Origin of the sequence: Prevotella communis, from assembly GCF_022024175.1 — a bacterium.
Lineage (GTDB): Bacteria > Bacteroidota > Bacteroidia > Bacteroidales > Bacteroidaceae > Prevotella > Prevotella communis.
The window spans coordinates 634,388-692,058 of sequence record NZ_CP091794.1; the positions used below are offsets into that span (position 1 = coordinate 634,388).

Below are 57,671 nucleotides of genomic sequence, written 5' to 3' on the forward strand. Positions count from 1 at the left end.
CAGTTCCCCAATCCCGAGAAGCTGCTGAAGAGCGGAGGCTCAGGTTCTATTGTCATTCCCAGCGTGGCCGATTCAGCCATCGTTATTCCCCAGCGTGTGGTGATGGAAGTGCAGAACAAGAAGTTTGTGTATGTGCTGAAGGAGAATAATAAGGTGGCTTACACCGAGATTACTGTTGACCCACAGAACGATGGTATGAACTATATTGTGACCAGCGGATTGAAAGTTGGCGATAAGTACGTGACCAATGGTATCACTAAGTTGACCGACCAGATGGAGATTGTTCCCATCACGCCCGAGCGCTATCAGCAGAAGATAGACGAGCAGGCCAAGGCTATGTCGGCCAGTGATATTGTTAACGCTATTAAAAAATAATAGAAAGTATGACATTTACTAATTTTATCAAGCGCCCAGTACTTTCGACGGTGATTTCTATCCTCATCGTTATCCTGGGTGTTATCGGACTTTTCTCGCTGCCTATTGAGCAGTATCCGGATATTGCACCGCCTACCGTTGTGGTGCACACTCAGTATCCCGGTGCCGATGCCGAGACGGTGAAAAACTCGGTTATCACCCCTCTGGAAGAGAGCATCAATGGTGTAGAGGGTATGGACTATATCCAGTCAACAGCTGGTGCAGGTTCGGCACAGATTAGCATTCTGTTCCGTCAGGGCATGAACGCCGATATGTGTGCTGTGAACGTACAGAACCGTGTGCAGCAGGCTCAGGCTCTGTTGCCTGCCGAGGTAACCCGTGTGGGTGTTACCGTGATGAAGCGTCAGACCTCTCAGGTGCTGATGTTCACGCTGACCTCTGAGGACGGACGCTATGATGATGAGTTCCTGACCAACTACAACAACATCAATATCATCCCTGCTATCAAGCGTATTCAGGGTGTGGGTGATGTGCAGAGCCCTGGTATGAAGTCATACGCCATGCGTATCTGGCTGAAGCCCGACGTGATGAAGCAGTATAACCTGATGCCTTCTGATATCAGTAATGTACTGGCCGAACAGAATATCGAGGCCGCTCCTGGTTCCTTTGGTGAGCAGTCGGATGTAGCCTACGAGTATTCACTGCGCTATACAGGTCGTCTGAAGTCGGCAGAAGAGTTTGGCAATATCATCATCTCCAGTGATGCCAACGGTCAGACCCTGAAGCTGAAGGATGTGGCACGTATCGAGTTGGGTGGCCAGATGTATTCTGTGTCCATGAGAAACAACAACCTGCCCTCAGTGCTGGGTATGGTACAGCAGATTGCCGGTTCTAACGCCAACGAGATTGCCAAGCAGGTGAAGGCCGAGCTCGAAGAGCAGGCTAAACTGTTCCCCCCGGGCATGACCTATAAGATCAACTATGATGTGACGGAGTTCTTGTATGCCTCTATTGAAGAGGTTATCTTCACCCTGTTCTTCACGTTGATTCTGGTGTTCATCGTTATCTACGTGTTCTTGCAGGACTGGCGTTCTACGCTGATACCTCTGATTGCAGTACCTGTGTCGCTGATTGGTACATTCTTCTTCCTCAACGTGATGGGCTTCTCTATCAACCTGCTCACGCTGTCGGCTCTGCTGCTGGCAATCGCTATTGTGGTGGACGATGCCATCGTGGTGGTTGAGGCTGTGCATGCCAAGTTGGACCAGGGCTATAAGAGTGCGTTGACAGCCTCTGTTGATGCCATGAACGAGATTTCGGGCGCTATCATCTCCATCACGCTGGTGATGGCCTCAGTGTTCGTTCCGGTATCGTTTATCGGTGGCACCAGCGGCACCTTCTATCGCGAGTTTGGTGTGACGATGGCCGTGTCAATCTTTATCTCTGCCCTGAATGCCCTGACGCTGTCGCCTGCCCTGTGTGCTATCTTCCTGAAGCCCCACGACAAGGACGGTGAGAAGAAACTGAGTCGTATTGACCGTTTCCACCTGGCCTTCAATACCGCTTACGATAAGATTCTGGGTAAGTATAAGAAGAGCATCGAGAAGACCGTGCGCAAGCCTGTGCTTATCCTGATGGTAGCGCTGGTGGGTATCGTGGCCCTTGTAGGTTCTATGTTGACCACCAAGAGCGGTCTGGTGCCCGACGAGGATACCGGAACCGTGTTCTGTACCATCTCTATGCCCCCTGCCACCTCTGTGGCTCGTACCCGTCAGATTATCAATGAGGTAGATAGTATTCTGGCTGCCGATCCTGCTATTCAGGCCCGTGAGCAGATTCAGGGATACAACTTTATCGCAGGTTCTGGTTCAGATCAGGCTACCTTTATTATTAAGTTGAAGCCCTTCTCTGAGCGTCAGCGCGGACTGTGGTGGAAAATCTCTGGACTCTGGCAGGGCGACGGTATCTATCGTTTCTTTGTGAACCCGCTGGATGCCCAGATGGTTGTAGCCCAGATATTCATCAAGACGGCACATATCAAGGATGCCTCTATCCTGGCTTTCTCGCCCCCAATGATTCCTGGTTACTCGTTGAGCAGCGGTGTGTCGTTGGTGATGCAGGACCGCACAGGTGGCGATTTGAACAAGTTCTATGATATTGTGAAGAACTATATCGCAGAGCTGAATAAGCGTCCTGAGATTCAGATGGCCCAGACATCATACAACCCCTCTTACCCGCAGTACATGGTACATGTTGATGTGGCTAAGTGTAAGCAGGTGGGTGTGTCGCCTTCTGCCATCCTGAGTACCCTGCAGGGCTACTATGGCGGACTCTACGCCTCCAACTTCAACGCCTATGGTAAGTTGTTCCGTGTGATGATTCAGGGCTCGCCCGAGACGCGTCAGACAGAAGAGTCGCTTAATAGCATCTATGTGCGCACCCCATCAGGCATGTCGCCCGTGAAAGAGTTCTGTCGTCTGGAGCGTGTTTATGGCCCATCAAACATCAACCGCTTCAACCTGTTTACCTCTATCAACGTCACGGCAACGGTGAACGACGGCTTCTCTTCGGGTGAGGCTATCAAGGCTTGTCAGGAGGTGGCTGCCACAACACTGCCCACAGGTTATACCTATGACTATTCTGGTTTGACCCGTGAGGAGGCCAAGGCATCTAACTCTACGTGGATTATCTTCGTGCTCTGCTTCCTCTTTATCTACCTGATTCTGTCGGCACAGTACGAGTCGTACATCCTGCCTCTGGCCGTGGTGCTCTCCGTACCGTTTGGTCTGGCTGGCTGTTTCGGCTTTACGGCACTGTTTGGCCACTCCAACGATATCTACATGCAGATCTCGCTCATCATGCTGATTGGTCTGTTGGCTAAGAACGCCATCCTGATTGTGCAGTTCGCCCTTGAGCGTCGTCAGACGGGTATGGCAGTCTCGTGGTCTGCCGTGCTGGGTGCCGCCGCTCGTCTGCGTCCTATCCTGATGACGTCGTTGGCCATGATTATCGGTTTGCTGCCAATGATGTTTGCATCGGGCGTAGGCAAGAATGGTAACCAGACGCTGGGTGCAGCTGCCGTGGGCGGTATGCTTATCGGTACGCTGTGTCAGATTTTTGTGGTGCCTGCCTTGTTTGTGCTCTTCCAGAGTCTGCAGGAGAAGTTCAGACCGATGAAGTTCGAAGGTGACGAGGAGAATCCTGATGTGACCACCGAGTTGCAGCAGTATGCCAAGCGTCCTGTAGATTATAAATTGGAAAAATAAAATACTCTCCCCTGACCCCTCCCTCGCAGGGAGGGGAATGGGTAGAATAATATAATGAAGATAAAGATGAATAAGATATTAAAGAAAAAGGCGTCCACTCCCCTCCATATAGGGAGGAGCCTGGGGGTGGGGCTGTTGCTCAGCTTGATGTTGACCAGCTGCGGACTCTACAACAAATACGAGCGTCCTGAGGATTTGAATACCAAGGGACTGATTCGCGACCTGCAGAGCGATGGCGACACCCTGGCTGTGAATACCGACGAGAACTTTGGCAATCTGCCCTGGCGCGAGGTGTTTACTGACCCTCAGCTGCAGGGACTCATAGAGACCGCTCTTGAGAATAATGTTGACCTGCGCAATGCTGCCCTCAACGTGAAGATGATGGAGACGGCACTGACCTGTGCCAAACTGGCTTTCCTGCCCTCTGTGGCTTTTGCGCCCCAGGGCACCATCAGTCAGGTACAGATGGACGGCGCCTCTGTCAGCAAGACCTATCAGTTGCCTGTCAGCGCTACGTGGAACATTGACCTCTTTGGCAACCTGCTCTCGCAGAAGCGCTCGGCACAGATGAAATTGCTGGCAACAAAGGATTATCAGGTGGCTGTGCAGACACAGATTATCTGTGGTGTGGCCAACCTCTACTACACGTTGATGATGCTCGACGAACAGTTGGCTATTGTCACCGATATGGAGGGACTCACCAAGGACACCTGGGACATGATGCAGTTGCAGATGCAGTTGGGCCGTGCCCGCTCTACCAGTGTGCAGACGGCCGAGGCCAACTACTATAGCGTGCAGGCAAAGAAGGCCGACCTCAAGCGCCAGATTCGTGAGATGGAGAACTCGATGTCGCTGCTGCTCAACGAGGCTGGTCATCAGATTGCCCGCGGCAAGTTCTACAACCAGAGCCTGCCCACCACCTTCGCTGCAGGCGTTGGCATCCAGTTGCTCTCTAATCGTCCTGATGTGCACGCTGCCGAGATGTCGTTGGCGCAGTGCTTCTACGACACAGAGACGGCTCGCTCGCGCTTCTATCCCAACCTGAATGTCACGGGTACGGCCATGTTTACCAATAGCCTTGGTACTGCCGTTGTCAACCCCGGCAAGTGGATTCTCTCTGCTATCGGCTCACTGACGCAGCCCATCTTCCAGCACGGACAGATTGTGGCTGGCCTGAAGGTGGCAAAGGCACAGCAGGAGCAGGCACTCAACACCTTCCAGAACACAATCCTCAAGGCTGGCAACGAGGTGAGCAATGCCCTTCTGGCCTATAACACTTGCGACGAGAAGAGCAAGCTCGACGAGAAGCAGGTGAAGATCTACGAGCAGAATGTGGAGGATACCAAACTGCTTTATACCTCTAAGGGCTCCAGCTATCTGGAGGTTATCCAGGCACAGAACGGCTTGCTCAATGCCCGCATCTCTAAGGTCACCGACGACTTTAACAAGATGCAGGCTGTGGTCAACCTCTATCAGGCCCTGGGAGGTGGAAGTAAATAATGGATAATTGAAAATTGATAATTGACAATTATGGCAAGTGAAATTAGTCCAAGAGCCGAGATATCGCCCAAGGCGAAGATTGGCGACAACTGTAAGATATTCCCCTTTGTGTATGTTGAGGACGACGTGGTGATTGGTGACAACTGCATCATCTTCCCCTTCGTCAGCATCCTCGACGGCACGCGCATGGGTAAGAATAATAAGGTGCACCAGGGTTCCGTGATAGGTGCTCTGCCTCAGGATTTTGAGTTCTGTGGCGAGAAGTCCGAGTGCATCATTGGCGACAACAACATTATCCGCGAGAATGTAGTCATCAACCGCGCCACCCATACTGGCGGCCAGACCGTTATAGGCAATGATAACGTGCTGATGGAGGGTGCCCATATCTCGCACGACACCAAGGTGGGCAACCGCTGTGTCTTTGGCTATGGTACCAAGATTGCCGGCGACTGCGAGATTCGGGATGGCGTCATCTTCTCGTCGTCAGTCATCGAGAATGCTAAGACGCGTGTGGGCCGCGGCGCAATGATTCAGGCCGGTACTACCTTCTCCAAGGATGTGCCTCCCTTTATCATCTGCACCAAGCGCAGCGAGTATGGTGGTGTGAACTATACCATGGGTCGCATGAACGGCATCAACGAGAAGGTGCTGAAGCATATTGCTAATGCCTATCGTCTGGTGTTCCACGGTCAGACTTCACTCTTTGATGCGGTGAAGCAGATTGAGGAGCAGGTGCCCGACAGCGCCGAGATACGTCAGATTATCGAGTTTATGAAGAGTACGCAGCAGGGTATCATCACTAAGTTGTAACCCCGCGCTTATATAGTGGTATTTAGAAATGCCTCAGGCTCCCTAAAGTGGATGCTTGAGGCATTTCTTTTTGTTGTTTGTTATGTGGGTTGAGGCTCGCCTTATGATTATTTCGACAGCGATGATACCCTGCGCGTTTCTCGCCTGGCCTCGCGCCAACGAGGGAAATACCTGTCCATGAGGGCATGGAAACGAGCATTATGACTTGGTTCTAAGAGGTGGCACATCTCGTGCACCACGACATGCTCCACACACCATTCGGGCAATAGCAGCACGTAGGCCGAGATGCAAATGCTGCGGTCGCGCACGTTGCACTGGCCCCAGCGCGAAATGGTAGGCTTGAAAAACACCCTGCTCGGCCTTACACCCATCTCCTTTGCATGGCGCTCTACCATCGGTTCTATTAGCGCTTTCAACCGTCGCAATGCGTCGTCTGCCTGGGCACGGGTGGTCAGGGGCAACTTGTCGTAGAAGGCGTTCCGCTGTTGCTGACGCTCCAAGGTCTTCTTCCTGGCCTCGCTGATCCAGTCGCGGTGCTCCTCGATAAAGGCTATCACCCTGTCTCGTGACAGTCCGATGGGTGCCGACACATGCACATCGCCATTCTTCACAATGCGCATAGACAAGCGGCTGGTGCGTCTGTATGTTATCTGTATTGCCAAAATGTTGTTAATTATTGGGTGCAAAGGTAGCAATTTTCCCATATTTAGCGTAACTTTACACGGAAAAACCGTACCTTTGCATTAAAATGCAGAAAAATTTAATCTGTCTGCATGTTCACAACAACGTATTTGAACTATTATTAATATAATTATGAAACTAGACGAACAGTTATTAAACGGAACGGCCTCAGACGGCGCGCAGACCACAAAGGATATCTATTTTGCTGGTGGCTGTTTCTGGGGTACAGAACATTTCTTCAAACAGATTGAAGGTGTGGTCCTCACGGAGGTGGGATTTGCCAACGGACATACCGAGAATCCCTCGTACAAGGAAGTCTATACAGATACAACAGGCTTTGCAGAGACAGTTCTGGTGCGTTTCCGTCCCGATGTGGTCAGCCTGGAATTCCTGTTGCAGATGTTTTTCAAGGCTATCGACCCTACCAGCCTCAACAAGCAGGGACACGACGAGGGCACACGCTATCGCACGGGCGTCTATTATACCGACCCGGCAGACCTGCCTGTCATAGAGAAGGTCTTTGCCGAGGAACAGAAAAACTATGAGCAGCCGCTGGTGGTGGAAAAACTTCCCCTGCAGAACTTCTACACGGCCGAGGAGTATCATCAGGACTATCTGGACAAGAATCCAGATGGCTACTGTCATCTGCCCTTGTCGCTGTTTGAGTTTGCAAGAAAAGCTAGGGAGAATAAGTAACTTCCATACAATGTACGTCGGCAAGATTGAGAATGTGCTGGTACGGGATGATGAGTATCTCGGATAGGCAATGAATTCAGTTAACGGGCCATTTTCTGACCCGTTTTTTTTGTTCACCTAAAAATCGAGTCGTAATTTAATGTTTAATGTTTAATGTTTCATGTTTCATGTTTCATGTTTCATGTTTCATGTTTCATGTTTCATGTTTAATGTTTCATGTTTAATGTTTAATGTTTCATGTATTCTGACTTATACTGATATAGGTAGACACATTTAGTATTAATAAAAAATGTGTATAACTATGAGTAAAGCAATTCGAGAGCATTACAAGCATTACAGTGAAGATTTTCGTCTGAGGATGCTGAGTGAGTATTACGATTCAGGCATGAGCATTTATGCCTTCGCCAAAAAGCATGAGATTGATCGTGGTACCTTTTTAAGATGGACAAAGACGCACGAATCTGAAAAAGTTTCATTACCTTTGCAGTCGGAATCAGGCGAAGATGATATGGCAAACCGCGGTAAAGACAGCTACAAGGACGAGAATGCGCAGTTAAAGAAGCGCATTAAGGAACTAGAGAAGGCATTGGAATTCTCCCGTCTTGAGACCTTGGCCCGTGATATGATGATTGACAAGGCTGAGGATTACTACGACATTTCAATAAGAAAAAAATCTGGGGCCAAGTAGCAATGGAACTGGTCTTCGAGTGCGGTCTTGCCGTCGCACTCGTAGTCCAGCTGTTTGGCCATTGTCGTCAGGCCTTCTACCAGTCGAAGGCTGACATTGAGACGGAGATCGAACATGAGCGAAAAGTCATCGATGCCGTCAAGGATATCCGTGGGGAGGATCCTGGTATTGGCGGTTACAAACTGTGGTTAATGCTTATCGAGATGTTTGGACGTGGCTTTGTTCCTGGGCGTGACCGTTTCTTCGTACTGCTACGCCGCAAGGGACTTATGCTTCCCAAACCAAAGCCCCGCCATACGACGAATTCCAACCATCGCTACCACAAGTACAATAACTTAACAAAGGACATAGTAGTCACCGCCGCCAACCAGCTCTGGGTGGCCGATATTACCTATATTGCCCTTGCTGGCGGCGACGTATGCTACCTCCATCTGATTACCGATGCCTACTCACACAAGATTGTAGGCTGGAAACTTGCTAAGTCACTGAAGGCTGCCATTTCGATAGAGGCTCTAAAAATGGCTGTAGAACAGGCAGTGTCCATGTCTGGCAGCGAGTCGCTCAAGGGGCTGATACATCACTCCGACCGAGGGGTACAGTACTGCTGCGATGCCTACGTGGCTGCGCTCAAGGCATACAACATCAGCATATCCATGTGTGAGGATTACAAACCTACAGATAACGCCATTGCCGAGCGTACCAACGGTATAATAAAGGTGGAATGCCTCTACAGGCAGAAGCAACTGCATACGTATGAGTACATGCAGAATCTTATACCGAACTTCATCCATTTCTACAACTACCATCGCCTGCACATGAGCATAGGCTACAAGACACCAGCGGTGGTGCATTTTGAGCAGGGTCTACAGGAAAGGAAGTGGAAAAACAAGATTTATTCCCAAAAACAGACAGAGAATGAAAATAATGTTGTATCTTTGCAGAGCCGAACAAACAGTATGGGCGAAGGCGTATGCCAGCGCATCTGACAAAAAACTGAATGCCCCATCGAGGGGCATCCGGTTTTGCCGAACGAACAGCCCAGGGCTCTGCGTGTCCAGCATGACCAAGGTGTCAACTAAAACAGCACAGCTTTTTCGCTTGTGTCTATCGATTCAGGACGACAACATCGAAAGTGTCTACAGAATCAGCTAATGAAGAGAAAAAGTGTCTAGTGAAATCAGGAAAAGTCATTCATAATACCCCCAAAATCTTCACTCGAGTGAATTCATCGATTGAGTTAGCTCAAGTCATGAAATGACCCGGGTCATTTCATGATTTCAGCTATATAGGGGTGGTTTTTCTGCTTTTTCCTAGGCAAAATGGGGATGGTTACGGATTTTTCTCGTCACTCATTTTTGCTGCAAACGTATGCTTCTTCATCGAAAAGTGCGGTTTTTGCATGGTTTTTGATGGTTTTTAGGGTGGAAGACTGGAAGATTTGTATCCATGGCTTCTTCCCCTTCATTTTCCCCTACCAAGCCATTTTTTTCTTCAAAATGGAAACAGATTGCATTTTTTTTACTATCTTTGTAGGCAATTATGCTTAAAACAAAGGTTGTTTAGTTTGGTAATCTTATTAATGGAGACGTTATATAAATATTTAGATGTGAACGGTGGATTGGCGATGCTGGAGCATCACAATCTACAGTTTACTAATGCATCCAAATTTAACGATCCGTTTGACTGCCATCCAGCTTTGTTTGATTACTCATATATTCCTGAAAATAAAAACGATTGGCCGATAGCAAAATTTCTCTCTTTTAAAGGAGAAATTGATATGGTGAACCTGAGAAACAATACATGGATTTGCTGTTTGTCTAAAGTATATGACTCCTTGCTGATGTGGGCCTATTATAACTGTCACAAGGGTATCTGTATAGGTTTGAATGTAGAAGCAGTTTTAAAGTCCTGTCATTACGGATTCTTTGGAATGATGCCTCCTTCTCTTGAAGTAGTTAAGTATAAGGATATACTCCAAAAGCCCAATTATTTTAAATCCTTGCCTTCATGGAAGAATTTATGGACTACAAAGGCCAAGGCATGGGAGCATGAGCAGGAGGTGAGATTGATAACAAAAAATCCGCTATGGGTTCGTGCAGGAAGAGATATACCAAACGAATTGAAAAACGAAAAATTAGTTGATGGCAGAGAAATAAGGCATTATCCCCAATTAACAGCCGATTGTTTTGAGTCTGTCTATCTGGGCGTGAATATCTTTCCTCGAAATAAAACCAAGATTATCAAGACTGCAAGGAAACTGAATCCAAATATCAAAATATATCAAATGACAACAGATCCAGAAGCTTTCAGGCTGAAGGCTGAACAAATATAGAATTATGGCAAAGAAACAGATAAAAGAGAAATCGATAGAAGAAACGCTGTGGGAATCAGCGAATAAACTGCGAGGCTCTGTGGAGCCATCGGAGTATAAGCACGTGGTGCTGAGCCTTATCTTCCTAAAGTATGCTTACGACCGTTTTACGGAGCGTAGGAATGAGCTGGTGGCTGAAGGTAAGGAGCAGTTTGCTGATAACCCCGTATTCTATAATGCTAAAAACGTGTTCTATCTGGACCCCGAAAGTCGTTGGGATTTCCTGATAGAGAATGCCAAACAGAATGATATCGCCATTAAGATTGATAAGGCCTTAGCAAAGGTTGAGGATAGCAACCCATCGTTAAAGGGTGCCTTGCCCAGCAACTACTATGCTGGTCTGTCGCTCGATCGTACCAAGCTGGCTGCTTTGCTCGACGAAATCAATAAGATAGATACGCTGAAAGACCCTGAGCACGACCTGATGGGACGTGTGTATGAGTACTTCTTAGGCAAGTTTGCTATTGCCGAAGGTAAGGGTAAAGGAGAATACTATACGCCAAAGACCATCGTCAACCTGATAGCTGAGATGATTGAGCCTTATCGTGGCAAGATTTACGACCCATGTTGTGGTTCTGGCGGTATGTTTGTTCAGAGCATGAAGTTTATCGAGGCCCATCACGGTAACAAACGTGATATCAGCGTATATGGTCAGGAGTATACCAACACCACATATAAACTGGCAAAGATGAACCTGGCTATTCGTGGTATTGCTTGTAACCTTGGCGAAATGGCTGCTGATACCTTTCATAACGACCAGCATAAAGACCTGAAGGCCGACTTTATTATGGCCAACCCACCATTCAACCAGAAAGCGTGGAGAGCTGATAATGAGTTGGTGGATGATCCGCGATGGATGGGCTATGACACACCTCCCACCAGTAACGCCAACTATGGCTGGATTCTGAATATCGTGAGCAAGCTCTCTGCTAATGGTACTGCTGGCTTCTTGTTGGCCAATGGCGCATTGAGTGGCGACGGCACAGAGCTGGCTATCCGCAAGCAACTTATTCAGAACCATATTGTTGAGGCTATTGTGATTCTACCTCGCAATATGTTCTATTCTACAGACATTAGCGTAACACTATGGATTCTGAACAACAATAAGAAAGCTCGCACTATCGAGCAGAATGGCAAGATTGTGAAGTATCGCAATCGTGAGAACGAAGTGCTGTTCATCGACCTACGCCAATGGGGCGAGCCATTTGAGAAGAAATACATTCAGTTCTCACCAGAACAGATTCAGCAGATTGCTGAGAACTTCCATAATTGGCAGCGCGAGGGCTACGAGGAAACCTATCACAATGAGCCAGAATATTGCTATTCTGCTACTATTGATGAGATAGAGCAGAAGGGTTGGAGCCTGGTTCCAAGTAAGTATATTGTGTTCAAGAATCGTGACGAGCAGATAGATTTCGACACTAAGATGAGGCAGTTGCAAACCGAAATGCGTGACCTCATGCAACAGGAAGAAGCAAGTAATAAGGAACTAAAATCACTCTTTGAAAAGTTAGGCTATGGATTATAAGCGCTTGGGCGACTATATCAGAGAAGTGAATGTTCGTAACAAGGATTTGAAGGTTACGAACTTGGAAGGTGTGAGTATATCCAAACAATTCATTCCTTCGATTGCCAATACTATTGGAACGGATATGTCAACCTATAAGGTGGTAAATCCTGGGCAATTTGCATACGGTCCTGTAACATCGCGTAATGGTGATAAGGTCTCTATTGCATTGTATAAAGGTGATAGAGATGCCATTATTTCTCAGGCGTATACTGTCTTTGAAGTTGTCGATAGTGAGAAGATGTCATCAGAATATTTGATGATGTGGTTTCAGCGTCCAGAATTTGACCGATATGCACGTTTCCATTCTCATGGTAGTGCTCGTGAGATATTTGATTGGGACGAACTATGTGATGTGTATCTTCCTTTGCCAGATATAGCCCGTCAGCGTGAAATCGTGGAGGAATACGAAACGCTATCTCGTCGCATTCGTCTGAATGAACAGATGATAGAAAAGCTTGAAGCCACAGCCCAAGCCCTCTACCGCAAAATGTTTGTTGATGGCATCGACAAAGAAAACCTACCAGAAGGTTGGAGAATGGGGACATTGGGAAATCTTGCAGAAATCAAGAATGGTAAAGCTATTGTGCCAAGTGGAGGAGATATCCCCGTATACGGTGGTAATGGTATCATTGGATATACGAGTAGATCTAATGCAGAAGATGTTGTTGTTATAGGAAGAGTTGGCATCAATTGTGGCTCTTTATATCTTCATCAAAGTAAATGCTATGTAAATGATAATGCTATGATTGCAATTCCTAAAAATGGCAATACAATATTTTTGTATAGAACAATGAAGGAGATGGATTTGAACTGCCAAAGTGAAGGTTCTGGCCAGCCTCTATTAACTCAGTCTATAATATATAAACAAGAATGCCTAATTCCCAAACTGGAGCAGCGCATTAAGTTTGAAGAACAAATGGAGATTGTATATAAACAAAAGTCTCTAAAAGAGAAAGAAAATTCAAAACTAACCGAATTACAGTCTTTGCTTTTGGCGAAGATGGGGCAATAAATTGTTGACTATGAATACGAAATATGCATACGTGGATGAATTTGGAGCCTTCGGCTACAATTTTGAGAGCGAAGGTTGCTCTACACATTTTATTATTACGGCTATTATAGTAGATGAAGATGACGTCTCTACGGTAAAACAAAATGTTGAAATAATCCGTAATAAATACTTTCCTAACGGTGAGATTAAGTCAAGTCGTATAGGTAAAGATCATCGTAAGCGTATTTCTATCTTAAACGAACTAAAAGTGTTGCCTTTTAAGATATTTGCATTGGTGTGTGATAAACGGAAAATTTTTGAACAGTCAGGCTTGAGATATAAACAAACGTTTTATAAATTTATAAATAATCTCGCCTACCAAGAGTTGAGGACTAGTTTCAGTAATTTGGTTATTTCTGCAGATGAGGTTGGAGAAAATGAATATTTAAAGTCTTTTGCAAAATACATAAGAGAACGTGAAGTTCCTTTATCTCTTTTTGATAAAAGTCTTTTCCGATTTGAAAATAGCAAAGATAATTTGATTATTCAGGTTGCAGATGTTGTCGCTGGCTCACTTGCATATAATTACGATGAGCATAAAAAAGTAAAGGCAAATGGAAATAATTACAGATCCATCTTGTCATCTAAGATTCTTATGATAAAGGAGTTTCCGCAGACATTTGAGTCCTTTGATATTCTTCATAATGATCTGAATCCTCAATATAATGCTCAGATTGCGGATATATGTTATAGGAGAGCTAAATTATTTATGGAAAAACATAAAGATTCAGATGAAATAGAAGTAAAACAGCAAGTTGCAGTTCTTGACTATCTGTTATTCCGTTTTATGAATAGGTCTCCTCGCAAGTACATTCCGACAAAGGAATTATTAAATCAGCTCTGCTATTTAGGATTTGATAGAATGCCTATTCAAGCATTCCGTGCAAAGATTATTGCAAAACTTAGAGATGATGGAGTAATTATTTCTAGCAGTCCCGATGGCTATAAAATACCTTCTTCAGAAGAAGAATTAGAGGATTTTGTTAATCGTGGTAAAACGATCATCCTTCCGATGCTTTCACGCTTAAAGAAGTGCAATGACATTATCAAACTGGGGACATCCGGTGGTATAGATTTATTTCAAAGGGCAGAATACCAGGTATTAGCAAACATGTTTAAAGAACACAACAATTGATAATATGGATAAATTAGGCAAGATGATAAGAATTACCGATTTAAGGTCGGTATGGCCTCATGAGGCTAATGATTTCACAAAGTGGTTGGCACAAGAAGAGAATCTTTCGCTACTAAGTGATGCTATTGATATCGACTTGGAATTTGAGGAGAGAGAATCTTCTGTAGGTAGTTTTAATGTGGATATCTATGCGAAGGAAGTAGGAACTAATCGTCGCGTAATCATAGAGAATCAGCTTGAAGATACCAATCACGACCATCTTGGCAAACTAATTACCTATGCTTCAGGAAAAGGGGCTGAAGTCATTGTGTGGATAGTAAAGCGAGCACGCGACGAACATCGCCAAGCCATCGAATGGCTAAACCAGCATACGGATAGTAATATCGGCTTTTTCCTGTTGGAGATTGAGCTTTGGCAGATTGGTGATTCTATGAAGGCACCACGCTTTAATGTTGTGGAGAAACCAAATGACTGGTCGAAAACATTGAAGACAATCGACGGACTGTCGAATACAGAATTGCTTAAACTCGAGTTTTGGAATGGCTTTAATGATGCTATGAGTAATAATGATGTGTTTAAACATCATTTCCGTGCACGTAAAGCATCCCCTCAGCATTGGTATGATTTGAGCATTGGAAGTTCTGCTTATCATATATGTCTCACCATTAATACTCAGAAGCAATGCATTGGCGCTGACATTTATATTGATGACGACAAGGATTTGTTTGCACAGTTCAAGAGTCATAGGGATGAAATTGCAACCATGCTTAATAGTGAAGTGGATTGGCGAGAAGCAAAGAAAGCTTGCCGAATCTGTATATCAACTGATATCAACCCTAAGAAACGAGAATTATGGGCCAAGTCCTATAATTGGTTCTTGGAAAAAGCTATCATATATAAGGATATAGCGGCTAAATATGGAAAGTAATGAACAATAAAAACATGGCAGAAGACAAAGATATAAATTACGAATTGTTTAATCCTGAAGAGATTCAGTCACCCTTTGATAGTATCAAGGAGGTGGATGCTGAAGGGCGTGAGTGGTGGAATTCGCGCAGACTGGCTCGTCTGCTGGGCTACATGAAATACTGGAACTTCGAGCGGCTGATGGATAAGGTGGCTACGTTCCTGCAACAGGAGAAGGGACTTGACTTGAAAGAACACATGGTGGAGATAGAGGAGATGGCCCAGTTGAACAATGGCGGTTATCGTCAGGTGACTTCATTTCTTCTCTCACGTACAGCCTGTGTTGCCATCGCCCTGAATGCAGACAAGAAGAAACCCATTGTCAAGGTTGCCCAGGAATACTTCATGCAGAAGATGGACTCGAAGGCACTGGCCACAAGTATCGAGGGGAACGTCCTGATTTATCGCACAAGTACGGGTAAGGTGAATGTTAGTGTACTGTTCAACAATGATACGTTCTGGCTGTCGCAAAAACGGATGTCAGAATTGTATAATGTGACCATTCAGGATATCAGTTACCATCTGATACAGATTAATGACAGTGGTGAGTTGCAAATGTCCACAGCTATCAAAAAAATTTTGATTCCTTCGGACAATTGCGATGATACGGGCACGATTCTCTACAACTTGGATGCCATCATCGCCGTTGGCTATCGCGTAAACAGCTATGAGGCCACACAGTTCCGCATCTGGGCTCGCGAGGTATTGAAGGAATACATCAAAAAGGGATATGTGCTGGATGATGAGCGGTTGAAAGGTAAGAATCCGTTTGGCGCTGACTACTTTGAGGACTTGCTGGATCGCATCCGCGAGATTCGAACCTCTGAGCGTCGCTATTATCAGAAGATAACGGATATCTATGCCGAGTGCAGTAGCGACTATGACCCCAAGAGCGATGTAACGAAAACGTTCTATAAGACCGTTCAGAACATGATGCACTATGCTGTAAGTCACCAGACGGCAGCAGAGATTGTTTACAATCGCGCCAATGCCGAGAAGCCGCACATGGGATTGACAACATGGAAGAATGCCCCAGACGGACGTGTGGTGAAGAGCGACGTGACCATTGCCAAGAATTACTTGTCAGAGAAAGAGGTGGAAGAGTTGAATCTATTGACGACGGCCTTCCTGAATTTGGCAGAGAGAAGGGCAAGGCGACATTTGATTACAACAATGGCAGAATGGAAGCAGGTATTGGAACAATATCTGAAAGTGTCAGATGCCGACATACTGCCAGATGCCGGCTCTATTAGCCATGAAGAAGCAGAAGCCAAGGCTTTGGGAGAATACGAAAAATTCTGGAGGCTACAAGACAAGACATTCCTATCTGACTTTGACAGATTTATTGAGGGACTTGAGACGAATTAAGACTAAAAACTAAAGAGCTTATGTCAAACTTTAACGAACACAGTCTGGAAATGGCCATCATGGAGCTGTTTGAACAACAAGGCTACAGCTACGTGAATGGCGAGACAATCCACAAGGAATTGTCTGAGGTGCTGCTACGTGACGATCTGCGGATGTATCTGATGGACAGATACAGCAAGGAGGGAATAACGCCACTGGAGGTGGAACGCGTGCTAGCCAAGTTGACTGCTGATAATGGTGCGCCATTCTATATACAGAATGCGCAGACGTACAGGCTGATGACAGAGGGCTTTGCCATTAAGCGTGAAGATGCCTCGAAGCCAGACTTGTTCGTGGAGGTAATTGACTTTGAGAACGTAGACAGAAATATCTTCAAGGTGGTAAACCAGTTGGAGATAAAGGGTACGCAGAAACGTATTCCTGATGGCATTGTGTATGTAAACGGTCTGCCTGTAGTGGTGCTGGAGTTCAAGAGCACCGTCAAGACAGATGCTACCATCATGAATGCCTATACGCAGTTGACTGTGCGCTATCGCAGGGATATACCGGAGTTGTTCCGTTATAATGCCTTCGTCGTGATTAGCGACGGTGTGAACAATAAATATGGTGCGCTATTTGCTGACTATGACTTCTTCTACGCCTGGCGAAAAATAGAGCGAACGGATAAACCTGGCGATGGTATCGATACGCTGCATACGATGATGCAGGGATTGTTCCGCAAGGAGCGACTGCTGAGCGTGATTAAGGACTTTGTGTTCTTCCCAGATAATTCAAAAAACGAGCTGAAGATAGTATGTCGCTATCCGCAGTTCTTTGCTACGCATAGGCTCTATGAGAATATTCTGGAGCACTCGCATATCAATATTCTTGGTGATGGTAAAGGCGGAACATACTTTGGCGCTACAGGATGCGGTAAGAGCTTGACGATGCTTTTCCTGACACGTATGCTGATGCGCAGTAGGCATTTGGCCTCACCAACCATCGTACTGATTACTGACCGTACAGACCTTGACGACCAACTATCAGGGCAGTTCCTGAATGCCAAGCAGTTTATTGGCGATGAGACCGTCATCAATGTTGAGACTCGCAGGGAGCTTGGTGAACTATTGAGAGGCAGAAAGAGTGGCGGCGTGTTTCTGACTACGATACAGAAATTCAGCGAGGATACAGACTTGCTGTCAGAGCGTGCGAATATCATCTGTATATCTGATGAGGCTCATCGTTCGCAGGCCAACGTGGAGCAGAACGTGAAGATTACGGAAAAGGGCGTTAAACGCAGTTATGGTTTTGCCAAATATCTGCACGACTCGCTGCCTAATGCTACTTATGTTGGCTTTACGGGTACGCCTATCGATGCCACTATCGATGTGTTTGGCGATGTGGTGGATAGCTACTCGATGACAGAATCGGTAGCTGATGGCATTACGCGTAGAATTGTGTATGAAGGTCGTGCTGCCAAGGTGTTTGCTGATGGTAAGCAATTGCAGGAGATTGAGAACTATTACAAGAAGTGTGAGGAGGAAGGTGCCAACGAATATCAGATAGAGGAGAGTAAGAAGGCCGTTACGCAGATGAACATGATTCTGGGCGATCCTCAGCGACTGGCTGTGGTGGCTAAGGATTTTGTGGAGCATTACGAAAAACGAATAGAAGAAGGCAGTACCGTTTGTGGCAAGGCCATGTTTGTTTGCGCTAGTCGTCAGATAGCCTATGACCTTTATAAGCAGATTGTTGCTTTACGTCCAGAGTGGGAAGAAGAACGCATCAAGATGGTGATGACCCGTTCGAAGGATGATGAGCCACGACTCTATGAATTGCTTGGTACTGATGAAGACAGGAAGAAGCTGGATTTGAAGTTTAAAGATCCAGACTCTGACTTTAAGATAGCAATTGTGGTGGATATGTGGATTACAGGATTCGATGCGCCGTGCCTTGACACGATGTATATCGATAAACCGCTACAGAAACACACACTCATCCAAACCATATCGCGCGTCAATCGTGTTTACGAAGGTAAGGACAAAGGCTTGGTAGTTGACTACCTTGGCATCAAGAGCAACATGAACAATGCCCTGAAGCAATATGCAGGAGGTGGAGATTTGGGTGAGAATATTGAAACTATCGAGAAGTCGCTAACGATGGTCAAGGACGAGCTTGACATATTGAAACGTCTGTTTGCTCAGTTTGATTATTCAAAGTTTACTACTGGTACCCCGTTGGAGCAATTGGAGTGCTTAAAGCGGGCTGCTGAGTTTATCCAGAGTACTGAGAAAACTCAGAATCTGTTTATGGGGCACGTAAAGAAATTGAAGTCGGCATTTAATATCTGTTCCAATCACGATGAGATTACCGATGAGGACAGAGAGAATATCCACTTCTTTACAGGTGTGCGCTCCATCATCTATAAATTGACAAAGGGTGATGCTCCTGACGTAACTCAGATGAATCGCAAGGTGAGTCAGATGCTGGAGAAAGCCTTGCTGGCAGATGGAGTAGAAGAGGTGGCTCAAGTGAATGTCAATTCAAAAGACATCGACCTGCTGAGTGAGGACTATATGGCCAGACTTGAAAAACTGGATATGCCCAACACCAAGGTGAAGTTGATGGAGAAACTGCTTAGAACGGTCATCAACGAGTTTAAAAAGGTGAATAAGATGAAGGGCGTTGACTTTACCAAGCGTCTGAACTCTCTGGTAGACAAATACAACGATCGTAGCGATAATGCCATATTTGCGCGGGAGGTACTTGACGAGGTGGCCAAGCAGATGGCAGAACTGCTGAAAGAGGTGAATAAGGAGAAGAAATCATTCAAGGATTTAGGCATCTCGTACGAGGAGAAGGCTTTCTATGATATTCTGAAGGAGATTGCCCATAAGTTTGGGTTCGAGTATCCAGAGGACAAGCTGCTGGCACTTTCTGCTGATGTAAAGAAGATGATTGACGATAAGTCGAAGTATACAGACTGGGCCAACCGTACTGATATTAAGGCAGAGCTTCAGATGGATTTGATCCTGATTCTTGCAGAGCACGGTTACCCTCCTGTACCCCAAGATGATGTGTTTAAAGAGATTTTTGAGCAGGCTGAGAACTTCAAGAAGTATGAGAAGGCTGAAAGTGAAGAAGACTCGACAGATGTTGTTGAACTTGCCCAGCAGATGAGTTTGATAGATGCATTTACGGCTGGTGAGGTAAGTAAAGTGCTTATGAATGTAGAGGATGATAGAGAGGTTCGCAACCTGATATTTAATTTGCTTCAAGTGGATTGTGAGATGAGCGACTTGAGTATCCAGGAAGAGGTCATCAATAAGTTTGGCGAGAGGTATGGAGGCATGAAACTCAACGACTGGCGTCATATCATCGAGGCATACACCTCGATGATTAGACCAAACATGAAGGATCCTGCTTCAGAAGAAAAGGCCAGAACAATCCAAATGCAAATCCCGAAGGCCGCAGAAGAGGATGTCTAGAGTCCATAGGGGACGGGTGAGTGTCTCGCTCCTGTGATGACTGGGTACTGGAACTGCTATCTCTTTATATTGTCGCGACAGTGTCACGACAATCTCTGATACAGGATTTACGTCAAATCATTGAGCAGGCGCGTGTTCGTGTAACTGCTACTGCCAACTATGCCCAGACCATGATGTATTGGCATATAGGCGAGCGCATCAATCGCGAAGTGCATGATAGTCAGCGCGCTGAGTATGGAAAGCAAATTGTGTCGCAGGTTGCGACACAATTACAAGAAGAATATGGAAAGAAAGGATTTGAGACACCAAGTATCAGAAGAATGATGCAGTTTGCTAATTTTTTTGCTGATGAACAGATTGTCGCGCAGGCTGCGCGAAAATTGTCTTGGTCGCATTTTATTGAGGTTCTTCCGCTTAAAGATGACCTTCAGCGCGAGTTTTATATCACTACAGAAGGGGACGGGTGAGTGTCTCGCTCCGATGGAAGATGTCTGATGTCTGAAGGCCGATGGCGGGAGATGTAAGAGGGAAGATGTTTGATAAGGTGCTCATCATTCTTCGACAAGCGAAGCGGCAGAGCCGAGCGGACCCAACTAAAATACGGCAGGTTATCAACATGATACCTGCCGTTGTACATCTATAAATAAGTGTTATTCCACAGCAATAAGTTCACGGCCTATTTTGTGCAGACCTTCAACGATGCGACGGCGCTGTTCTGGACGAGGCTTTTTAATACCGTTGGCATAGTGGCTCAGCTGGTGCTGATTGATACCTGAAACACGGCTGATTGCAGCAATGGAGGCATAAGGAGAGCACATCTGCAGCAAGGCTGCGGCATCCAGATGGTACTCGAATTCGGGGCAGAAGGGGACGGGTGAGTGTCTCGCTCCGATGGAAGATGTCTGAAGGCTGATGTCTGAAGGCTGATGTCATATTAACCTGTCAACAGATTCTAGTCGTGAGATAGAAAACTGACAACCTAAATCAGCTCCTAGCCAGCTCTTAGGCAGCAATCACTCTCCTCCTAGGCTGCTCCTAAGCTGCTCCATGGAGCAGGCTAGAAGCAGGCTAGGGTATGGCTAGAGTAAGGCTAGACTATGGCTAGACTATGGCTGGAGTAAGGCTAGACTATGGCTAAAGCGAGGGAAGAAGTCTGATGGCTGATGGCTGATGGCGGGAGATGTAAGAGGGATGATGTAAGATGGAAGAAGAAAATTCTCTTCAAAAACTGTAACATTTTCAGTTTTTGCATACTATATTGGTAGAAAAGTATTACTTTTGCAAGCGAAATTGAAAATATGAGCAAGATAAAACCAAAGGAGTGTCAGAACGTTGAGTTCAAAAGCAGTTGGAACGATAAGTACCTGGAGTGGATCTGCGGCTTTGCAAATGCGCAGGGTGCTGTGATGTATTTTGGCGTAAACGATGACCATGAGGTTGTAGGATTAAAGAACACCAAGAAACTGCTGGAGGATATTCCCAACAAGATAGTGAATTACCTGGGCATTGTAGTGGACGTGAACCTCTGCGAGCAGGACGGGCTGGAGTATATTGAAGTGGTGATAGAGCCAAGCAACGTGCCCATCAGTTACAGGGGTAAGTACTATTATCGCTCTGGTAGTACGATGCAGGAATTGAACGGTGCTTCGCTACAGCAGTTTGTGTTGAAGAAGATGGGACGCTCATGGGATGATGTGACATTTGACCGTGCAAAACTTGATGATATTGACAGGGATGCCATCGATTATTTCCTGCGTAAAGGTATCAATGCTCAGCGTATTCCAGAAGACCAACTCAATGCTCCAACTGTAGACGTGCTTACGAGTCTCGGACTGATGGACGAAGATGGCGGATTGAAAAATGCTGCCATCTTGCTATTTGGCAAGAAACCTCAAAGGTTCTTCCCAAGCGTGATATTCAAGATTGGTCGTTTTGGGCGTAACGATGCAGACCTGATGTTTCAGGATGTCATCGAGGGCAATATCATTCAGATGGCAGATCATGTGATGGATGCTCTGCAGGGCAAGTATTTGGTTTCGCCAATACGTTTTGAGGGCATGAACCGCATAGAGCGACTTGAAATACCAAAAGAGGCCTTACGAGAAGTACTCTAGAGACATTGTTTGCGCGTCATTCATCAAAACCACGCAATCGCAATATTGCCAACGCCTTTTTCAAGGCTGGTTTTATCGATACATGGGGACGTGGTTTCCAGAAAATTCAAGACGGATTTGAACCTGCAGGAATTCCGATGCCTAAGGTAGAGAATTTCTGTGGAGGTGTGAGAGTGACAATACAGCGAACCAAGTTCATGCAGATGATGAATAATGTCACCAGTGATGTCAGTAGTAATGTCGGTAGTTTGTCGGTAGCGCAACTCACTGAAAGACAGAAGAAAATCCGCGAAATTCTCCTGAAAGATTCCTATATATCGACACAACAAATGTCGGTAGTTTTGTCGGTAGTTAAGCGAACTGTTGAACGTGACCTTGCTGACTTGCAAAAGAAAGGAGTCTTGATTCGTGAGGGCAATACAAGTGCTGGCCATTGGATTTGGGTTGGAGCTATCGAGAAGAACACCTAGGACGGGTGAGCGTCGTAAGATGTCTGAAGTATGAGGTCGACAATTTTATTCCCACGTCCAATATTTCCTTAATTCTCCAACAATCTCATCCCAATCCTGTAAGGTGAACGTTCCTGAGCCCATCATCATAATGGTCATCTCCAGGTCGTCCCAACAGCGATAGACGTTGGTATCACGGAATCCGTTGCGAAGATAGAACGCATGGCGGCGCTGTCGCTGCTCCTTGTTTGCGCATTCCTGACGGGGCGACTCCATATCCAGAACACAAGACTGTCCTTTGTATTTTTCTATCAGTTGGTTGAGTCTCTGCTGGCACAGATAGCGCTCATTGCTCTGCTGGTATGGAATCGTGGTCAGTCGTAGTATTCTATCTGCAGTTCCTCGCTGACGCAGAAATCATCGTGGAAGCCATCGTCATACGAATAGACGATTCGCATGCCTCGATAGGTAGAAGGCACTTTTAATGTTTCCAGCAGATGCCATTTTGGTCGGCCAAAGTCGTATGACTCCCTGTCAAGCAGGATGCGGTTGGATACGAAGTCAAAGTGGTAGTACCCACCGCCGATACACTGGTCACCGGGCTTCAGCAAATGCTTATGCTGGTTGACCATGCCAAGGCGGAAGTAGCCGTCCATTGTGATTATGAATTTAGGAAGTGTCATTCTCCAATAATTGTTACGACCAACTCTCTTGCACCACCGTAATTCCTGTACTCGCAGAAGTAGATGCCTTGCCAGGTGCCGAGGTTCAGGCGGCCATCGGTGATGGGGATGGTGATGCTGACACCACTCAGCGTGGATTTGGCATGAGCAGGCATATCGTCGGCACCCTCCAGCGTATGCTCGTACTCAGGACGGTTCTCAGGAACCAATCGGTTAAAGATGGTTTCCATGTCAATGCGAACATCAGGATCACAGTTCTCGTTGATGCTCAGTCCGCAACTCGTGTGCTTCGTGAAAATATTCACGATGCCTGTCTTCGGCAGTTTTGGCAACTGGCTCACTATCTCGCTCGTCACCAAATGGAAACCACGACGTTTCGGCTGTAGGGTTATTTCAATTTGTTGTACCATATGATTTCTTAAAGTATTCTAATCTTTGGCGCAAAAGTACGAAAAAACGATTAAAATCACTACCTTTACACGCAGATTTAATAAGTTTTTTGATATGAAAGAGGTAAACTATAATACAAAGTATGTCGGCAAGATTGAAAAGGTGCTGGTAAGGGATGATGAGTATCTTGGATAGGTAACTGAAATAAGACCAGATAAAATAAATAATGAATATACAATAGAACGATATGTTAGAACACATTGCAGATTTTACAGCCTGGCCGATACTGACAGGCATCCTTATTGGTTATGTAGCCAACCGCATTATGAGTGGTGAGGGTAAGGGATGTTGTATGAACCTTATCGTGGGCATTGTCGGCAGTTATTTTGGCACATTCATCAGTCACCTGCTGAACATAGAACTGTTAGGTAAGGGATATCTGACTAACTTCGTGTTTTGCGTGGTAGGTTCAATAACTGTATTATGGCTTTGGAAGAAACTGTTTGACTGATGGCCTGGAAACTGAAGTGTTAGTCTTCCTGCATTCAGCCCGAAGGGCTTCGAGCGCTTTATAATCAGCAGGATAATATTTCACGATAGGGGCGATGGTCATTCTTGCCAGCTTCCCTAATCTCTTCTCAAGAATTTTGTATTCTTCATATTGAGAGAGGATTAATTCCTTATTTTCCTCCGTCAAAGGAAAATCTTTCGCCAGCCCAGATTCCCGAACCATAACCCTGCTCTTAGCAGCTATCGACAACTCCACATGCAATTGCACATAACAGATAATGTCGAAAAAGTCCTCAGGGGGAAATTTCTTTTTAATAGACTCCAGGAAGATGCCTGTTTGGGTCTTGTCCAGTTGGCCGCTCTTGATGGAGTCAAGCAAAGCGAACTGTTTGTCGAGACCTTTGTCAAGCCAACGGTGGATCATATTTACATCGTAGTAATAAGTCCACATCAGAAGACCGCCCAAGGTGCCGAATACGAAAATGAACTGCACCAGTGGCATGAAATGGAAGGCATTGTGGAACACGTGCAGCACAGGTGCTACCATTAACAGAAATACAGACATTCCAATATCACTCTTTTTAATGCCTAATCGAGAACGAGAACGTTCAATGATACGAACTGCCAGCATGAGTCCTGCAGCGACGATAGCACTGCATCCCATGTGGACAAGGGCCACCTCCAAACCTCGGAACAGTACGGTTCCAAGGCCCATTTCATGGCCAAACAGCAGGTAGAAGATGTTCTCAAGGATGGAGAAACCACCACCGACGGCAGCACCGCAGATGACACTGTCGATGAAGAACACGATCTTCTTACGACTGGCTAAATACAGGAGAGGAAGGCCTTTTACGAGTTCTTCCAATACCGGATTGACATAATCGGAGTGCTCATCGGCAAGCATCTCTCCTGTCAACTGGAACAGGCCGAAGCAGACCAGTGCCGTTACCATACCGTACAGCACCTGTAATAAGAGGTTTCTGACGCTGATGAGCGCAAAATTGTCGATCTTATAGACTACAAAGATGTAGATGACAACAGGGAGGAGGGCAGCGACGAATTGCATTACAACAGTTTGAGCGAGATCATAAATTCATTACCATGTCGCCCATTTTGGAAGCCTTCAGGCGCAAACAGATGACCATAGCCAAGAGACAGTGTCGTTTTGAGATAGTTCAAGAATACCAATTCAGTGGTCAGTTGGATACCAGTGCTGTAGTACATCTTGTGGGTTGAGTTGGGAATCCAGGTGGAAAGTCCCGTTCCGAAGAGTGAACACTGGATCCACGTCGGATAGCAGAACAAGGCACCGAAGTCGTTGAGTCGGATGGGACGCAGGTTGAGCTCAGCCGTCGCCTTGGCAAAGGTGTGGGCTGGGATAGCATCGATATCAGTACCAGGCATCGCCAAGGTCGTTCGATATTGGAAGGCGTTCCTGTTATCTACATAGTTATTACGGAAACCACCGAAATAGGTTGTGCCAAACACCGATTCTTCATCTCCGAAGTTATGGCCTGCTGCCGTACGGAGCCAGAACGAGGTGTTTCTGTCAATAGGCAACAGGGTACCGAAGTCACCTGAAGCCTCTATGGAGGGATAGAACCGTCCGCCAGCCAGATAGCCGTAACCTTCAATGCCTAACTGGTAGCCCTGCTCCTTCATCACACCACCCAACGAAGTACGGGTTTTTGACCACTTTCTATAGATCGACGCCGTCTGCATCGATCTGACACCTTGCACCTCAACCTCCTGATACAAGGGCAGTGCGTCCATGTCGCCGTAGGTAGCCACAGAGAATCCCCAAGAATTGTCATACGGCGTGACTAACGTGTTGGAATAGTCGTAGGCCAACTGCAACACAAAACCCTTACGGCTCTTTCGCGTCGGACCGAAGAGGTCGTAGAAGTCCATATGGTTCCAGGCGGCTTTGAGAGTCCAGAAGTAGTATTTCCAATCGAAGTCGATGTGGAACTTGTTCTTCCAGTCGTTATTACTCCATGGGGAGAGACCGACTGACAGTTTCATGCTACTCAGTCCCACGGGGTCATTCACGTTAAAGCGGTAGCCTATCACAGGGGTCATGTGATTCCATGCTTTGGAATCGGTAAAACCGCTGATGATGGGATAGGCGCCTGCGAACTTCATCTCTTTAAAGACGTTGTAGGATGTGATGTTGTTATACACATCGCCGAACTCCATTCTGGGCAACGAGTCTCTGAGCAGACCGACCTGCTCCATCGCCTCCTTATTGTTCTCATAGGCGAGTTGACCGTAGAGTGTCACGGCATTGGCATCCTTCACCACCTCACGGGCGAGCAGGACGGGTTGCAGTCCGTCGCGCTTGAACTGGAGCGCCAGTAACTGGCCCGGCGTAATCTCCAATGGTGCAAAGAGGCCGATGTCTGTATTGGTAAGCATCTCCATCTCGCGTGTCTCTAAGTTGATCTGCCAGAGATTGGATACACCTGTATAGTAGGAACTACCAATCAGGTACTTGTCGTCGAGTGAGAAACGGAACTGTCCTAAGTTACTGTCATTCCAGGTGATCAGTTTCACGGGTTTGAAGATGGCCTGAGCCAGTTCTTCGGTGTTGAACAACAGAAGCGTATGCTCGCCGTTGTCGCCCTGGCTGGTGAATGACAGCCATTTGCCGTCGTGACTGATATCTGAGTCAAACACGCTCACACCAAACGGGAAGGCATAGATTACTTCCGGATTCTCCAAGTCGCGGTCCATGCGTACAATCGACTGTGTTCCGCCATTGGAGAAAAGACCGTATAGACAGTCGTGGGTATTGTCATACACGATATTGCCGATGCGCTGGTACTTCTTTTTCTTCACCACTTTCTTCTGTTGGATGTCATAGATTTCCAAGCCGCGCATCTTCGAATTGTTCGTTGTGTAGATGAGGCGCTGACCCTTACGGTCAAGTGCTACATAAGCAGGGTCATAGAGCTGGATGCCGTAGATGTCGTTCAGCCTCTTCTGCTCGCCTGTCTGCAGGTCAATTTCCGTCATGTGTGCAAAGTCACCGGGGGCATTCATGGCGGCGTATGCCTTCTGGGTGACAGGGTCATAGACGAATGGCGACACAGAACCCAGCGGCTCTTTGGTCAGCGGCTTGGTTGCTGTGATGGGATATTGGCGGATGGCGGCAAGATTCTCTTCCTGATGCTTCTTCTCGTCCTCCTTCCAGTCGTTCCATACTTTTCTGAGCGACTGTCCATAGACCTTCTTGAACTGTTTGCCGAAGAAGGTGCGACTATCAGCTGTTCTGTTATAGAACTGGATCATCTTCTCGTAGCCGTAGGTCTTGGTAAGGTAATTCACGAAACGGGTTCCATAGAGATAGGCATTGGCGCCCACTTGGAAGTCCTTTGTGGAACCCTCCGTTTCCAGGCCTACCACCGAGTAGAGCTTGTCGCCCTCGTTGATGATACTGCGGAAATACATCTCGTCGTAGCCCCCTAATGCGCGCCCAACACCACCGCTTAACCACGTTTCCATGAAGCAGGCGATACCCTCGTGATACCAACGGGGCGAATACCAACGGGGCACGCTCAGATAGCTCCATAGGGCTGAGATGGGCTGTTTGTTGTCGGTGTCCACCTTCGTACCAAAGAAGCGGCGCCAGTTGCGGTCGCTACGATTATACTTGTCTGTCATGACGATGTGCGTATATTCGTGCTTGAACAACTGACTGTATCGTTCACTTGATGGGTTGATATAATACGACATGTTCAACGGAGCCATGCCGATTTGTATAAGAGAACGCGGTAATGGCGATGCTCCGCCATTACCGTCGTCCTCCCAGTCTGTCAATAAAAGTAGGGGCGCTTCTGGCTGATAGATGGAATCACTGGTCCATATCTGCTCATGAAGCGCTTTGCCGTTCTGGTACATGCGTATCATGTGAGGGATGTAGCGTGACAGGTTCTTGTCAAAGAACACCAGCGTGGCTTCGTCCGTCTTATACTGACAATAGGTCTGGTTCTGCCCCATGGAAATACAGGGAATCATAGACAGCAGAAGACTAGCAATCCAGTTACGCATATACAACGCCGTGATTATGAATCAATTTTGGGACCTTTTTTGTTCAGCTTTACACTGTTACTTGCTGCTGCTGTCTGACTGATGACGTTGCCAATCATCAATGCATTATAGGAATCGATCTTACGGTGAGCAAGAATATCCTTCTGGGCATTATGTGAATCAATCTTACGGTGAGATAGAACATCGTTCACGTTATTGGCATCAATCTTACGATGAGCAAGAACCTCTTTCTGAGCATTATGGGAATCAATCTTGCGTGGTTTAACGGAAAGAAATTCCTTCTGAGCATTGCAAAGCTTACTGATCTCATTTTCGAGAACCTTTGGGCGAATGACTCTTCCAATCTGGTTGGGAAGCTTCATAGCCTGAGCCAACTCGCAACTTTGCAGCACAACAATACGCTCAGCAATATCGAAATTAGCTACGGCTGCAAGAGCCTTCTCGCCACTAAGCAGATTGCCCTTCTTGGCCAAAGCCTCAGCACTTGCCTTGTCATCCTCAAGGGCAGCAGTCATCTGCTGGTAATCCAACCACTGGTCGCGGACCAGTTTCAATTTGTCATCACCCTGGGCTGTCTCCAGATACTTGTCGGTGGTCTCAATGAAACGGTTGGCCAAATTGTTCTGCTTCTGCAGCGTGGTGTAAGCCAGTGAGGCGTTGATGGTAGACTGGGCCAAGTCGGGACACTCCTCACCACCAAGGGCGGCATTCAGTTTTTCGGCAGACTCTGCCAGCGAGCTGGCAACGTTGTCCACCATCTCACGGCTGGCGTTCATCTCCTTAAGCACCTCGGCAAATGCAGGGATGTTGCCGGCTACCTCATTTGACATGTCAACCAGCGTGCCAAACTGGAGGGCGCGTGTCTGCATCACCACCTGGGCTACCACGATATCATCCCTGAAGGCTGAGTCGGTCTGAAGGAGTTCTTCCATATTAGTAAGCTTCTCGGAAACTTGCTTACGAGAGAATTTAGCAGCCTTGGCGATATCTCCATCTGCCTTGTTGAAATCAACAGGCCAATCAATATTGATGGAGGTAACCAATCCGATGGCGCATATCACTACCAGAGAACACAGGATAATACTTTTCTTCTTCATACGCTTATAATTTTAGGTTTTTGTTATTCTCTCTGATTTTAAATGTCATTTTCATAGCATTTATGTTGCAAATTTAAAGTGTTTTTTGCTATTTTCCAAACTTTTTGGAGTTTTTTTTGTTATGCTCACGACTTTTCGTATCTTTGTCGAAAGCACCAGATTTCGTGATGTCAAGTTACCGTCAACCCTGAAAGTGTACTGAGAATAGAATCTTGCGCATTTAGGATATAAGGAAATCGGCAAGTGATTGATAATTAATCATTTGTCGATTTTTAAAAGTGATCCGCTTGGAAACAAATCCATTTCGAAAAGGGGCCGTGTCTGCATTCGTGCAGACAACTGCCCCAACGAGAGAGAGTTTATAATCTGTTCTTTTCTGCATTACCAGCACCTGTGCCTTTGTACTTGCTGCGTGTGGTATTGAAGTCGTAGGTTACTTGCAGTCTGATACCACGAGTCATACTATGGTTGTTGCAGTCCTTGCTTATCTCAACGCTGTGCGTGCGCATCTTCCATCGTTCCATATTGGTGTTGAAGATGTCGTTGATGGTGAGATTAAAGGCCAGTGCGCCATTGAAGAAACTCTTGTATGCATGTGCGCTGACGTACCAGAAGGCATCCACTTCCTGCGACATGTTATCGTGTGCGCAAGAATAATTTCCGCGAAGCGCCAACCAGCAAGACTTGTTGATGACAAATTTGTTGTTCAAGTCGAGGTGAAAAGCAGGGCGACGCAGATTGCTCACGTAGCCATAACGCTTGGCATCGAAGAATTGCTGATAATAGTCCATTTCCATTTGCGGTTGATACCAACCAAATTTTGGCTGAAGCACAAGTGAGGCACTTACTTCCTGTTTATGGTCGATGTTAATCCAATGGGCATAGGCTACTTCCTGCTCATTATAAATGTCATTCTTCCACAGCATATAGTCCTTGGTGTAGGTATAACCGAGGCTGAAGTTCAGCCATTTCCAGTTGAGCATCGCTTCCAGCATGTGGTTGATGGCTGGCTGTAGGTCAGGACTACCACCCTCATAGGCATAACGGTTATCGTACTGCTGATAACTGCGGAGCTGACCGTAGGCCGGGCGGCGTGTCTTCTTGGCATACGCAAACTGCATCCCCCACTTCCCCTTATTCCACGATGCCGAGAGGTTGGGGAAAAATCCGCTATAACGTCGGCTGACATCAGCATCCTTAACTCCGTAAGAGTAGTAATCGGAATGAACGTATTCAAAACGTACGCCTGTCTCTAATGACCAATGTCCCAACTGCAGACCGTAGGAAGCGAAGCCTGCATAGTTGCTTTCCTGAATCTCATTGTCGGATTCTGCGATATAGCCTTCTGGATTGTGGTTGTCGGCATCCACATGAGAGTGGGTCAGCTCCGTACCAAAGGAAACTTCGCCTTTAGGTAACTTGTAGGTAGCTATCAGTTTGCCAGCATAGAGGCGGCTGTCCTGTGTGGATGATGTGTTCACCGTGCGGTCCTCAAACTCCTTGCTCTGCTCGTTGATGTGCTGTCCGCGTTTGACGGTTGTGTGTACAAACGAGCCGTCGGCATTGATGTCCCATTGGCCAATCTTTCCTATATAATAAGCATTGGCATTGTGAGAAGTCACGTCCCAATTGTGGTCGGCTGTCTGGCTCACGTAGCCTTGCAGGATGTCATTGTGATGAACGGTATAGTCAGAATGAAACGTGTTGTCGTATTTCAGTGTCGTCTGATAGCGGTAGGATGCACCGATGGAGTGGTTGGCATCGAAGTCATAACTGAGCTTGAAGTCGGGCACGAAGGATTGTGTGCGGTCGGTGAACAAGCCGTGCTGCATGGTCTTGGCGTCATAATCGGTCATGTGGAGGATGTTGCCGAAATTGTTGTCCTCGCCAGTGTAGTTGCTTACGAAATAGGGGTAGAAGTTCATCTCCAGTCCGTTCTTCCGATAGGTTATCGACACGCCTGCCGCATTGGCGAACTCGTGGAAATAACTTCCTCTTGCTATGCTGTAGAGGCTGAAACCGTCACCGCGCCGTTTGATAGTGTTGATACGTATGACGGAGCCTAATGTGGCATCATATCGTGCGCCAGGCATCGTAATGACCTCCACAGACTTGATGTCCTTTGAGGTCAGTTGCTCCAGTTCGCCCTTGTTGCGCATCTTTTTGCCGTTGATGTAAATCTCTGGCTTGCCTTTGCCGAACACTTCCACGCCCCCATTAGATGTTACATTGACACGTGGCAGTTGCGAGAGCACGTCAAGGGCAGAACCTGCATCAGCCAACAGCGTGTTCTGCACATCAATCTCCATACCACCCGAAATCATTTTCATAGTTGGCTTGTAACCCTTCACTGTCACATTCTTCAGCGTATAAGTGTCAGACTTTATCCTGATTACTCCGGCATTCGTTGTCTCGCATAACTTATAAATAGTCTTGTAGCCGACGAATGATACCCGGGCAAGGACGGGACTTTCTGTACATGGGATGACGAAGAGGCCGCTTTCATTAGAGACTCCACCGGTAATCAGCGTAGAGTCCTGAGGTGAGAGCAGGGCGATGTTGGCATAGGCTATGGGCTGGCCTTGCTCGTCAATGATAGTTCCTTTGTATCGAGGGGCTGTCTTCTGCGGGCATTCCACGATGATTTCCCTGTCCTCAATGGTCATGCGGATGGGATAGAAACCTATCATCTGACGGATGGCGTCGGGCACGTTCTTGCGGTGTACCGAAGTGGTGATGTGGAAGTCCTCCAGTTCGTTGTAGAGGAAACTGATGGTGTAGTCCTCGGTCTGCTCGTTCAGTTGGCGCAGGGCCTCGCTGAGCGACACATTATTATATTCGCGTGTGACTCTTTGGGCTTTTACCGAAATAGCTACACTTATGAATAGCAGAAGTATTATGACTCTTTTCATCTTGTTTACATTAATAACCCATTCGCGAGGTGTCCACCTCCTTCTTTTTCTTCTCCTTGAAGTTGCCGATGCGGTAGATTGCGGTGAGCGAGGCACTGGCGTAGTTCATCCAGACACGCATGGCGTAGTCCTGGTTGGCGACGGTGGAACGGGTGTTGGCGTAGCAGTTGAAGATGTTGTTGGATTTGGCTATGACACTCCACTTGCCGTTGTCGGAGGTCCAGCGCAGCGAGGCATTCAGATAGAACAGCGGACTGATGTCGTAGACGCCTTGGATGGCCTTAGACTGGAAGAACGGATTGAGGATGAACTGGATGCTATGCCGCTGGGACAGTTTGGCCACCGCTGTTCCTCCGAGGATGGCCGAGAGGCGGGTGCGGTCGAAGGGCAGGTCGAAGAAGTTGCTGCTCTTGTCGTGACGGTAGAGGCCCGTGGCATTGACGGTACCGTTGAGCCACTGGCCGACATGGAACTGCGCCGAGGCTTGCAGACCGTAGTAGTTGGAGTAGTCGAAGTTGGTCTCCTTCATGATGACGGCCATTCGGTCGGAGGTCTGATAGGGGAGCTGCACGAAGTAGTCAGGCTCAAACTCGGCAAAGGCAGTGAACGTGTACTTGTGGTTCAATTGCCACATGAGGTTCACCTCATATTTCGACATGGGCTTCAGGTCGGGATTGCCCCATATCTCTGTATAGGCCGAGGCGTAGTAGATGCTGCTCATGGTGCTCCAGTAGGAGGGATAGACGGCCTCGCTGCTGAACGAGAGATTGAGCATATTCTTCGGGTTGATGTTCCACATGGCGTTGAACTGCGGATAGACGCGCCACTCGTTCCACTTGGTGGCATGGTATTGCTCCATCGTCAGCGAGGCGTCGAGGCTCAGCGACTTGCCTATCTGCTTGCTCAGTCCGGCGTAGGCATTCAGGATGCGCTCGTCGTAATCAACGCTGCTGGTGGCGTCGGGCATGGGCTGCTGGTTCTGGTCGAGGGTGGTCTGATAGCTGTTATTGTTCGTGAACTGCGCCTTTGCCCCGTAGTTCAGTTCCCAGTCATTGGGCAGCGCGTGGGTCTGGTCGGCGGTGAAGAGCCACTTGCTGACTTTCTGGCGACTATCGACTAACAGGTTTCGGTTGATGTCGTACAGTTCGCCCTCAAGGCTTTGCGTACGAGGCTCCTGATAGTTGGTGTACGAAACGCCAAGTTGCAGACCGAACGGAGCCGCATAGTTGACATCGACGTTGTGCAGGTAAGTGTGCTCACGGGAATGTTGCGTGGACTGGGCCGTACCTGTCGTGGTGTTGGTGGAGCGGGTGGAGTTCCACTGTCCCGTATAGGCCAGGCATAGGCGATGGTCGTCAGCGATGGCATAGTCCATGCCAATGCGGTACTCATGATCGATGCCGTCGCTGCGGTTGCGTGTCTTGTCTTCGTAAGCAATGCGCTTGTCGCCCAACGGATGGTTGGCTTCGTGCTCCACCTGTCCGTAATTTGCCCCATCGGTGAACGTGTACGACATATCCAGTCCAAGTTTGTTATGGTTGTAGATAAAACTGCCGCCCGCATAGCCTGTGCCGTATTTATTCTGCTGCCAGCCTCCCTTCAGTTGGCCTGAGAATTGGTTCGTTCCTGCGAAGTCCTTTGTGACAATATTGATTGCCATGCCTCGCACATGATATTTCGCAGGAGCCGACGGCATTACCTCAGCCTTGGCCAGCATGGCGGCGGGCATAGATTTCAATCGCTCCACCACTTTGTCGGCACTGAGCGTCGTCGCCTTGCCGTTGATGATGAGCGTCACGGCTTGTCCGCAAAACGTAAGGTTTTCGCCCGTGTCAATCACGCCAGGAATACGTGTAAGAGCCTCGTAGGCGTTATCGGCAGGATAGACTTCAAGGAGTATCGGCATGTTGTAGATCAGATGTCCGTTTTCTGCCTTTGAGAAAATACGATCGCCCGTCACCTTCACGCCATTCAGCATAATAGTCTCAGGCTTGAGGCGAATATTTCTGGCATTTCGTGAATCAAACATGACGAATTTTGTTTTATATCCTACGAATGATATGCGGGCAAGGACGGGCTGCTGCTCACATGGGATGACGAAGAGGCCGCTTTCATTAGAGACTCCACCGGTAATCAGCGTAGAGTCCTGAGGTGAGAGCAGGGCGATGTTGGCATAGGCTATGGGCTGGCCTTGCTCGTCAATGATAGTTCCTTTGTATCGAGGGGCTGTCTTCTGCGGGCATTCCACGATGATTTCCCTGTCCTCAATGGTCATGCGGATGGGATAGAAACCTATCATCTGACGGATGGCGTCGGGCACGGTCTTGCGGTGTACCGAAGTGGTGATGTGGAAGTCCTCCAGTTCGTTGTAGAGGAAACTGATTGAATATTCCTCGGTCTGTTCATTCAGTTGGCGCAGGGCCTCGCTAAGCGACACGTTGTTATATTCGCGCGTAATCTTTTGGGCCTGCACTCCGGTAAAGACGAGGCAGCAGACAAGCATAGATATGATTCTATTCATGGCTTATTCTACTACAATCTTGTCCGACTTCAGTTCTACAGTGATGCTCTCGAAGAGGTTTAGCCGATGCAGCACGACATCGAGCGTCTCTTCCTGTTTCCACACGAAATAGAAACGGAACTGACGGGCATCTTCGTTCTGGAATTCCACCTCCTTGTTATAATAGGCAGCTATCTGTGGCATCATCTTATCCAATGAAACATTGTCGAATACAATGGGCATTGTTGTGGTTGTCGTGTCCGTCTTGATGGTATCTGTCGGCAATACCGATGTAGGCTTGGCAGATATGGTTTGCTCTGCCTGCATAGTCTGCGGTTTGGGATGGCTAACCATACGCACGATGAGGATGGCTGCAAAAGCCACTCCTGCCGTAAAGAGGATGCCGATAATGCTTGCTGCAACCTTATGAAGTGAAGAGTGAAAAGTGAAGAGTGAATAATTTGCTGCCGCCTTATTGTCGAGTGCTTCCAACTCATCAGCGTGTTCCGCCGCGAACTTCTCCCACTCCTCGTCAACGGGGACGGATTCCTTTTCGACTTCACGCTTCACAAAGGCTTGCTTCGTCAGCGCTAGCAGTTCCTGGTTCTCTGCTATCAACTGGTCCAATTTGTCTTGCTGTTCCATAACGTTTATCGTTTTGCTGTTTGTTGCTGAAAATACTCTTTGATTCGCTGTAGCGACTGTGACAGATGGTTGTAAACCGTCACTTTGCTCACGCCTGCGGCCTGTGCCACTTCCTCATAACTCATCTCGCTGAAGAACCGCAGTCGAAATATCTGCTGGCTGAGCGGTGGCAGTTCCGACTCGATGAATTGCATCAGCCGCTCCAGACGGTCATCGTCATTCATCGAAACGATTTGGCACTGCATCGACTCCTGCAAGAAGTGCTTTTCCACCCGTTCTTGCATCGACTTGTGACAAAGTACGTCGCGACAGCGGTTACGTACGGCAGTCATCAGGTAGCCTTCCATCTGACTCTGTTGGGGTTGATACTTCATTCCCGCTGACGCGCCTACCCGTAGCCTTTCCCGTAACAATCGGGCGAAGATGTCGCTCACCACGTCCTTGCTTTCGTCAACATCATAGAGCATCGTCCTAGCTAGACGGTACATCTTGGCGTAATGCTGACGGTATATGTTTTCAAATTCTTCTTTGGTCATAAACAGACTTTTTAATCAGTCATATACTACAGGGACGATTCAGCGAACCGAAAAACTAAGCAAAACGATAACTTTTTTCAAATTTCCTTCATTTTTCTTATTGTTGAAACCATTTTGGGTGCAAAGGTACAAATCTGTATAGATGCAAAAATCCGCAAGCGACTGTTATTCAGTTTCTTGCGGATTGTTCTTGGTGATCCGCTTGGGGTTCGAACCCAAGACCCCAACATTAAAAGTGTTGTGCTCTACCGACTGAGCTAGCGGATCAACCTTAGTGCTTTTTATTGAAAAGCGGGTGCAAAGGTACGAACTTTTTTTGAACCTGCCAAATTTATTCGGATGATTTTTCTGATTCAGTGATATTTTCCTCGTTTTCACGGGTGATATAGCGCTGATAATAAGCTATCAACAGGGTGGTGGCTGGCAAGGCTATGATGAGCCCGATAAAGCCAAGCAGGGCACCCCATACGGATAGCGACAGCAGCAGGATGGCAGGGTTGAGGCGCATGGCCTTGCCCATGACGTAGGGGGTTACGATGAGGTCGATAATCACCTGGACGACGGCAAAGACGGCTACTGCCATGGCAAAGACAATCCAGAAATTCTGTCCTGTATCGGCTGCCTTCAGAAGGGCCAGCAGGGCTGTAGGAATCAATGCGAAGGTGTGCAGGTAGGGTACCAGATCGAGGATACCGATAAGGATTCCCAGGCCAATGGCCATGGGGAAATCGATAATGGTAAAGCCTATGCAGAACAGTACACCCATGATGAAGGCCACCAGGCCTTGTCCGCGGATATAGTTGCTCAGTTCACGCTCGGCATCCTTGGCCAGTACGCTCCAGAACGGACGACTCTTCTTGGGAAATATCTTAATCCAGTTCTCCGTCAGGTACTCGTAGTCCATGAGAATGAAGAACATATACAGCAGGGTGATGAGTGATGCCGCAATACTGATAAGGATACTTGCAGTTTTGCCTACCACGCTGAACATCTGGGGTAGAGCATCTTTTATGCCCTCTGTGAAGTTCTCACTTCGCATGTAGGTCTCCAAATCCCTGCGATGCTCCTGTGTCCATTGGCTGATGGCATCAGGGATGCTGTCGATCTTTGCCGTGGTCTGTATGTAGGCGGTAACGAGCTCGCTGAGTCTTTCAAACTGCTCAATCATGGGTGGGATGATAAGCCATGCGATGCCTGTAAGGATGGCGATGACAACTATCAAAGTGACGACAATACTTAAAACACGTCCAGGCACATGAAGCTTGTATTGCACGAACTTTACCATGGGGTAGAGCAGGTAGGCTAATAGCCATGCCGCAGCAAAAGGTAGCAGTACGCTACCAAGGTAATTGACCAGGATGATGATAGCCAGGATTAGCAGGCCATAGCCCATCCAGCGTACAAACTTGTCGAAGGTGATAGGTTTATCGTACATTTCTATTTCTTTAGGTTGTCTTCCTGTATCGCTTTCTGGTAGCACTCGCGGCAGAGGGGTTCGTATTCCTGAGTCTCACCCAGCAGTACACGCTTGTCGGAGAGTACCTTACGATGGCTGACGTAGGCCAGTGAGCCACATTTCACGCAGATGGCATGCACCTTGGTCACGTCGTCGGCAATGGCGCATAATGCGGGCATGGGACCAAAGGGAACGCCTTTGAAGTCCATGTCCAGTCCTGCGATGATGACGCGTACGCCACGGTTGGCCAGTTGATTGCAGACCTCAACGATGCCTTCATCGAAGAACTGTGCCTCGTCAATACCTACTACCTCGATATCCTCGGCTAACAGCAGGATGCTGGCTGACGAGTCAACTGGGGTGGACTGTATATGCTTCTGGTCGTGGCTTACCACGTCTTCCTGAGAATACCTTACGTCAATAGCGGGCTTGAAAATCTCAACGCGCTGCTTGGCAAACTGGGCACGTCGCATACGGCGTATCAATTCTTCTGTCTTGCCCGAGAACATCGAGCCGCACACAACTTCTATTCTGCCAGGGCGGTGTGCTTCGCCTGTTGCTGGATATGTAATCATGGTGCAAAGATAATAATTTAATTGAGAATTGAGAATTGAGAATTGAGAATTTTTTCCTGCGGCAGCAAATTTTTCACTATTCACTCTTCACTTTTCACTTTTTTGTTTACCTTTGCAACCGAAATGGGAATATTATATATTGTACCCACGCCTGTGGGCAACATGGAGGATATGACGCTACGCGCCATCCGTATTCTGAAAGAGGCAGATCTGGTGCTGGCTGAGGATACCCGTACGTCGGGCATCCTGCTGAAGCATTTTGAGATAAAGAACCAGCTGATGTCGCACCATAAGTTCAACGAGCATGGTACGAGCGCTGGTATCGTTCAGCGATTGCTGGCAGGTCAGACTGTCGCCTTAATCAGCGATGCCGGCACACCTGGTATCAGCGATCCAGGCTTCTTCCTCGTTCGCGAGGCCGTACGTGCTGGCGTTGAGGTGCAGACGTTGCCTGGTGCCACGGCATTTGTGCCTGCTTTGGTAAGCAGCGGACTGCCTTGTGACCGTTTCTGTTTTGAAGGCTTCCTGCCCCAGAAAAAAGGACGTAAGACGAAACTGGAATCCCTGATAGACGAGGAGCGTACGATGATTTTCTATGAGTCGCCTTACCGGTTGGTGAAGACGCTGGAGCAGTTTGCTGAGGTGTATGGCGCTGATCGTCAGGTGAGTGTATGCCGCGAGATATCGAAGGTGCACGAGGAAAGCGTCAGAGGTTCCTTGGAGGAAGTGATTGCCCATTTCAAAGAGACAGAGCCACGTGGCGAGATAGTCATCGTGCTTGCTGGTAAAACGAAAGATTAATAAAAAGAAGAATATGAGAAAGTTTTTATTTTTTGCTTTGGCTTTGTTGGCTTTAGCATCGTGTAAGGACAAGACCAACACACGTGAGACTGCTGATCTGAATCAGCGTATCGACTCATTGAATCGTGTGAATGTACAAAAGGACAACGAGATTAATGATATGCTTGAAACCCTCAATACCATTGAGGATGGTTTCCGTGCTATCAACGAGGCTCAGGGTCGCGTGACGGTGGAGCGTCGTGGCGAGGGTGCCGATGCCGCTCAGCGTATCCGTGAGAATATGCAGTTTATCAACGAGACGATGACCCAAAACAAGGACCTCATCAATAAGCTGCGCCTGCGCTTGCGCGACAGTAATACCGCCAGCGAGCAGTTGCGCAAGACGCTTGAGAACCTGACAGCCCAGTTGGAAGCCAAGGAGAGTGAGCTGGCTGTGCTGCGTCAGGAACTGGAAGCCAAGGATATCCATATTGCCGAGCTGGATGAACAGGTGAGTCAGTTGAACGAGGATGTGACTACCCTGAAAGATGACAAGGCCCGTAAGGAGGAGACCATCAGTCAGCAGGACAAGGAACTGAATACTGCCTGGTATGTCTTTGGCACGAAGCGTGAGCTGAAGGAGCAGAATATCCTGAAGAGTGGTGAGGTGCTGCAGGGCAACTTCAATAAGAACTACTTTACGAAGATTGATATCCGCGTTGACAAGGAAATCAAACTGATGTCGCGCGACGCCAAGCTGCTCACCAACCATCCTGCAGGTTCTTATACACTGGAGCGCGATGCCAATAAGCAATACGTGTTGCGTATTACCAATCCGCAGCAGTTCTGGAGCACCAGCAAGTATCTGGTTGTTCAGGTAAAATAAAAAAAACAGGCTCAGCGCCTGCTTTTAAAGAAATCTTGCATCAGTTGGCGGCATTCTTCTTCAAGGATGCCGCCTTTGCATTCTGCCTTTGGATGTAGCACGCGCGGGGCATACTCCCGAAAACCGCGCTTGGGGTCGGCAGCGCCATAGATGATACGTGGCACCTGTGCCCACCCGATGGCGCCTGCACACATGGGGCAGGGCTCTACGGTGACATAGAGGGTGCAGTCGGTCAGGTATTTCCCGCCCAACTCGTTGGCTGCCATCGTGATGGCTTGCATCTCGGCATGGGCTGTCACGTCGGTCAGCGTCTCTGTCAGATTATGTGCGCGCGCAATAATTCTGTCCTTGCACACCACCACAGCCCCAATGGGAATCTCTCCCTCATGCAGTGCCAGCTCGGCCTCTGCCAGCGCTTTGCGCATATACTGCTCGTCTTTTTCTTGTTGCTCCATGATGCAAAAGTACGAAAAAATGGGCAGATAAACAAATAATATGGACATAAAAAAAGAAGTGGCGGAATGCTGCGAGATGCCATCCGCCACTTGTTATATGTATTCTTGTGTGAGCTACTTCACGCCAATACCCTGAGCATTGAAGCGCTGTCCGTTTTTCTCAATGAAGAGACGGCCCTTCTTCAGGTATTTCGCTGCACCGCTGCGGGCTGCCTTCTCTGTGGTAGCGTCGCTGATGCCTGTAATGGTCGTCTTAATGACACACTGTACCTTTTTGTCGTTAGAGTTGACAGCGTCGATGGTGACGACACCATCTTCCGCAACGGTCACCGTACCGCTGACGAGGAACCAGGTGTCTATCAGTGTGCCCTCACTATCGAGAAAGCCTGCAAAGGTTTTCTCGGTAATACTGCCAGATTCGTCAATTCCATGACTCATGGAAACTGTCTGCGGCAGGTGTGAGTCACTGATGGGGTATGTGCCAGGAGTCAGCGTGGTGGCATTATCGTCAACCCAGAGCTCCAGAAGTACAACGGCTTTGTTCTCATTCATCGCACTGAGATAGACGACGTTATCTTCTATATGATCAGTGTCTAATTCATAGACCACAAAGTTCTCTTTGAAATCCGCTGTGTTGTTGTCTAAGCTGTATGGCTTGGGCACAATAGCAGTCAGGTCAATGGTGAATTCAGGGATATCTGTAGGATCCTCCTCGTTCTGGCAGAGTAAGGTGCCGGTGATGTGGGCTATCTTCGTGTTCTCATCGTATTCCACGTTGAGGTTGGCATCCACACAGGAGAATTCATTTCGTTCCTCGCCGACGATGTCGGTCACCACATAGTTATTGTTCTTCACCAAATCTTCGATGCGATATGTACCTGTTATGTTCTTAGGTCTTTTTGCAGTGATAGAGATATACTGCGTCTTGTCGGCATTGTAGCCGATAGCATCCCAGTAGAAGTTGCTCAGGAATAGATTTATAGCGGGGAAGGTCAACGTCTGCTGACGGGTGGCAATGGGCTTGAGATACGAGAGATCAAGGGTATATTCCACGTTGTTATAACCCAGCATTGTGCCGGTAACACGGATATTGCCGTCGTCGTAGGTAATAGTAAACTGTCCGCTGTATATCTCGATAAATTCGGGTTTGCTGCCATCTCCTTTGTAGGACATAACGACTGCTTCCGTGTCGTCCTTTCCGATAGTGTATGTTCCTGCCATCTTTTCTCCCAGTCCTTCAGGGTAGATGGACAGGTTGACGGCATGCTTGTCATCGAAAGCAGAAAGCGAAACATCGCCGAACCAGTCAAAGGAAGCGTCTGCTACCATCAGATTCGTTGCTGTGATAGACACCTTGCTCTCTGCTTGTGGCTTCACGAAAAACATGGTGACATGATACGTGTTGCCATCTGCTGCCAGGATGGTTCCCTTAGCGTCAATGCGCTGGTCTGTCTCGGTCACCTGGAACGATGCCTCCAGCATTTTCAGTGCTTTCCAGACGGGCTCTTCCTCGGCCTTGCCTGTGTTTATTTTGATATACGAGGTATAAAAATCAATGTCGTCGCCACTGAAGTTGCCTGCTGGTGAGTTTGCGTCATCACTGAAATAGCAGAACTGAACTATGTAGTTGTCGTTCTCGCCTTTCAGCATCCATGATTTGTCGCTCATGTAGCCAAAGCGCATAGAATTCTCGATGTTCAGTGTGACGGTGTTGCCCGTTAACGTATATGGGTCTTCGTCGTAGTTCAGTATGTATGTGTTACCGTCCTCATCGGTCACTGTGGCTGAGATATGCACGTCGTAGTTCTCACCCCTGGTCTTTGTGAAGGTGGCCTCTGTGTAATAGTGCTCATTCCAGAATTCATCATCCCACTCGCTTTTACTTTTATCCATATCGTCGAGCGTGTAGGTCTTACCCCACTCAATATCGTGCTTGCCTTCAGCAGTATAGATACTGAAGTAGAACGACATACTTTCGTCGGCAGTTTCCAGAAGATAGTACGACGTGTTGCTTGCAGGATTTTCGCCCAGTTTGACTTTGGCTGTATAACCGGCAATGGTCACATTGGTGGATGCACGGCGTGGCGTGCGGCGAGCGTTACGGGTACTGGGGAATGTGCTGGAGAAGGCGGACTTCAATAATCTGTTCTGTCCCCACGTGAATGTGGTTCGCTTCTCCTGTTCCTGTTTTTTCGGCATTCGTGTTGTCTGTGTATTAGCCAGCTTTCGCTTCAATAAGGCTTTTGAATTGCTCTGAGGCGCTGCATTTGCGCTGATAATCATCATGATAGCGCAGAGAAAAGTAAACATTTGTTTCATGTTCGTTTTTTTTTGATTTAAGGAAAATTATTTATTATCAGATTTTATGCAAAGGTAATGTTTTATTGTCAATCTGCAAAATTTTTGGACTGCAAAAATACACTGCGCCATCAATTATTTTGTGATAACAGAATAAGGTTCACGGATTTTTTTGTACTTTTGCACCGTGGAATGGAAAATTATTCATATTGATGAGACAGACTCCACTAATCGTTGGATAAAAGAAAACGGTTCTGGCGATATGGTGGTCGTTGCCGATTACCAGACGGCTGGTCGTGGCTGTGGCACCAATAAATGGGAAAGCGAACGGGGTAAGAATTTGCTTTTTTCTATTCTGATACATCCTGTTGAGGTGCCTGTGATGAAACAGTTCCATATCTCAATGGCTATCTCAATGGCTATCTTTGATGCGCTGGAACAATATATTGGTGATGTGAGTATCAAATGGCCCAATGATATCTATTGGCGTAATGGGAAACTGGGTGGCATCCTGATTGAGAACAGGTTGCAGGGCGGCTGCATCAAGGACTGCATCATCGGTATTGGGCTGAACGTTAATCAAGAGCAGTTTTTCAGTGACGCGCCGAATCCTGTATCCTTGAAACAGATACATGCCGAAGATACAGATCGCGAACAGTTGCTGAGGGATATCCTTGCCCGTTTTGAACAGTATATGACGCAGGATGTGAAAGCCCGATATCTGGCGCATCTCTATCGTCGCAAAGGCTTCCATCCATACACAGATAAGCAAGGAGCATTTATGGCAGAGTTGGTCGATGTTGAGGCCGACGGACATTTGCTGTTGCGTGATGATAACGGTACGCAACGGCGATATGCATTTAAGGAAGTAACATTTATAATATAAAGAATATGGCAAGATTTAAAAGAATTCTTCTTAAACTATCGGGCGAGAGCCTGATGGGAAAGCAGGGCTTCGGTATCGACCCTGAGCGTCTGAGTGACTATGCTCAGCAGATTAAGGAAGTGGCCGAGATGGGGGTGCAGATTGGCATCGTCATTGGCGGCGGCAATATCTTCCGCGGATTGAGTGGCTCGCAGAAAGGCTTCGACCGTGTGAAGGGTGACCAGATGGGTATGTGTGCAACGGTAATCAATTCCTTGGCACTGTCGTCAGCCCTGGGTGCTATCGGTGTTAAGAATAAGGTGCTGACGGCTATCCGCATGGAGCCTATCGGTGAGTTCTACACCAAGTGGAAGGCTATCGAGGCGATGGAGCAGGGACAGGTATGCATCTTCTCTGCAGGTACGGGTTCGCCTTATTTTACTACCGATACCGGTTCGTCGCTGCGCGGCATTGAGATTGAGGCCGACGTGATGCTGAAGGGTACACGTGTGGATGGTATCTATACGGCTGACCCTGAGAAGGATCCTACCGCAACAAAGTTCAATGATATCACGTATAAGGAGGTGCTGGCACGCGGTTTGAAGGTGATGGACCTCACTGCTATCTGTATGTGTCAGGACAATAACCTGCCTATCTATGTGTTCAACATGGATATTGTGGGCAACCTGAAGAAAGTGATGGCTGGTGAAGAGATTGGCACTCTGGTGCACAACTAAATTTTTTATCTCTCCTCTTTAAAGTCAACATATTCGCCCTCGTCCTGGGCGAATATTTTTTTGTCCCTGTTGGGGGCGCGTTGATCGGTGATAGTGATGCCGCCGGCAGTGCGGAACGTACGACTGTTGGTTTGTTGCTGACTCTGCTTCTTTTGTTTTTGTTGCTTGTCTGTGGTCTTGAAATAGTCGTCATCAAAATCAAGATCGTTGGCGTCTGTTCGCTTGTAATATTTCTTTGACAGTCGCTCAAACTCCTCATCGGTCATCTCCCCATTGGTCATTCGCTTGATAAAGCGAAAACCCTTGCGCAGGTAGTAGAGTGCTACAAGCAAGACGGCTGCAACAATGAGGATGAAAACGACGAATATGATGAGAAAAAACTCCATAGGCTACGCAGAAAAGACGGATTATTTGCGTTGTGTGAGAATCGAAAGCAGAATGTACCATGCAATCACAGCAGCCAGTCCGCTTACTCCCAAGAATGCAAGCAGGATGATGCTGGTCAGCAGGAAGATATACTTCACCTCGTTGCCCTTCCATCCCCAGGTCTTGAATTTCAAGGCAAACATGGGAATCTCGGCTATCAGCAGATAACTGAAGATGAATACCGCTGCAATAACACCGTAAACAGAGTAGGGTGATGAAGCAAGGAAATCGCCAGCGCCTACGATAAGTGAACCCCAGAACAGAGCATTGGCAGGTGTCGGTAATCCGATGAATCCCATAGCCTGGCGCTCGTCAAGGTTGAACTTGGCCAGACGAAGTGCAGAAAAGGCTGCCATGACGAATGCGGCATAAGGCAACAGGTCGTTAATGATGCTTGTCTCGCCCGCGTTGGCGCACATGTTCTGAAGAAAACTGAAGATGATGGCCGATGGTGCAAAACCAAAGGTGATATCATCGGCCAGGGAGTCAAGCTCTTTACCTATGGGCGAACTGACGTGAAGCAGACGGGCCGTCATACCGTCAAAGAAATCGAACACGGCTCCAATGACAATAAACAGCAGCGCTAATTCAAATTCGGTCTGAAAAGCCCAATAGGTGGCTATACAACCCGAAATCAGGTTGCAGCATGTAATCATATTGGGAATATGCTTCTTCATATCATTAAGGCAGTTTTGCAATCACCGTCTGGTCACCAGTAGTGGGCTGCTTCATCTTGACACATGGTGTAGAACCAAGTGGCAGGTAAACGTCCACGCGTGAGCCCAACTTGATGAATCCCAGGTGCTCGTCAATGTAGCAGTCTTCATTGCTCTTGGCGTAGGTCACGATACGTCGTGCCATGGCGCCGGCAATCTGGCGTACCAGAACCTCCTGGCCGTCAGGTGTTTCTATCATGATGTCGGCATGCTCGTTCTCCTCGCTGGCCTTGGGCAGCCAAGCCTTGTGGTAGTTGCCGTCAAAGTGTTTGACAAACTTGACCTGTCCGTCAACGGGGAACCAGTTGGCATGCACGTTCAGCGGACTCATGAAAATACTCATCATCAGTCGCTTGTCGTGGAAATACTCGTCCTCGTCCACCTCTTCAATCACCACAATCTTACCATCGGCAGGTGCTACAACAGTTTTTGTCGTGTCATCATTGAAATAGCGGATAGGGCAGCGATAGAAGTTGAGCATCAACAGCCATGCCATGCCAAAAATGGCTACAAAGAGGATAAAGGGAATGATAGTCAGCGTATCGGATGTACGCCACAACACTACAGCGATAGCAACAAGGATAAACATGCTATAAAGCAGTTCCTCTGTTCCTTCGCGATGGATACGTATTTTTTTTAATTTTTTGATTCTTTCTCCCATGGTTGGTAGTGAAATACACAATTTCGATGCAAAGGTAATGCTTTTTTGTCAATTAACAAACTTTTTGGGCTATTCTTTTGGTAATATCAACTTTTCAACGTAACTTTGAACTCCAATTTGAGGATTTCATGGAAGATTTTATACATTTACACGTACATACTTATTATTCTATACTTGACGGACAGTCGAAGATAAAGAATCTGGTCGACAAGGCTGTCCGTGATGGCATGCGAGGCATGGCTATCACCGATCATGGCGATATGTTTGGCATCAAGGAGTTTCACGACTATTGTATCGGTGTGAACAAAAGTCGCAAGAAAGAAGGTTTGGACCCCTTTATTCCTATCTTTGGTTGCGAAATGTATGTATCGCGTCATGGCTCGAAGTCCTTACGTCGAGGTAAGGAGGACCAGAGCGGTTATCACCTTATTGTGTTAGCCAAGAATTATAAGGGCTATAAGAACCTGATTAAGTTGGTGTCGAACTCGTGGGTAGATGGTTACTATATGCGTCCTCGTACCGACCGTGAGGATCTGGAGAAGTATCACGAGGGCTTGATTGTCTGTTCGGCATGTATTGCTGGCGAGGTGCCTGCAAAAATCCTGAAAGGCGATATGGCTGGTGCCCGCGAGGCGGTGGAGTGGTATCACCGCGTGTTTGGCGAGGACTATTATCTGGAACTGCAACGCCACGAGGTGAAAGATCCCACGGTGCGTGCCAATCGTGAGACTTTCCCCCTGCAGCAGCAAGCTAATAAGGTGCTCATTGAACTGGCTCGGGAGTATGGCATTAAGCTGATATGCTCTAATGATGTGCACTTCGTGGAGCAGGAGAATGCTGAGGCCCATGACCACTTGCTGTGTCTTTCTACAGGTAAGGACCTTGATGATCCCACACGTATGCTCTACTCCAAGCAGGAGTGGTTCAAGACCAAGGCCGAGATGAACGAGATCTTCAGCGATGTGCCAGAGGCGTTGAGCAATACGTTGGAGATATTGGAAAAGTGCGAGATCTATTCTATAGACCACGACCCCATCATGCCATTCTTCCCCATTCCGGAAAGTTTCGGCACCGAGGAGCAGTGGCGTCAGCGTATCAGCGAGGAGCAACTCTATGAGGAGTTTACACGCGACGAGAATGGAGATAATCCCATGTCGCGCGAAGAGGGTGAAAAGAAAATCAAGAAGTTGGGCGGCTACGACAAGCTCTACCGTATCAAGTTTGAAGCCGACTTCCTGGCAGAACTGGCATATAAGGGAGGTAAGGAACGCTATCTGCCCAACGAGGAGCTGGTGCTTGAGAAGGTAGAGGTTGATACTGGCAATCCCCAATCCTCATACACCATTCTGCACTCGTCATTACCCAAGGAGGTTGACGACCGTATCCGATTTGAACTGCATATCATGAAGACCATGGGTTTCCCAGGTTACTTCCTTATTGTGCAGGACTTCATCAACTCGGCACGCGATGAACTGGATGTGTGGGTAGGACCAGGACGTGGCTCTGCTGCCGGTTCTGTGGTGGCTTATTGCTTGGGTATCACGAAGATTGACCCCTTGAAATACGATTTGCTGTTTGAGCGTTTCCTGAACCCCGACCGTATCTCGCTTCCTGATATTGACACCGACTTCGATGATGATGGACGCGGAAAGGTGCTGAAATGGGTGATGGATAAGTATGGCCACGAGAACTGTGCCCATATTATCACATATGCCTCTATGGCCACAAAGAACTCCATTAAGGATGTGGCACGTGTTGAGAAGGTACCCCTGGCTATTTCAAATGCCTTGTGTAAGGCTATTCCTGACCGTCTGCCTGATGGTATGAAGATGAATCTGCCCAACGCTATCAAATGCACACCCGAACTTCGTGATGCTGAGGCCAGCACAGATCCTGCACTGGCAAATACGATTAAGTATGCGAAGATGTTGGAGGGCACGGTGCGTGGTACGGGTATTCATGCCTGCGGTTTTATTATATGCCGTGACCCGATTAGTGACTGGGTGCCCGTCTCTACTGCCGACGACCCGGACTTCAAGGATATGAAGACCAACTGTACGCAGTATGATGGTCACGTGATTGAATCAACGGGGTTGATCAAGATGGACTTCTTGGGACTGAAGACGCTTTCCGAGATGAAGGAATGCTGCGCTGTTATCAAGCAGACGCGTGGCATCGATGTTGACCTCGACCATATTCCTATCGACGACCCCAAAACGTTCGAACTCTACCAGCAGGGACGCACCATTGGTACGTTCCAGTTTGAGTCGAATGGTATGCAGAAATATTTGCGCGAGTTGCATCCTACGGTCTTCGAAGACCTTATCGCTATGAATGCCCTCTATCGCCCGGGCCCAATGGACTATATCCCTTCGTTTATCGCTCGTAAAAACGGTAACGAGGAAATCAAATACGATATTCCCTGCATGGAGAAATACCTGAAAGATACCTATGGTATCACGGTGTATCAAGAGCAGGTGATGTTGCTCTCTCGACAACTGGCCGACTTCACCCGAGGCGAGAGTGATGCTCTTCGTAAGGCCATGGGTAAGAAGAAAAAGGATATCGTAGATGCCATGAAGCCTAAATTCATCGAGGGCGGAAAGAAAAATGGTCACGATCCGAAGGTGCTCGATAAAATCTGGGCCGACTGGGAGAAGTTTGCTTCTTATGCGTTCAATAAGTCGCATGCCGCCTGCTACTCATGGGTGGCTTATCAGACGGCCTATTTGAAGGCTAACTATCCTGCCGAATTTATGGCTGCCATCATGAGTCGTCGTCGTGACCAGATTACTGAAATCACCAAACTGATGGATGAGTGTAAGTCGATGGGCATCGCGACACTGGGTCCTGATGTGAACGAGTCGTATCAGAAATTCGGTGTGAACCATAAGGGTGAGATCCGTTTCGGTTTGGCTGCTATCAAGGGTCTGGGTGATGGCGCTGCTCTTGCTATTATTAATGAGCGCGAGAAGAACGGTCCTTATAAGGATATCTACGACTTCGCACAGCGTATACCGTTCTCCAGCGTGAACCGCAAGGCATTTGAATCACTGGCGCTGAGTGGCGGATTTGACAGCTTTGGTATTCGCCGTGAGGCTTTCTTTGCTGAGAATAATAAGGGAGAGATGTTTATTGATACGTTGGTGCGCTATGGCCAGACCTATCAGATTGAAAAGCAGCAGGCCGTCAATTCTCTCTTCGGAGGTTTCGATGATGTGGAGATTGCTACACCGCCTGTACCAAAGACGGATGTGCGCTGGAGTGATATAGAACGCCTGAATAAGGAACGTGACCTTGTAGGTATCTACTTGTCGGCACACCCGCTGGATGAGTATCGTATCATACTTGAGAACCTGTGTAATACTAAGTGTAGTGAATTGGCTGACGTCAGTTCGCTCAAGGACCGGCAGGATGTTATCTTTGGCGGTATCGTTACTGCAGTCCGTTCAAAGTTCACAAAACGAGGTGAGCCTTGTGGCTTTGTCACGATAGAAGATTTTGACGGCTCGGGTGAGTTGGCACTTTTCGGACAGGACTGGGGTACCTTGAATGGTATGTTTACCGAGGGTGCCACTGTCTATGTGACAGGTAAGATGAAACCGCGTTTCCAATACTCGGATGCTTTGGAGCTCAAGATTTCCAATGTGGAGTATCTGCAGAGCGTGAAGGACAAGGCTATCGATCGTCTTACAATCTTCGTGGTTACAGACCATGAGGAGATGAATGAGCAAGTGGTAGAGGAACTCAACAATCTTGTTGCTGAGTGTCCGGGTAATACCCGGCTCTATTTCCAGTTGCGCGACTCTACTGGCAAGCATCGCGTGCTGCTCCGTTCGCAGAACAGGACCGTTGATGTGAGACAGCAGATTATTGATTTCATTGATGAAAATCCGGCATTGGATTATAAGATTAATTAATGGCACGGTGTTTGCATGGTTGATATTGACACATAATAACCCTAAATAAAAACTAAAGTATATGGAAGTACAAGTAACAAATGAGAACTTTGAGTCTCTGAAGAATGGTAATCTGCCCCTGGTATTGGATTTCTGGGCTACATGGTGTGGTCCCTGCCGTATGGTGTCTCCAATCCTTTCTGAACTGGCAGAAAAATACGATGGAAAGATCGTTGTTGGTAAGTGCGACGTAGAGGAGAATGAGGATCTGGCTGCAGAGTTCGGTATCCGCAATATCCCTACTATCTTGTTCTTTAAAGGTGGTGTTCAGGTAGATAAGGTCGTGGGCGCCCAGTCTAAGGATAAGTTCATTGAGAAAATTGAAGCAATGCTCTGATTATGGCAACTTTTGACGAAGAACTGCTACAGGATCAGGAGGAGAATAAGCGCGAGATAGCGTTTATCCGTGAGCAGCTGCCCAGCGACTTGAAGGAATTGTATACCGACGACCAACTGGTGTGGATGCTTGACACCATCGCTACCTATTTCTATGAGAGTGGTATCCTGGAGTCTGATGATGACGAGGTGGATGTCGATATCGATGATGTGGCTGGCTATCTGTGCAAACAGGCAGAGAAAGAAAAACTGTCCCACCTCGATCCCGATGAAGTCCGTTTCGTCGTAGAAGCTGATTTGGATTATCAAGAAAATAGCCTGTGAATTTCACAGGCTTTTTCTTTGTATTTAACTTTGTGTATTCTCCTTAAACATGGTCTTCTGCGTCAGGACTCAGGATGTAATGGCGGATATATGCCCTGTGTCCATAGATGGCTATCACAATGAAACTGATTAAGGGGATAGTAAACGAAAGGTTTGTAGCGGAAATGTCCATGATGGTGATGCCAGAGTCAATGATGAGGGCCTGGAGTGGTGGAAAGACTGATCCGCCCAGGATGGCCATGATAAGTCCGGCACCGGCAAACTTGACGTTGTCGCCAACGTGGCGTAGCGCAATGCCGTAGATGGTTGGAAACATCAGTGACATGCAGGCGGAGATGCCAACCAGACAGTAGATGCCGTTGCGGTCGGGGAATAGGATGGCACCTATTGTAAGTCCGATGGCCGATATGGCTAATATGGATAATAGTCTGCCTGCTGGTATGTATTTCAGGAACCAGGTGCATATGAATCGGCTGACGGTGAAGAACACCATGGCAATGATGTTGTATTTCTGTGACAGGATTTCTGCACTTTTCTCGTCCATGCCTTCTTCCATGAATACGCGTGTACCGTATTGTATGATAAAGGTCCAGCATGATACCTGGGCTCCTACGTAGAAGAACTGGGCGATGATACCTTCGCGATAGTTGGCTATGTGAAGCAGTTCTTTGAAGGCTCTTACGATGCTTTTGTTTACGCGGGTGTCGGTGGCTTTTGGCATCTTTGTCAGTCGGATAAGTACCAACAGGAAGATGCAGGCTGCTCCCAGTCCGAGGTATGGGCCAATAAGTACGCTTAGGTCGTTGTCTTTCAGGATGTTAAACTGTGTGTCTGGCAAAATGGCACGCTGTTCTGTGGTCATCGGACTCATCTTGCTTTGTACGAACTCCATGGCGATATACATACCCATCAGTGCCCCTATGGGGTTGAATGCCTGTGCCAGGTTCAGTCGTTGGGTGGCAGTATCCTCGCTACCCATGCAGTAGATATAGGGGTTGCACGACGTTTCCAGGAATGAAAGACCGCATGTCAGGATGAAATAGGCCAACAGGAACGGGTAGTACATACCTGTCATTTTGGCAGGAAAAAACATGAATGAGCCTATGGCAAAGAGCGACAAACCTACCAGTACACCGGCTTTAAAGGAGTAGCGCTGAATAAACATGGCAGCGGGAAAGGCCATGGCGAAATAGCCTAAGTAGAAGGCTACCTGTACCAGTGCACCTTCCGTTACGCTCATGCGGAAAATCTTGGAGAAGGCCTTCACAATAGGGCCTGTCATGTCATTAGCAAAGCCCCATAAGGCGAAACAACTGGTAATCAGTATGAATGGTATCAGAAAGTTGATGCCGTTTTTCGTGAGTATCTTTACTTCCATTTTTAGCTTTTAGTTATTTAATAATGGTGCAAAATTACATTATTTTTTTTATTTATCTGCTTCTTTGCGTTTTTTTATTTAAATTTGCAGGCAAATAATTAAAAACGGAAATGAAGAAATTGCTTTCTTTGCCTCCCAACCTCGTCAGAAAAGGTGAAAAGGGGGGCACTATATTTCACCAGATAACTGAATTGTCCGAAGAGGAGTATTTCTGCACTTGTGACCCTGAAGGTCATCGCATAGGCAGTGGGGGCGGTTCTGCATGGTTGCTCATGGAGGCTTTCAGACAGTCTCGCAAAGCGCAATTCGATGAATGGCTTTCCAGTGAAAAGCGTATTCTGCTTCATGCAGGCGGACAGAGTCGTCGCTTGCCTTCGTATGCGCCGTCGGGAAAGATTCTGACGCCAATCCCCGTATTCCGATGGGAGCGTGGCCAGCGTTTGTCGCAAGATCTGATGTCGCTTCAGTTGCCGCTATATGAGCAGATGATGAATATGGCTCCGAAGGGGCTGAATACAATGATTGTCAGTGGTGATGTACTCATCCGTACCAGTCAGCCGGTGGGACCGGTGCCTCAGGCTGATGTAGTGGTCTATGGCCTTTGGCTCGATGCCAGCGTGGCCAAGAATCATGGCGTGTTTGTGAGCGATCGCCGCACGCCCCAGGTGCTAAAACAGATGTTGCAGAAGCCCAGTGTCGAGGAGCTGCATCAGCTCCAGAAGGATCATTATTACCTGACGGATATTGGTGTCTGGATTCTGAGTGACAGGGCGATACGTTTGCTGATGAATAGATGTATGGAGGGGGATGCTAGCGCTAACTCTCAAATAAAATACTATGATCTCTATTCTGATTTCGGTCGCTCGTTGGGTACGGAACCGCTGATTGATGATGCAGAAATTAAGTCTCTTTCTGTAGCTGTTGTGCCTTTAGCTGGTGGAGAGTTCTATCATTTCGGAACTTCTCGTGAGATGATTTCTTCTACGGTTATCTTGCAGAATCTTGTCAGTGACCAGCGTCAGATTATGCATCATGACCTAAAACCGCATCCGTCTATCTTTGTGCAGAATGCGTTGCTTGATGTTTCTTTCTCGGCTGAGAACCAGAATATATGGATAGAGAACAGCCATATCGGAAAAAGATGGAAGCTGACATCAGAGAATATTGTCACGGGTGTACCTCGAAATGACTGGCAGATAACGCTTGCTCCCGGACAGTGTCTGGACATCGTGCCTGTTGGTGATGACCGTTTTGCTGTGCGTCTTTATCATATAGATGATAGGTTCGATGGTGCCGAACAGCAGCGCAAGCAGTTCCCTGTTCTTGCTTACAACGAGATTGAACCGTGGTTGCAGGCAAATCTCAGCCCTCATCCATCAGACATCATCCCTCATCCCTCCGCCCTCTTCTCTGCGGAGGAGATATCTGCAGAGGCCAACCTGGTTCGTCTGTTTGAGCAGCGTGCCGACTTCAGAAAGGCTAATTGGTCTGCCATAGCTCGCAATTGGCGACATAGCGTGTTCTATCAGTTGGATTTGGACGATGCTGCTAGTGAGTTTAAACGTTACGACATCGCCATGCCGGCACCGTTGGAGGACGATGCACCGTTGATGGTACGTATTCATGATGCCATGTTTCGTGGACATAGTGATGAGGCTTTCGGACTGTTGCGTCAAGGACTTACTGAACGTATCTTGGCCGAACCGCAACAGCCGCAGATGTCTGTCATGCAAGATCAGATAGTCTGGGGACGTAGTCCTGTGCGCATTGATATTGCTGGTGGTTGGACCGACACGCCTCCGTATTGCTTACTGGAAGGTGGTAATGTGGTCAATCTGGCTATTGAACTGAATGGTCAGCCGCCTCTTCAGACTTATGTGAAACCGTGCGCAGAACCACGTATTGTCTTGAGAAGTATTGACCTGGGCGCCTCTGAGGTTGTGGAGACATACGAACAACTACAACAGTTTAATAGGGTGGGATCGCCTTTCTCTATTCCTAAGGCTGCACTGGCCTTGGCTGGTTTCCTGCCTCAGTTCTCCGTGAATCGTTATCCGTCGCTCAAAGCGCAGTTGAAGGCTTTTGGTTGCGGTATCGAACTGACCTTGTTGTCGGCTATTCCTGCTGGTAGCGGACTGGGTACCAGTAGTATCCTCGCGGCAACGGTTCTTGGTGCTGTTAGTGATTTCTGTAGTTTGGCATGGGATAAAAACGAGATAGGTCGCCGTACGCTGGTGCTGGAGCAATTGCTGACCACGGGTGGCGGTTGGCAGGATCAGTTTGGTGGCATACTGGGTGGCGTCAAACTGCTGCAGACTCAGAGTGGCTTTGATCAGGCTCCTTTGGCGCGCTGGTTGCCTACCGATCTCTATGTGCAGCCAGAGTATCAGCAGTGTCATCTGCTTTATTATACCGGCATCACGCGTACTGCCAAGCAAATCTTGGCAGAGATTGTTCGTCGTATGTTCTTGAACAATGGGGAACAGCTACGTTTGTTGCGACAGATGAAGGAGCACACCATGATGATGTATGATGCTATTCAGCGTCAGGATTTTGTTCAGATGGGCACGCTTGTCCGTCGCACATGGGAACAGAATCAGTTGCTCGATAGCGGCACCAACCCTGCTCAGGTACGTCAGCTCACGGATCTGATAGATGATCTCTGTCTGGGCTATAAATTACCTGGTGCTGGCGGTGGAGGTTATCTCTATATGGTAGCAAAGAGTCCTGAGGCGGCAGCACGTATCCGTAGAATCCTGACAGAAAACAGGTTGAGCTCGAATGCCAGATTTGTGGATATGTCATTATCTCTTAATGGTTTACAAATAAGTAGAAGTTGAGATGGAATTTCGTACTGTTGTTGAGGTTGATGCACCTGGCTTTCAAATAGAACCTTTGGAATCTATTCTTTTCGTAGGTTCTTGTTTTGCCGATAAGATAGGGCGTCGTTTTGAGGAAGAGCGTTTTCCTGTCACGGTGAATCCTTTCGGTGTGATGTATAATCCTGCATCGATACTTCACACCGTGCAGCGTTGTGACGCGGCTCCTCGCATCGCTTTTTTTACGTTGGGCACCAATCACGTTTATCGCCTTAAGGAGACGGGCGAGATAGTGGACAACTGTCAGAAGCGTCCGCAGCGTCTTTTTCAGGAGGAGGAACTCACTATCGACCAGTGTGTCGATTACTTGTCGCAGGCTGCTGAAGCGTTGCACCGTCGCTGTCCTGATGTGCGCATCGTCCTGACGGTCAGTCCTATTCGCTATGCTAAGTATGGCTATCACGGCAGTCAGTTGTCGAAGGCCACTTTGCAGTTAGCAGCTCATCAACTGACGAAAGAAAAACCGTTTGTCTCTTATTTCCCTGCCTATGAAATTGTCCTCGACGAGTTGCGCGACTATCGTTTCTATCAGCCCGACATGCTTCATCCGTCTGATCAGGCGGTAGAGTATATCTGGCAGCGGTTTGTTGAGGCTTATTTCAGTCCGCGTGCCAAGCAGTTCCTGCAAGAGTGGAAACCCATCAAGGAGGCTTTGGGCCACCGTCCTTTCCATCCGGAAAGCGACACCTATCGCCAGTTTGTGGAAAAAACGCGCCAGCAAGAGGCAGACTTGCTGGCACGCTATCAGAGTGAGCAACGGATTTGAGCGAAGATATATCTCAATCCGTAGTCAGTCGGGGACTGGCACCTGTCTCATATTGGTGCTTAATAGTTGTATATCCGCAAGTTTTATTTGCTAAACATTTCCTTCAAAACATCTTGCTCAACATTGGTTGGTATGGTATCCTTTTTGCAGCAGTCAACAATGTATTTTACTGTCTTTTTGGAGAGATGGGCTCTTTTCCATACGTCCAGATGATTCTGATATCTTCCTTTGAAGGTGGTCTTGTCTGTGAGTTTCATTCCGTCGTTGGTGGCTTCTCGTCCCATCTCAGAGTACCAGCCGTCTTTAAAAGTGTACACCCCATACTCTTGAGGCTCAATCGATAGACCGGTTGTTCCACTGCTTGTCTTTGTTATTGAGATTCCTGCAGCTGCATATTCTCCGTTGGGACCGTAATATTTGAATTGGCGGTAGCCTCTTTTCAGCCCCCAAACAATGATGTTTCCGTTGTCAAAAATCATAGAATCCATCATCCATGCACCAACGAGGGCTTTTTCAGATATTTTTTCTTGGGCGTTCACTTGCATAGCACTCATAAGCGCTACTGTCATCATAAGAATAATTTTTTTCATAATGTTTGTTTTAAGTTTCTAGTTGATATTCATGTTGCAAAAGTAGTTATTTTTAGGTTCACTGCCAAACTTTAACGCTGGAAAGATTAAATAATCAATAAACAAAGAATAAACAGACAATAAACAAACAAGTGTAAACTGTTTGTTATCAATGGATTGTGTCTTAGTTCTGTTCTTGCAATAAGTTGTCGAATTTCTCGGGCTTCTCCGCTTTGTCGCCTTCAAGTTGACGACAAAGTCCTATGGTCAATGAATCGTTGGTCATCACGTCGTCATCCTGTTTCTGCAAATTCCCTTGTCCCTCGCCGCTGGCTCTTTGCAAAAACAGTTCTCCCTATATAATATATAATAAGGTGAAGGCCGTTTTGTATCTTGATATAAATCAAGAGCGCATAAAAAATGCATGAAAAAAGTGATTTTTTATAGGAAAAGTTTTGGTGGTTCAGAAAAAAGTCGTACCTTTGCACCCGCAAATCAGGAACACCTCCTGACAAGCACAATAGGAAAGAGTTCTTTGAAAGATTTACATAGACAGAAGTAGTACAAGAAGCGAGAGTAATTTCGGTTACTCTTGGGTAGAAGAAACAAACCGTTTAATTCTTAACTTGATACTGGATAGTCGTTCTGAGACAGATATAAAAGATTGTGCAAGTCGGTTTTTTTTTCGGCTTGATTGCAATTAGAGATAAAACATTTTACAATGAAGAGTTTGATCCTGGCTCAGGATGAACGCTAGCTACAGGCTTAACACATGCAAGTCGAGGGGCAGCGAGAAGAAAGCTTGCTTTCTTTGTCGGCGACCGGCGCACGGGTGAGTAACGCGTATCCAACCTTCCCCTTAGTAGAGGATAGCCCGGCGAAAGTCGAATTAATACTCTATGTTGTTCGTTGCGAGCATTCAAGATGAACCAAAGGTTTACCGCTAAGGGATGGGGATGCGTCTGATTAGGTTGTTGGCGGGGTAACGGCCCACCAAGCCCACGATCAGTAGGGGTTCTGAGAGGAAGGTCCCCCACATTGGAACTGAGACACGGTCCAAACTCCTACGGGAGGCAGCAGTGAGGAATATTGGTCAATGGACGGAAGTCTGAACCAGCCAAGTAGCGTGCAGGATGACGGCCCTATGGGTTGTAAACTGCTTTTGTACGGGAATAAAGTGCGGGACGTGTCCCGTTTTGTATGTACCGTAAGAATAAGGACCGGCTAATTCCGTGCCAGCAGCCGCGGTAATACGGAAGGTCCGGGCGTTATCCGGATTTATTGGGTTTAAAGGGAGCGCAGGCTGGAGATTAAGCGTGACGTGAAATGCCGCGGCTCAACCGTGGAAGTGCGTCGCGAACTGGTTTCCTTGAGTGTATTCGACGTCAGCGGAATTCGTGGTGTAGCGGTGAAATGCTTAGATATCACGAAGAACTCCGATTGCGAAGGCAGCTGGCGAGGCTATAACTGACGCTAAAGCTCGAAGGTGCGGGTATCGAACAGGATTAGATACCCTGGTAGTCCGCACGGTAAACGATGGATGCCCGCTGTATGCGATATACTGTATGCGGCCAAGCGAAAGCGTTAAGCATCCCACCTGGGGAGTACGCCGGCAACGGTGAAACTCAAAGGAATTGACGGGGGCCCGCACAAGCGGAGGAACATGTGGTTTAATTCGATGATACGCGAGGAACCTTACCCGGGCTTGAACTGCAGGAGAACGATTCAGAGATGATGAGGCCCTTCGGGGCTCCTGTGGAGGTGCTGCATGG

49 protein-coding genes, 1 tRNA gene and 1 rRNA gene (2 of these 51 running past the window's edge) are annotated in these 57,671 nt (G+C 47.5%); 28 read left to right on the forward strand and 23 right to left on the reverse strand.

All coding sequences use genetic code 11. The features are described from left to right. The 4 genes from L6466_RS02470 to lpxA form a co-directional block, all read left to right on the forward strand. Positions 1–375, forward strand: partial view of an efflux RND transporter periplasmic adaptor subunit gene (locus tag L6466_RS02470; protein WP_091818966.1) — the 3' portion only. Its footprint begins 804 nt before the window's first position; the window shows 375 of its 1,179 coding nt (coding positions 805–1,179); its start codon lies off the left edge, out of view; its stop codon occupies positions 373–375. 8 nt (positions 376–383) lie between these two features. Next, complete coding sequence (locus L6466_RS02475) at positions 384–3,641, forward strand: efflux RND transporter permease subunit (protein ID WP_237793462.1); 3,258 nt, start codon at positions 384–386, stop codon at positions 3,639–3,641. Between the two features lie 147 nt (positions 3,642–3,788). Then, positions 3,789–5,141, forward strand: a complete 1,353-nt coding sequence (locus L6466_RS02480; protein ID WP_373277385.1) for a TolC family protein — start codon at positions 3,789–3,791, stop codon at positions 5,139–5,141. Between the two features lie 30 nt (positions 5,142–5,171). Beyond that, positions 5,172–5,951, forward strand: a complete 780-nt coding sequence (gene lpxA, locus L6466_RS02485) for an acyl-ACP--UDP-N-acetylglucosamine O-acyltransferase (protein ID WP_237802200.1) — start codon at positions 5,172–5,174, stop codon at positions 5,949–5,951. Between the two features lie 107 nt (positions 5,952–6,058). On the opposite strand, the gene L6466_RS02490 is transcribed toward lpxA, so the two are convergent. Continuing rightward, on the reverse strand, positions 6,059–6,613 hold the full coding sequence (locus L6466_RS02490) for a M48 family metallopeptidase (RefSeq protein ID WP_237802199.1): 555 nt from the start codon (positions 6,611–6,613) through the stop codon (positions 6,059–6,061). A 151-nt stretch (positions 6,614–6,764) separates the two neighbouring features. Here L6466_RS02490 and msrA point away from each other — a divergent pair, with 151 nt between their 5' ends. The 11 genes from msrA to L6466_RS02545 all read left to right on the forward strand — a co-directional run bounded on the left by msrA (position 6,765) and on the right by L6466_RS02545 (position 20,411). Next, positions 6,765–7,328, forward strand: coding sequence for a peptide-methionine (S)-S-oxide reductase MsrA (gene msrA, locus L6466_RS02495; protein WP_237802198.1), 564 nt, complete (start codon positions 6,765–6,767; stop codon positions 7,326–7,328). Positions 7,329–7,629: 301 nt separating this feature from the next. Further along, positions 7,630–8,016 (forward strand): transposase, encoded by a 387-nt coding sequence (locus L6466_RS02500; protein WP_237802161.1) that lies wholly within the window; start codon positions 7,630–7,632, stop codon positions 8,014–8,016. Positions 8,017–8,018: 2 nt separating this feature from the next. After that, complete coding sequence (locus tag L6466_RS02505) at positions 8,019–9,002, forward strand: IS3 family transposase (RefSeq protein ID WP_237802163.1); 984 nt, start codon at positions 8,019–8,021, stop codon at positions 9,000–9,002. Positions 9,003–9,595: 593 nt separating this feature from the next. Continuing rightward, positions 9,596–10,348 (forward strand): DUF2971 domain-containing protein, encoded by a 753-nt coding sequence (locus L6466_RS02510; protein ID WP_237793457.1) that lies wholly within the window; start codon positions 9,596–9,598, stop codon positions 10,346–10,348. 4 nt (positions 10,349–10,352) lie between these two features. After that, on the forward strand, positions 10,353–11,915 hold the full coding sequence (locus L6466_RS02515; RefSeq protein ID WP_237802197.1) for a type I restriction-modification system subunit M: 1,563 nt from the start codon (positions 10,353–10,355) through the stop codon (positions 11,913–11,915). Beyond that, entirely contained in the window at positions 11,905–12,969 is a 1,065-nt protein-coding gene (locus L6466_RS02520) for a restriction endonuclease subunit S (protein ID WP_237802196.1), read from the forward strand. Before L6466_RS02515 ends, L6466_RS02520 begins: the two co-directional genes overlap by 11 nt. Before the next feature lie 10 nt (positions 12,970–12,979). Next, entirely contained in the window at positions 12,980–14,143 is a 1,164-nt protein-coding gene (locus tag L6466_RS02525) for a DUF3800 domain-containing protein (protein ID WP_237802195.1), read from the forward strand. 4 nt (positions 14,144–14,147) lie between these two features. Continuing rightward, positions 14,148–15,071, forward strand: a complete 924-nt coding sequence (locus L6466_RS02530; RefSeq protein ID WP_237802194.1) for a DUF4268 domain-containing protein — start codon at positions 14,148–14,150, stop codon at positions 15,069–15,071. 14 nt (positions 15,072–15,085) lie between these two features. Then, complete coding sequence (rhuM, locus tag L6466_RS02535) at positions 15,086–16,477, forward strand: RhuM family protein (protein ID WP_237802193.1); 1,392 nt, start codon at positions 15,086–15,088, stop codon at positions 16,475–16,477. 20 nt (positions 16,478–16,497) lie between these two features. Next, on the forward strand, positions 16,498–19,944 hold the full coding sequence (locus L6466_RS02540) for a type I restriction endonuclease subunit R (protein WP_237802192.1): 3,447 nt from the start codon (positions 16,498–16,500) through the stop codon (positions 19,942–19,944). A gap of 80 nt (positions 19,945–20,024) precedes the next feature. After that, entirely contained in the window at positions 20,025–20,411 is a 387-nt protein-coding gene (locus tag L6466_RS02545; RefSeq protein WP_237802191.1) for a DUF1016 N-terminal domain-containing protein, read from the forward strand. 183 nt (positions 20,412–20,594) lie between these two features. Here the strand turns inward: L6466_RS02545 and L6466_RS02550 are convergent, their stop codons facing one another. Further along, positions 20,595–20,762, reverse strand: coding sequence for a hypothetical protein (locus tag L6466_RS02550; protein ID WP_237802190.1), 168 nt, complete (start codon positions 20,760–20,762; stop codon positions 20,595–20,597). Between the two features lie 480 nt (positions 20,763–21,242). On the opposite strand from L6466_RS02550, the gene L6466_RS02555 reads away from it, so the two are divergent. Beyond that, positions 21,243–22,058: an AlbA family DNA-binding domain-containing protein gene (locus L6466_RS02555; protein ID WP_237802189.1), complete on the forward strand. Its 816-nt coding sequence runs from the start codon at positions 21,243–21,245 to the stop codon at positions 22,056–22,058. Between the two features lie 5 nt (positions 22,059–22,063). After that, positions 22,064–22,528 carry an ATP-binding protein gene (locus L6466_RS02560; protein ID WP_237802188.1) on the forward strand — a complete coding sequence of 155 codons (465 nt, stop codon included), beginning with the start codon at positions 22,064–22,066 and terminating at the stop codon, positions 22,526–22,528. A gap of 45 nt (positions 22,529–22,573) precedes the next feature. On the opposite strand, the gene L6466_RS02565 is transcribed toward L6466_RS02560, so the two are convergent. The 3 genes from L6466_RS02565 to L6466_RS02575 form a co-directional block, all read right to left on the reverse strand. After that, positions 22,574–22,783, reverse strand: coding sequence for a hypothetical protein (locus tag L6466_RS02565; protein ID WP_237802187.1), 210 nt, complete (start codon positions 22,781–22,783; stop codon positions 22,574–22,576). 98 nt (positions 22,784–22,881) lie between these two features. Next, positions 22,882–23,190 (reverse strand): hypothetical protein, encoded by a 309-nt coding sequence (locus tag L6466_RS02570; protein ID WP_143005786.1) that lies wholly within the window; start codon positions 23,188–23,190, stop codon positions 22,882–22,884. Next, complete coding sequence (locus tag L6466_RS02575; RefSeq protein WP_091819253.1) at positions 23,187–23,600, reverse strand: secondary thiamine-phosphate synthase enzyme YjbQ; 414 nt, start codon at positions 23,598–23,600, stop codon at positions 23,187–23,189. The genes L6466_RS02570 and L6466_RS02575 overlap by 4 nt, the downstream gene beginning before the upstream one ends. A gap of 227 nt (positions 23,601–23,827) precedes the next feature. On the opposite strand from L6466_RS02575, the gene L6466_RS02580 reads away from it, so the two are divergent. After that, complete coding sequence (locus tag L6466_RS02580) at positions 23,828–24,091, forward strand: GlsB/YeaQ/YmgE family stress response membrane protein (RefSeq protein ID WP_237802186.1); 264 nt, start codon at positions 23,828–23,830, stop codon at positions 24,089–24,091. Here the strand turns inward: L6466_RS02580 and L6466_RS02585 are convergent. The 10 genes from L6466_RS02585 to L6466_RS02630 form a co-directional block, all read right to left on the reverse strand. Further along, on the reverse strand, positions 24,062–25,156 hold the full coding sequence (locus tag L6466_RS02585) for a PrsW family glutamic-type intramembrane protease (protein WP_237802185.1): 1,095 nt from the start codon (positions 25,154–25,156) through the stop codon (positions 24,062–24,064). The two genes, L6466_RS02580 and L6466_RS02585, sit on opposite strands and share 30 nt — an antisense overlap. Continuing rightward, positions 25,156–28,143: a TolB-like translocation protein gene (locus tag L6466_RS02590; RefSeq protein WP_237802184.1), complete on the reverse strand. Its 2,988-nt coding sequence runs from the start codon at positions 28,141–28,143 to the stop codon at positions 25,156–25,158. The genes L6466_RS02585 and L6466_RS02590 overlap by 1 nt, the downstream gene beginning before the upstream one ends. A gap of 14 nt (positions 28,144–28,157) precedes the next feature. Beyond that, positions 28,158–29,240, reverse strand: coding sequence for a hypothetical protein (locus tag L6466_RS02595; RefSeq protein ID WP_237802183.1), 1,083 nt, complete (start codon positions 29,238–29,240; stop codon positions 28,158–28,160). A gap of 359 nt (positions 29,241–29,599) precedes the next feature. Further along, a complete protein-coding gene (locus tag L6466_RS02600; protein ID WP_237793444.1) occupies positions 29,600–32,152 on the reverse strand; it encodes a TonB-dependent receptor domain-containing protein in 2,553 nt (850 codons plus the stop codon). Between the two features lie 10 nt (positions 32,153–32,162). Further along, positions 32,163–34,673, reverse strand: coding sequence for an outer membrane beta-barrel family protein (locus L6466_RS02605; protein WP_237802182.1), 2,511 nt, complete (start codon positions 34,671–34,673; stop codon positions 32,163–32,165). Between the two features lie 3 nt (positions 34,674–34,676). After that, positions 34,677–35,297 carry a DUF4974 domain-containing protein gene (locus tag L6466_RS02610; protein ID WP_237802181.1) on the reverse strand — a complete coding sequence of 207 codons (621 nt, stop codon included), beginning with the start codon at positions 35,295–35,297 and terminating at the stop codon, positions 34,677–34,679. A 5-nt stretch (positions 35,298–35,302) separates the two neighbouring features. Next, positions 35,303–35,833: an RNA polymerase sigma factor gene (locus tag L6466_RS02615; RefSeq protein ID WP_255779840.1), complete on the reverse strand. Its 531-nt coding sequence runs from the start codon at positions 35,831–35,833 to the stop codon at positions 35,303–35,305. Between the two features lie 191 nt (positions 35,834–36,024). Then, a tRNA-Lys gene (locus L6466_RS02620) sits at positions 36,025–36,100 on the reverse strand. Positions 36,101–36,164: 64 nt separating this feature from the next. Continuing rightward, the gene (locus tag L6466_RS02625; protein ID WP_237793440.1) at positions 36,165–37,268 is read right to left on the reverse strand and encodes an AI-2E family transporter; all 1,104 of its coding nucleotides are present in this window, start codon (positions 37,266–37,268) and stop codon (positions 36,165–36,167) included. A 2-nt stretch (positions 37,269–37,270) separates the two neighbouring features. After that, the gene (locus L6466_RS02630; RefSeq protein WP_091819260.1) at positions 37,271–37,864 is read right to left on the reverse strand and encodes a thymidine kinase; all 594 of its coding nucleotides are present in this window, start codon (positions 37,862–37,864) and stop codon (positions 37,271–37,273) included. Between the two features lie 123 nt (positions 37,865–37,987). Between L6466_RS02630 and rsmI the strand changes: the two genes are divergently transcribed. After that, positions 37,988–38,665 carry a 16S rRNA (cytidine(1402)-2'-O)-methyltransferase gene (rsmI, locus tag L6466_RS02635; protein WP_091819261.1) on the forward strand — a complete coding sequence of 226 codons (678 nt, stop codon included), beginning with the start codon at positions 37,988–37,990 and terminating at the stop codon, positions 38,663–38,665. Between the two features lie 13 nt (positions 38,666–38,678). Continuing rightward, entirely contained in the window at positions 38,679–39,530 is an 852-nt protein-coding gene (locus tag L6466_RS02640; RefSeq protein ID WP_237793439.1) for a Cbp1 family collagen-binding glycoprotein adhesin, read from the forward strand. A gap of 11 nt (positions 39,531–39,541) precedes the next feature. Here L6466_RS02640 and L6466_RS02645 read toward each other — a convergent pair whose 3' ends face one another. Then, a complete protein-coding gene (locus tag L6466_RS02645) occupies positions 39,542–39,985 on the reverse strand; it encodes a nucleoside deaminase (RefSeq protein WP_237802179.1) in 444 nt (147 codons plus the stop codon). 114 nt (positions 39,986–40,099) lie between these two features. Beyond that, entirely contained in the window at positions 40,100–42,304 is a 2,205-nt protein-coding gene (locus L6466_RS02650; RefSeq protein ID WP_237802178.1) for a hypothetical protein, read from the reverse strand. A 166-nt stretch (positions 42,305–42,470) separates the two neighbouring features. On the opposite strand from L6466_RS02650, the gene L6466_RS02655 reads away from it, so the two are divergent. Together L6466_RS02655 and pyrH are read left to right on the forward strand one after the other, a co-directional pair. Then, the gene (locus L6466_RS02655; RefSeq protein WP_237793436.1) at positions 42,471–43,169 is read left to right on the forward strand and encodes a biotin--[acetyl-CoA-carboxylase] ligase; all 699 of its coding nucleotides are present in this window, start codon (positions 42,471–42,473) and stop codon (positions 43,167–43,169) included. 5 nt (positions 43,170–43,174) lie between these two features. After that, entirely contained in the window at positions 43,175–43,885 is a 711-nt protein-coding gene (gene pyrH / locus L6466_RS02660) for a UMP kinase (RefSeq protein ID WP_091819266.1), read from the forward strand. A 5-nt stretch (positions 43,886–43,890) separates the two neighbouring features. Here the strand turns inward: pyrH and L6466_RS02665 are convergent, their stop codons facing one another. From L6466_RS02665 to L6466_RS02675, 3 genes are read right to left on the reverse strand one after another with little or no spacing between them, the layout of a single operon-like run. Beyond that, positions 43,891–44,271 carry a DUF4834 family protein gene (locus tag L6466_RS02665; RefSeq protein WP_237802177.1) on the reverse strand — a complete coding sequence of 127 codons (381 nt, stop codon included), beginning with the start codon at positions 44,269–44,271 and terminating at the stop codon, positions 43,891–43,893. A 21-nt stretch (positions 44,272–44,292) separates the two neighbouring features. Next, on the reverse strand, positions 44,293–44,988 hold the full coding sequence (locus tag L6466_RS02670) for a CDP-alcohol phosphatidyltransferase family protein (RefSeq protein WP_091854268.1): 696 nt from the start codon (positions 44,986–44,988) through the stop codon (positions 44,293–44,295). Between the two features lie 4 nt (positions 44,989–44,992). Next, a complete protein-coding gene (locus tag L6466_RS02675; RefSeq protein WP_091819269.1) occupies positions 44,993–45,688 on the reverse strand; it encodes a phosphatidylserine decarboxylase family protein in 696 nt (231 codons plus the stop codon). Between the two features lie 128 nt (positions 45,689–45,816). On the opposite strand from L6466_RS02675, the gene dnaE reads away from it, so the two are divergent. From dnaE to L6466_RS02690, 3 genes are all read left to right on the forward strand, one after another. Continuing rightward, a complete protein-coding gene (gene dnaE / locus L6466_RS02680; protein WP_237793434.1) occupies positions 45,817–49,608 on the forward strand; it encodes a DNA polymerase III subunit alpha in 3,792 nt (1,263 codons plus the stop codon). A 61-nt stretch (positions 49,609–49,669) separates the two neighbouring features. Next, on the forward strand, positions 49,670–49,984 hold the full coding sequence (gene trxA, locus L6466_RS02685) for a thioredoxin (protein WP_091819271.1): 315 nt from the start codon (positions 49,670–49,672) through the stop codon (positions 49,982–49,984). Between the two features lie 2 nt (positions 49,985–49,986). Further along, entirely contained in the window at positions 49,987–50,307 is a 321-nt protein-coding gene (locus L6466_RS02690) for a hypothetical protein (protein ID WP_091819272.1), read from the forward strand. A gap of 43 nt (positions 50,308–50,350) precedes the next feature. Here L6466_RS02690 and fucP read toward each other — a convergent pair whose 3' ends face one another. Beyond that, positions 50,351–51,685, reverse strand: a complete 1,335-nt coding sequence (gene fucP / locus L6466_RS02695; RefSeq protein ID WP_237793433.1) for an L-fucose:H+ symporter permease — start codon at positions 51,683–51,685, stop codon at positions 50,351–50,353. A gap of 110 nt (positions 51,686–51,795) precedes the next feature. Between fucP and L6466_RS02700 the strand changes: the two genes are divergently transcribed. Beyond that, on the forward strand, positions 51,796–54,525 hold the full coding sequence (locus tag L6466_RS02700; protein WP_237802176.1) for a bifunctional fucokinase/fucose-1-phosphate guanylyltransferase: 2,730 nt from the start codon (positions 51,796–51,798) through the stop codon (positions 54,523–54,525). 1 nt (position 54,526) lies between these two features. Beyond that, positions 54,527–55,330: a GSCFA domain-containing protein gene (locus L6466_RS02705; RefSeq protein ID WP_237802175.1), complete on the forward strand. Its 804-nt coding sequence runs from the start codon at positions 54,527–54,529 to the stop codon at positions 55,328–55,330. Positions 55,331–55,413: 83 nt separating this feature from the next. Here the strand turns inward: L6466_RS02705 and L6466_RS02710 are convergent, their stop codons facing one another. Further along, a complete protein-coding gene (locus L6466_RS02710) occupies positions 55,414–55,920 on the reverse strand; it encodes a hypothetical protein (RefSeq protein WP_237793430.1) in 507 nt (168 codons plus the stop codon). 163 nt (positions 55,921–56,083) lie between these two features. Further along, positions 56,084–56,209 (reverse strand): hypothetical protein, encoded by a 126-nt coding sequence (locus L6466_RS14210; RefSeq protein ID WP_255779831.1) that lies wholly within the window; start codon positions 56,207–56,209, stop codon positions 56,084–56,086. A 408-nt stretch (positions 56,210–56,617) separates the two neighbouring features. Between L6466_RS14210 and L6466_RS02715 the strand changes: the two genes are divergently transcribed. Next, positions 56,618–57,671 (forward strand): 16S ribosomal RNA (locus tag L6466_RS02715); it runs 476 nt beyond the window's last position.

Coding starts and splice junctions, on each gene's coding strand:
- L6466_RS02480 (WP_373277385.1), top strand. CDS start 3,789: ATGTTGACCAGCTGCGGACTCTACAACAAATACGAGCGTCCTGAGGAT.
- L6466_RS02590 (WP_237802184.1), bottom strand. CDS start 28,143: ATGCGTAACTGGATTGCTAGTCTTCTGCTGTCTATGATTCCCTGTATT.
- L6466_RS02570 (WP_143005786.1), bottom strand. CDS start 23,190: ATGACACTTCCTAAATTCATAATCACAATGGACGGCTACTTCCGCCTT.
- pyrH (WP_091819266.1), top strand. CDS start 43,175: ATGGCAAGATTTAAAAGAATTCTTCTTAAACTATCGGGCGAGAGCCTG.
- L6466_RS02605 (WP_237802182.1), bottom strand. CDS start 34,673: ATGAATAGAATCATATCTATGCTTGTCTGCTGCCTCGTCTTTACCGGA.
- L6466_RS02610 (WP_237802181.1), bottom strand. CDS start 35,297: ATGGAACAGCAAGACAAATTGGACCAGTTGATAGCAGAGAACCAGGAA.
- L6466_RS02595 (WP_237802183.1), bottom strand. CDS start 29,240: ATGAAGAAGAAAAGTATTATCCTGTGTTCTCTGGTAGTGATATGCGCC.
- L6466_RS02665 (WP_237802177.1), bottom strand. CDS start 44,271: ATGGAGTTTTTTCTCATCATATTCGTCGTTTTCATCCTCATTGTTGCA.
- msrA (WP_237802198.1), top strand. CDS start 6,765: ATGAAACTAGACGAACAGTTATTAAACGGAACGGCCTCAGACGGCGCG.
- L6466_RS02705 (WP_237802175.1), top strand. CDS start 54,527: ATGGAATTTCGTACTGTTGTTGAGGTTGATGCACCTGGCTTTCAAATA.
- L6466_RS02520 (WP_237802196.1), top strand. CDS start 11,905: ATGGATTATAAGCGCTTGGGCGACTATATCAGAGAAGTGAATGTTCGT.
- L6466_RS02600 (WP_237793444.1), bottom strand. CDS start 32,152: ATGAAAAGAGTCATAATACTTCTGCTATTCATAAGTGTAGCTATTTCG.
- L6466_RS02710 (WP_237793430.1), bottom strand. CDS start 55,920: ATGAAAAAAATTATTCTTATGATGACAGTAGCGCTTATGAGTGCTATG.
- L6466_RS02630 (WP_091819260.1), bottom strand. CDS start 37,864: ATGATTACATATCCAGCAACAGGCGAAGCACACCGCCCTGGCAGAATA.
- L6466_RS02530 (WP_237802194.1), top strand. CDS start 14,148: ATGGATAAATTAGGCAAGATGATAAGAATTACCGATTTAAGGTCGGTA.
- L6466_RS02625 (WP_237793440.1), bottom strand. CDS start 37,268: ATGTACGATAAACCTATCACCTTCGACAAGTTTGTACGCTGGATGGGC.
- L6466_RS02650 (WP_237802178.1), bottom strand. CDS start 42,304: ATGAAACAAATGTTTACTTTTCTCTGCGCTATCATGATGATTATCAGC.
- L6466_RS02585 (WP_237802185.1), bottom strand. CDS start 25,156: ATGCAATTCGTCGCTGCCCTCCTCCCTGTTGTCATCTACATCTTTGTA.
- L6466_RS02505 (WP_237802163.1), top strand. CDS start 8,019: ATGGAACTGGTCTTCGAGTGCGGTCTTGCCGTCGCACTCGTAGTCCAG.
- L6466_RS02525 (WP_237802195.1), top strand. CDS start 12,980: ATGAATACGAAATATGCATACGTGGATGAATTTGGAGCCTTCGGCTAC.
- rhuM (WP_237802193.1), top strand. CDS start 15,086: ATGGCAGAAGACAAAGATATAAATTACGAATTGTTTAATCCTGAAGAG.
- dnaE (WP_237793434.1), top strand. CDS start 45,817: ATGGAAGATTTTATACATTTACACGTACATACTTATTATTCTATACTT.
- L6466_RS02690 (WP_091819272.1), top strand. CDS start 49,987: ATGGCAACTTTTGACGAAGAACTGCTACAGGATCAGGAGGAGAATAAG.
- L6466_RS02645 (WP_237802179.1), bottom strand. CDS start 39,985: ATGGAGCAACAAGAAAAAGACGAGCAGTATATGCGCAAAGCGCTGGCA.
- L6466_RS02580 (WP_237802186.1), top strand. CDS start 23,828: ATGTTAGAACACATTGCAGATTTTACAGCCTGGCCGATACTGACAGGC.
- L6466_RS02510 (WP_237793457.1), top strand. CDS start 9,596: ATGGAGACGTTATATAAATATTTAGATGTGAACGGTGGATTGGCGATG.
- L6466_RS02565 (WP_237802187.1), bottom strand. CDS start 22,783: ATGGAGTCGCCCCGTCAGGAATGCGCAAACAAGGAGCAGCGACAGCGC.
- L6466_RS02615 (WP_255779840.1), bottom strand. CDS start 35,833: ATGACCAAAGAAGAATTTGAAAACATATACCGTCAGCATTACGCCAAG.
- trxA (WP_091819271.1), top strand. CDS start 49,670: ATGGAAGTACAAGTAACAAATGAGAACTTTGAGTCTCTGAAGAATGGT.
- L6466_RS02540 (WP_237802192.1), top strand. CDS start 16,498: ATGTCAAACTTTAACGAACACAGTCTGGAAATGGCCATCATGGAGCTG.
- rsmI (WP_091819261.1), top strand. CDS start 37,988: ATGGGAATATTATATATTGTACCCACGCCTGTGGGCAACATGGAGGAT.
- L6466_RS02550 (WP_237802190.1), bottom strand. CDS start 20,762: ATGTGCTCTCCTTATGCCTCCATTGCTGCAATCAGCCGTGTTTCAGGT.
- L6466_RS02640 (WP_237793439.1), top strand. CDS start 38,679: ATGAGAAAGTTTTTATTTTTTGCTTTGGCTTTGTTGGCTTTAGCATCG.
- L6466_RS02515 (WP_237802197.1), top strand. CDS start 10,353: ATGGCAAAGAAACAGATAAAAGAGAAATCGATAGAAGAAACGCTGTGG.
- fucP (WP_237793433.1), bottom strand. CDS start 51,685: ATGGAAGTAAAGATACTCACGAAAAACGGCATCAACTTTCTGATACCA.
- L6466_RS02555 (WP_237802189.1), top strand. CDS start 21,243: ATGAGCAAGATAAAACCAAAGGAGTGTCAGAACGTTGAGTTCAAAAGC.
- L6466_RS02500 (WP_237802161.1), top strand. CDS start 7,630: ATGAGTAAAGCAATTCGAGAGCATTACAAGCATTACAGTGAAGATTTT.
- L6466_RS02670 (WP_091854268.1), bottom strand. CDS start 44,988: ATGAAGAAGCATATTCCCAATATGATTACATGCTGCAACCTGATTTCG.
- L6466_RS02575 (WP_091819253.1), bottom strand. CDS start 23,600: ATGGTACAACAAATTGAAATAACCCTACAGCCGAAACGTCGTGGTTTC.
- L6466_RS02700 (WP_237802176.1), top strand. CDS start 51,796: ATGAAGAAATTGCTTTCTTTGCCTCCCAACCTCGTCAGAAAAGGTGAA.
- lpxA (WP_237802200.1), top strand. CDS start 5,172: ATGGCAAGTGAAATTAGTCCAAGAGCCGAGATATCGCCCAAGGCGAAG.
- L6466_RS02475 (WP_237793462.1), top strand. CDS start 384: ATGACATTTACTAATTTTATCAAGCGCCCAGTACTTTCGACGGTGATT.
- L6466_RS02675 (WP_091819269.1), bottom strand. CDS start 45,688: ATGGGAGAAAGAATCAAAAAATTAAAAAAAATACGTATCCATCGCGAA.